The organism is Nonomuraea aurantiaca (assembly GCF_020215705.1).
Taxonomy (GTDB): domain Bacteria; phylum Actinomycetota; class Actinomycetes; order Streptosporangiales; family Streptosporangiaceae; genus Nonomuraea; species Nonomuraea aurantiaca.
The window spans coordinates 509,441-567,111 of sequence record NZ_JAIWNB010000001.1 but is presented as its reverse complement, the minus strand read 5'-3'; the positions used below and the strand labels follow the sequence as shown (position 1 = coordinate 567,111).

The following is a 57,671-nucleotide window of genomic DNA, read 5'->3' as shown; positions in this document are numbered from 1 at the left end:
AGGATGCGATCGAGGAGGAGCTGGGTCTTCACCGCGTCAGCCCCGGACGTCAAGGGCTCACCGCGGTCCCGGACACGGTCCAGGAAGTGGTGAACCGCTCCGGCGAAGCCGAACGTCTGCGTCGCCGTCGCCCAGCCGAAGGCCTCGGGCGACATCTCGCGCACGGTCGTCCCGTCGGGCCGGCTGATCGAGATCCGGTCGGGCGCGGTGACATTCGCGCTCGTCCCGTCTCCGTAGGCGTCGAGTTTCTCGCTCCAGCCGCCGGCGTCGCGGGCCCCCACGAGCACGCCGGAGTGACCGTTGTCGAACCGGACGAGCGCGGCCACGCCGTCCTCTTGCCAGCGGTCCTCACCGGCCGCGTGCGCGCTGACGTCGACGGGCTCGCCCCCGCAGTACCAGCGCAGCAGGTCGACCATGTGGATCGCGTTCTCGAAGGTGGCGCGGTACTCGGAGCCTGCCCGGTTCTTCTGGGCGACGCAGAAGCTCGCGCCGCTCTCCCCGAAAGCCGCGCGACCGGCCTCGTACACCGGAGCGAAGCGGCGGTTGAACCCGACCATGAGCACCCGTTCTCGTACGGCGGCCAGCTCGGCGAGGGACTGCGCCTCGGACGCGCTCGTCGCCAGCGGCTTCTCGCAGAAGACGTCGACGCCGGCCTCCAGCGCGAGTCGCGTCGCGTGGACGTGCTCCGACCGGGGCGTGAGGACGAACAACGCGTCCAGTTCCTCCGCCTCGAGCAACGCCTCGACCGTCGGATAGGCACGGCGGAAGCCCCAGCGCCGCATCAGGGGCTGCGGGTCATCCTTGCGGGTGACCAGGCCCCGCAGCTCCACGTCGTCGCGCGCGACGAGGGTCGGGAGCTGGGCGATGCTCGCGATGTTGCCGGCGCCCGCCACACCGATGCGCAGCACGTCTCCACTCGTCACGCGGACACCACCGTGGCGAGCATCTTGCGGAGCGCGAGCGCGGACTCCTTGAAGCCGATCGCGGGGTCGGGCAGGTCCTGAGGATGCCACCGGTACTCGTACTCGAGTGAGAGCACGTCGTCGTAACCGCGGCGCACGAGCTCCTCGAGGATGTCGGGCCACGGCACGACGCCCGTACCGACGACCCGGGACCTGACGGCGCGTTCCTCGGCCTTGACCCGGGCGGTGTCCGAGGCCCGGAAGGGCGCCTCCGGGTCCTTGAAGACCAGGTCCTTCACGTGCACGTGGCCGACGAGCTCGCCCTGGACGGCAAAGGCCTCCTGCCAGGTCTCGTCATGGGTGAAGGTCAGGTTGGCCTGGTCGTACAGGACGCGGACGGAGGGGAAGCCGACCTCGCTGACGAGACGGGCGGTATCGGCCGCGGTCTGCGCCATGGTGCCGAAGTGGTTCTCGACGCAGAGCACGACGCCCGCGTCCGCGGCCTCGGGCGCGAGGACGGTCAGCGCGCTCCGCAGCTGCTCCCAGTGCCGGGCGTAATCAGTGTCCCCCGGGTGCCAGGCACCGGCGTACACCCGGACGCGGGTCGCACCGACGGTGTGCGCGGCCTCGAGGCATGCGCGGAATTCGTCGATCCCCTGCTGCCAGCTCGCCGCGTCGACGCTGTTGATGGAGGTCGTGTACGGGGTGAGCGCGACGATCGGGACACCTTCGGCGTCGGCGATTGCGGCGGCCTGCTGCGCAGACCGCGGGTCCGACGGGCTGATGGACGCCGGATAATCGTCCTGGTAGATGACTTCGGCGGCGTCGAGACCTGCCCTGCCGAAGAGGCGCAGCGCTTCGGCGAGGTCACAGCCCGGGGTTCCCAGCGTGTGTCCGGCGATGATCATGCGAGAGAGGTGCTCCTTCTTGGCGGGCGGTTCCAGTCCGCCGGGCCGACGAGGTTCGGGGGGTTCTGCACTCGGGACCGGTCCACGAGCTCCATCAGCAGGCCCCAGGGGGTGACGAAGTACGTCCACCGGTTGCCGGCCACGAGGGGGCTGTCGGGACCGACTTCCTTGCGGCCGCCGAGGACCCGAACGTTCGGGATCGTGCCGAGGTGGGCGATCGCCGCGTCGACGTCGTCGACGACGAAGCACAGGTGATGACCGCCCCGGTCGCTGTGTCGAGGGTGCTGGGTCCGCTGGTCCACGGACTGCCACTCGAACAGCTCGACGTTCAGGTTCGGCGGGAGCCGCAGCATGGCGAGCTCGAGGACAGCGTCCGGCGGAACGTCGAAGTGCGCCGGCATGAACGACGGGTCGGGACCGCGCTGGGAGCGGTAGAGTTCCTCCGCCCCGAGGACCTCGACGAAGAAGCGCACCGCCTCGTCCAGGTCGGGGACCGTGTACGCAGCATGGTCCACGTGACGGAGCCCGGGAAGCAGCTGGCCAGTCACCGGACCGGCCTGGTCGAGGAGCGGACGAGTAGCTGCGGCTGGAGCACCACGTGCTCGACCGGGCCGCCGTTCGCCACCTGCTCGGCGAGACGGATCGCTATGCGGCCCATCTCGGCGATGGGTTGCTGCACCGAGGTCAGCGGCGGGTTGCTGCGGGCGCCGAGCGCCAGACCGTCGAAGCCCACCACCGAGACGTCGCCGGGGACCGACATCCCCCGCGAGCCGAGCGAGCTGATGAGTCCGAAGGCGACCAGGTCGTTGCCCGCGACGACGGCGGTCGGCCGCTCACGCAGGCTCACAAGCTCTTCTGCGGCACGTTCGCCGGCGCCGACGCCGATCCCGCTGCTGTCGAGCTCGATCGGCGTCATCCCGCGCTCCTCCGCCAGCGTCCGGTAAGCCTGGCATCGGTCTGCGGCGGTGTGCGTCCCCGCGATCCCCGAGACATAGGCGATGGAGGTGTGCCCGAGCTCGAACAAGTGGTCCAACGCGAGCGCGATCCCTGTCGCGCTGTCGACGGTCACCGTGGATATCTGGTCGCCGGACTCGACCCGGTCGATGACGACCAGCCGCTTTCCGAAGCCCCGGGACTCGAACTCGGCGGGAAAGACCCGGGCGTAGGGCGCGATCACCGCGAAAGGCGCGTACATCGCCTGCATGGCGTCGAGGTACCGGGCCGTGGCGTCCGCGTCATTCTCCGTCACGCACAGCACCAGCTGGTAGCCACGCTCCCCCGCGGCGGCCGTCATGGCCTTCGCGAGCTCGGCGAAGTACGGGTTGGTGATGTCGGGGACGACCAGAGGCACGAGGGTGCTGACCTTGGTTCGGAGCGCCTGGGCGAGCGGGCTCATCCTGTACCCCATGGAGGCCGCCACCTGGCGGATGTGCTCCCGGGTCTCCCGCTTGACGGCCTCGGGGCGGGAGAACGCCCGCGAGACCGTCGACCTGTGGACCCCGGCTGCCGCCGCTACCTCATCGATGCTGGGTGTGGACAACGGTTCTCTCCTGTCGGCCGTGCGCGTACGCGTCCCAGATGACGGCCATCGTGGTCTCGAGATCGCTGATCCGCGGGAGCTCCACGAAATCATGTCTTAGCTGCTCGGCCACCTGGCCGACGAACAATCCGTACAACGGGTCGCTGTCCACGTCGATGAGTGCGGTCTCCGTGACGCCGTCGATGGAGGTGAACGACGCGTTCCCGTCAGACCAGATGGTCGCGGTCCCCGCGGCACCGATCCGCATGAAGGAGCAGTGCCGCTTGAGCGGCGACCCGGGGAACGCATATCCCACCTCGATGGTGGCGATCCGTCCGTCGGCCGTGGTCAGCGTCATCGAGGCGTAGTCCTCGACGCTACGGCGGTGCAGCGTCGACGACAAGGCTGCCGTCACCGCTACTTCCTCCGCACCGGCCGAGCGGAGGAAGAGATCCACGAAGTGCGGAGCGAGGTTGACCATGCACCCGCCGCCGGCGCGCTCGGCGTCGACCATCCACGGACTGCCGTTGACGAGGTAGCGGTCGGGCGGGCCCGCGATGAACTGGACGCTCTCGTACACCGAGCGGCCGGCTCTCGCCAGCCAGCGGTCGGTCGGGCCTCCCCGCTGCACGAGAGGCACGGCGATCGGTATCCCGGCAGCGTCCGCGGCCGCCCGGACGTCGACCAGCTCCTGCAACGACACCCCGGCCGGCTTCTCCAGGACGAGCGGGATGCGCCGAGCGACGAGAGCGAGGCAGACCTCGCGCATCACGTCGTGCGGGACGAAGACGTACGCCAGCTCGGCGTCCCCGTGGGCCGCAAGCACTTCCTCCCAGGACTGGTAGAGAGGCGCGTCCCAGAGACGCGCAAGGTGCTCCGTGCGCGACGGGTCGGGGTCGCTGACCCCCACGACGTCGTGCTGCTCGGCGATCCGGTCTGCGCACAGGGGCACATGCCAGTGCGACGCGCCGAGGATGATCGTCTTGGCCTTTTTCATGTCTGCGCACCACTGCGGCTGAGCATCCCATCGGCGAGCTCGCTGGCCCGCAGGGCCTGACGGCGCCCGACCAACGCACGATCATCGAGGCCATCGACGGCACCAAGAGCCCGGTCATCAGCGTCTCCGTGCGACGGCTGGGGCAGCGCGTCGCAACGTACGCCGCAGGCATGCAGATCGCCAGGGCCAGTGGTCATGAACTCCCCACTGAGATCGGTTGCTGAGATCGGTTGCAGAAAAGTTAACGGAGGACCACCTAGGTGTCAACCACGGATCGATCCGACGCGGGTCCGCAAACCCGCCGGAGAACGCCGGAGGCGCTGGAACAGCAGCACCGTTATGAGGAGCGGGACGGTCACGATCATACCGGCGTCCATGATCCTGCCGTGGATGCTGTACTCCGCCGACGGAGCACTGCCGAGGTGATCCACGCACCAAGCAGCCATACCGGCGGCATCGACGGTCAGCACGCGAGGTGACACGTGCCATCATCACACGGACCTCCGATGCACCAGGATCAACCTGACGCGACCACGCCCTGGGCAACTGTGTCGTAAGCCGTGACCGCGCGATCCAGCGCGGAGGCGCCAGCATGCCTGACAAGACCCCCTGAAGACGAAGCCACGGTCAAATGTCTACTCGTTGGGAGGACTGTCGGCAATGTCACCTATCACCAGACCACACGCTGACAGATGATCTACCACCATGATCACCGCCCCTGGCCAGGCAGAACACCTCCAACAGAGATCAAACAAGGCCTCCCACCTGCACATTCAGGATGACGCACCCTCATTTGGGCGAGCTGTCAAACTGGCACGGTGAACAGGATCATCGTCTGCGGCATCTCCGGGTCGGGCAAGACGACGCTCGCCAGAAAGCTGGCCACCCGGCTCGGCCTGCCCCACCATGAGCTCGACGCCCTGCATCACGGTCCCGGCTGGGTCAAGCGGCCGGAGTTCGAGGCCGAGGTGGACGAGTTCAGCCGGGGCGAGCGATGGGTGACCGAGGACCAGTACCACCGCTTCCTGGGTGACCTCCTCTGGCAGCGCGCCGACACGGCCGTCTGGCTGGACCTGCCGCGCCGCACCGTGATGTGGCGGGTCGTACGCCGCTCACTCGGCCGCTCGATCACCCGGCGCGAGCTGTGGAACGGCAACCGGGAGGACTGGAGTGCCTGGCTCGAGCCCGACCACCCGATCCGGTGGGCTTGGACGCACCACCAGCGCCGCAAGACGCAGACCGCCGACCGCATCACCCGCCACCCGGAGGTGACGGCGATCCGCTTGCGTACGGCACGCGGAGCGAAACACTGGCTCGACGACCTGCACCCGAAGGGGTGAGCCACTCCTCCAGCACGTGGTGAGCCGAGTCATCTCCGTGCCACAGCTCGGCCCCGCCGGCTCACGCCCAGTCCCGCATTACCGCCGCGCGACGTCAACGGCCGCCGCTGGACGCGGCTGCCAGGGAGGCGGGCAGGTCACCGCCAGCGGCCATGTGCTCGATCAGGTCGAGGACGGCCTTGGAACCGCCGTTCGCCTGGAGCCACTGGCTCGCCCGGCATGCGGCCTTGGCATAGGTGTCCTGGTCGGCTTTCGCGGTGCGCAGCCAGTCGTCGAGCGTCCGCGGCAGTGCCGCCTGCGTGGACGCCCGGCACCGATCACCGGTTCCCTCGGGCTTCAGGTAGCGCGGGTCGCCGGAGACCACAACGGCCAGTCCTTCGTCGAACCATTGCGGGATCAGCCCGGCATCGGACCCTAGGCGGACGTGCAGCTCGACGTGTGACATCTCGTGTGAGGCGATCACCGGATCGATGCCGTTCGGTGACAGCATGACCGCGCGGTTCAGCACGGCGATCCCGCGCTCTCCGCCACCGCCGATCTTCTGGTAGCACGTGGCGCTCACGCAGGCCAGGATGTCGGGAGAGCTCCGGCGCCCGCCGTAGAAGTCCGTCACCCGGCGGTTGGCCGCGTCGACCGCCTCGGCCACCTGCCGCTCCCGTGCCGGCGGCAGCCCGGGCTCCAGATACAGGCCGGGCCGGACCTGTTTCATGCCGTAACAACCAGGACAGGTCGTGGCGGCGACCGACGGGAAGGCCACCGCGACACCGGCCACCACGGCCACGACCAACCCTGCGGCTATGGCCAGCAGCCACCGCCACGTCCTGCGCCTTCGACTCATCACACCACTCCATATGTTGACGTTCCGCATCATCCCGCCCCCGCCGAGCGGGGTCCCTGGGTGTTACGGGCTGGGTTGGACACCCGGCGGGCCGGCACCAGGGCTCGGCGCCGATGCCGATGGGGCTTCTTGCTTCTACTCATCGGAGGACACCAGGCCTGAGCGGTAGGCATGGATCGCGGCTTGGACACGAGTGCGCACGCCGATCTTGGTCAGGACGCGCGACACGTGGATCTTGACCGTGCCGGCGGCGATGCGCAGCTCCTCGCCGATCTCGGCGTTGGACCGGCCCAACGCGACCAGGCGGAGGACCTCCGTCTCCCGGACCGTCAGGTCCAGGGCATCGTCCCGCACCGGTGGGGTGGCGAAGCGGCGCACAAGCCTGCGCGTGACCTGCGGGTCGATCAGTCCTTGGCCCCGGTGAGCCGCACGGACCGCCGCGAGGTAGAGGTCGGGGTCACCGTCCTTCAGCAGGAAGCCCACGGCGCCCGCTTCGAGCGCTCCGAACAGGTATTCGTCGGTGTCGAACGTGGTCAGCGCGATGACGGGCACGTCCGGCGCGGAGGCCTGTAACCGGCGGATCGCGGTGATTCCGTCCGTGCCGGGCATCCGGATGTCAGTGAGTATCACGTCCGGTCGGAGCTCGCGCGCCATGTCGATCAGCTCGGCTCCGTCGCGCGCGGCGCCGAGAAACGCGATCTCGGGATCGCCGCTGAGGAGCTGCCGCAGGCCCTCCCGGGCGAGGTGCTGGTCGTCGGCGATCAGCAGACGGATCATCGGGCCGCCCGGGAGGAGGCAGGACGGTCGTCCATGGGGGGCGCCATCTGAGGGCCGGCCTCGCCACCGCGGGACTTCTCCACGGGCCCGCGTTCCTCTGACGGGTCCGGCGGGCGCGGCGGCAGGTCGGCGCGCACCCTCCAGCCGCCTTTCCCGTTCGGGCCGGCATGGCAACGTCCGCCGAGCGCCGTCACGCGTTCGTGCATCCCGGCCAGGCCGCGTCCCCCGTGGGGAACGCGGCCGTCGCCCGTGTCGTGGCCGGGCGAGCCGTGAGGTGGACCGGGATCGTCGACGGTGACGATGATCCGCCTGCCGCCCGCGCGGACCTTGACCGAGGCCGAGCCGGCCGCGGAATGCCGCGCCGCGTTGGTCAGCGCCTCCTGGACGACCCGGTAGACGCAGAGCTCGGTCTCGGCGCTTAGGGTGCCGTCGAGGTGCGGGCCGACGTCGAGGGCGACCACGAATTCCGACCCGCCGCTGCGCTCCGCGAGCGTGGCCAGGTCGGCGATTCCCGGCCGGTGCGCCTCGTTCTCCGTCTCCGACCGCACCAAGGTCGCCAGCATCGCCCGGATCTCGGCCAGCGCCTCGGCCGACAGGCCGGCGATCCCGCCCAGCGCGCGGTCCGCTTCGGGATCGCGGCCGCCCAGCGCCCGTCGAGCGCCGACCGCCTGCAGCCGAATCGCGCTGAGGTGGTGGCCGACGATGTCGTGGACGTCCCGGGCGATCCGCGCCGCCTCCTGCGCGCGCGCCCGCTCCTCCCGGGCGCTCTGCAGCCGTAGGGCCTGCACAGCTCGGTCGGCCCGCAACCGCAAGGCGTACCCGACGGCGACCGGCGCCGCGCCGGCCACCGCGTAGACGGATATGGCCGTCAGGCCCGGGCCGGCCTCGCTTTGAACTGCCAGCACCGCTGCCCAGGCGATGGAACCGGCCAGGAGAGCCAACCGCAGCCCGTGGCGATGATAGGCGGCCGACGCGGTGGCCAGGCCCAGTACCCAGATCCCGGCATCGCGTTCCAGCACGAGACCCACCGCCAGCACCACCGCCGCCGACGCGGCGACCGCGGTCAGCGGCAGTCGCCGGCGCACCGCCAGGGGGGCGCACGCCGCGAAGATAGGGACCGCCCACGCCGCTACCGCGCCCGCGTCGGTGATCTCTGGCGGGTGCCCCCGTGACCAACCCTCCAGCGCCGAGACCACCAGCGTGAGGGCCGCCGCCACGCATGCCAGCAGGGCGTCGCGACCCACAACCGGGATCCGCCGCCAAGAGGCGGCCGGGATCCGGGTGGGCAAGGACCACAAGGTCGGTGCTCTTGTCACAGCGACCAGTATCACGCCGGCCTTGCGGGGCACGTGGTGCCGGGCGCGGGCAGCTTGCCGTCGATCAGGTACCGGTCCACGTGCCTGATCACGCAGGGGTCACCGTGGTTGACGTACAGGCCGTGGCCGATGCCGTCGTAACCGATCGTGACCGATCCGTGGACCTGCCCGGTGACGGAGCGTACCGAACCGTACTCGTAGACGGGTGCGACGCCCAGCAGCGGCGGCAGGCCGCGGGCCGGCAGCCGCGCGAACGGGTTGGAGACGTCGGCCGCCGTCCATGGCGAGCACGCGAGGTGGACATTCTCCCGTACGCCGGAGAAGTTCGGCGATGTCTTCACCGAACGTCGCACCGCCGCGCGGTAGGCGCGGTAGCCGTCGTAGCGGAATCCGTCGGCGCACTTCACCGCCAGCAGGGCGCTCGGTTGCGGCGGCAGGCCGCGTCCCTGCGGGTCGAAACCGGACGCGTCGCCACCGGAGGCCGTCGCGATGGCCTTGGCGAACGCCGGCCAGTTCGCCTCGCGCAGGACCATGCTCTGGGCCAGTGCCTTGAGGTCGTCGCCGTCGTAGCGGCGGTCACCGGCGGCCTCGGCGCCGCGCAGAGGGGCGCGCTCGGCCCGTTTCAGGACGTCCTGCCAGGCCTCCTCCGCGTCGGTACCGCGCAGCGCGCACTCGGCGGAATCAGGGCACCAGCGGACGAAGCGCCTGAACACCTTCTCCAGGCCCTCGTACTGGAGCCGCTCGGATGTGGCCAGCGAGGACACCTGGTCGGGCACGCTGTCCAGCGCCATGGCCCGCACCCGTTGCGGGAACAGCCGCGCGTAGGAGGCCCCGAGCACGCCGCCGTAGGAGTTGCCCAAGTAGGACAGCTTCTCCTCGCCCAGGGCGGCGCGGATGGCGTCCATGTCGCGCGCCTGGCTGGCGGAGTCCATGTGGGCGAACAGCTTGGGGGCGGCATTCCGGCAGGCGGCGACCGCACGCGCGCTCGCCTTGACGGCCTGCTCGTACTCGTGCCGGTCCTCAGGAGTCGCGAAGGCGGGCCCCGTCGCACACGATGCCAGGGGAAGGTGTTCGCCGCTCTGCCCGCCGCGCGGATTCCAGGTCACGATGTTCATCCGGGCACGCAGACCCGCGAAGTACGGCAGCGACCGGGACAGTGCCGGGACGCCGGCCCCGCCTGGGCCGCCGGGATTGAACAGGACGGTGCCGGCGGCCTCGCCCTCACCGGTCGCGGCCGCCCGGGCCAGGGTGAGGGTGATCGTGCCCCCGCTCGGAGCGTCCCAGTCGACGGGGACGGCCAGTTCGGCGCACTTCAGCTCGGCCGCGGTTCCGGGGCCGCATGCGGACCAGACCAAGCCGCTCGCCGGTGCGGCCGAAGCCGCACCGGAGATGGCTTCGGCGGGAGACGCTCCCAGCGCCAGCAGCAAGGGTGTAACGAGTAGGGCCGATCTTGGCCAGGTCATCGGAGATCCTCACAAAAGGGGTTACGGCGAGCGCCGTTGATGCCCTTCCACGCTAGGCAGTGCTACCTCCCGCCACATCTGCCACAAGGCCTACTTCCTGATTCGCGGAGGCCACCCCGGTGGCGAGGGCGGAGGGAGCACTTTGCCGCTTCTAACCGATGAGGGCCTCAGCGATCTGGCGGGTGGTCTGCGCGGCGACCCGGGGGTTGTCGGCGGCGTAGGAGATGTAGGCGTTCAGGCCGGTGGCGAGCGCCCAGCCGCGGCCGCGGGTCCAGGTGGCGTCGTCCACGCCGAGCGCCGCGCGGAAGGCGGCCCGGCTCTCGGCCGACATCAGGGTGAAGGCGATGGTCAGGTCACAGGCCGGGTCGCCGATGCCTAGCTCGCCGAAGTCGATGACCGCGCTGAGGCGGCCGTTGACGGTCAGCAGGTTGCCGGTGTGGAAGTCGCCGTGGAACCAGACCGGTGGGCGGTCCCATCCGGGTACGCTCAGCGCCGCGTCCCACAGCTCGGTCATGGCCCCAGCGTCGAAAACGGCGCCAGAAGCGGTATCAGACGCGGCTTCGGACCCGGCCCCCGAGGATGTGCCGACCTGCGCGATGGCGGCCCGCGTGGCGCGGTCCCGGTCCGCCAGTGGCCGGCCGGTGAGGTCCTCGCGGGCGCCCGCCGCCGGAATGTCCTCAGGCGTGAACCGCTGAAGGGCGGTAAGGAACTCCGCCAGCTCGACGGCGGCCTCGGACGAGAAGGCCAGAGTCTCGACGGTCGCCACCTCGCCGTCCAGCCAGCGTGACACCGCCCACGGCCAGGGATAGCCGTAGCCGGGCTCACCCACCGCCACCGGCACCGGGATGGCCAGTGGCAGGTGCGGGGCGAGCCGGGGCAGCCACTCGTACTCCTTCTTGGCCTGCCCTATGGCCCCGGTGTGGCGGGGCAGCCGGACGGACAGCTCCTCGCCCAGCCGGTAGATCACATGGTCCGAGCCGGCCGGTTCGAGCAGCTTCAGGGGTAACTCGGCCCACTGCGGGAACTGGGCGTCGACCAGACGCCTGACCAGTGCGGCGTCGATGGGCGGGCGGGTGTCCGGAGTGCTTCCCAAAACCGCGTCAGCCCCTGGCCAGCAGCGCCACGCACTCCACATGATGGGTCATCGGGAAGGCGTCGAAGGCGCGCAGGTCGACCAGCCCGTAGCCGTCGTCGCCGAACCAGGCCAGGTCGCGGGCCAGCGTCGCCGGGTCGCACGAGACGTAGACGATCCGCGAGGACTCCAGCGAGGTGATCCGGTGGACCACGTCGCGCCCCAGCCCCGAGCGGGGCGGATCGACGACGACGATGTCGGCGCGCTCGATCTGGAACCGGTCCAGCGCCTCCTCCACCCGGCCGCGCTCCACCCGGGCCTGCGGCAGGTCGCGTAGGTTGGCGCGGGCGTCGCGGACGGCCGACGCCTCCGACTCCAGGCCGAACACCGCGCCCTGCTCCCCCACGCCCTCCGCCAGGCCGGCGGCGAACAGGCCGACCCCGCAGTAGAGGTCCAGCGCCCACTCCCCCGGCTCCGGCGCGGCGTAGGACAGGACGGCGTCCAGCAGGGTCTCGGCGGCACCCGGATGCACCTGCCAGAAGCCGCTGCCCGCCACCCTGAACTCGCGGTCGCCCACCTGCTCGCGCAGCACGCCCGAGCCCTTGCGCGGGACGGTGTGACCCTTGCCCTGGTCGAGCAGGATCGAGGCGGGCGCGTCGAGGTCGGGCACGGCCACGCTGCGCCTGGGGCGCGGCCTGACCACCACGGCCCGGTCGCCGGTCGAGGAGGCGATCACCTCGACGGCGGAGGCGCCCTGCCACTCGCGCTGCTCGGCCCCGACGGCCTCCACCTCCGGGTGCGCGATCAGGCAGGCGTCGACCACCTCGATGTCGTGCGAGCGGTGCCTGCGGAAGCCGAGCGCGCCGTCGGGCCGGGCGGCGAACTGGACGCGGGTGCGCCAGCCGAGCCCGTCCTTGGCGCCCGGCACCTCCTCGACCACGATCTCGCGCTCGATGCCGGCCAGCCTGCTCAGCTGCTCGGCCACCACGGCGGCCTTGAGGCCACGCTGGGCCTCCTGGGTGGCGTGCTGCCAGTCGCAGCCGCCGCAGCGGCCGGGGCCCGCGTAGGGGCACGGCGGGACCACGCGGTCGGGCGACGGGTCCAGCACCTGCACGGCGTCGGCCCGCAGGAAGCGGGTCGTCTCCTCGGTGACCTCGGCGATGACCCGCTCACCGGGCAGCGCGTGGCGGACGAACACCACCCGCCCGTCATGGCGCGCCACGCACCAACCGCCATGGGCGACCGGACCTACCGTCAGCTCGAGAGATGCCTGTTCCACACGGACACCCTATGCCCTGACCGGCACTGCCACTTTCCGGACTTAGCCTGTTACGCGGAGTGGTCCCCGGCCTTGACCTGCTTCTTGGCCACCTGATGTCCCGCCCGGCGCGAGGCACCGGGGGCGGCCGGCTCGGGCCGGCCCTTGAGCCGGTCGGAGGAGTGGAGCTGCCACGGCACGCTCGTCACCATGACGCCCGGCTTGAACAGCAGCCGCGCCTTCAGCCGCAGCGCGCTCTGGTTGTGCAGCAGGTGCTCCCACCAGTGCCCGACCACGTACTCGGGGATGAACACGGTCACCACGTCGCGCGGCGAGCGGCGGCGCAGCGTCTTGACGTAGTCGAGGATCGGCTGGGTGATCTCCCGGTACGGCGAGTCGAGCATCTTGAGCGGCACCGGGATGCCCCGGCGCTCCCACTCGTCCTGGAGCTGCCGCGCGTCGGCGCCCTCGACGCCGACGGTGATCGCCTCCAGCGTGGACGGCCGGGTGGCGCGGGCGTAGGCGAGCGCGCGCAGCGTCGGCTTGTGGATCTTGGACACCAGGACGATCGCGTGGTTGCGCGCCGGCAGCGTCGACTCGTCGTACTCCTCGGTGATCTCCAGCTCGGCCGCCACGTTGTCGTAGTGGCGCCTGATGGCCTTCATCATGAGGAACAGGACCGGCATCGCGAAGCACACGATCCAGGCGCCGACCAGGAACTTGGTCAGCAGCACGACGACCAGCACCAGCCCGGTCATGATGCCGCCGAAGAAGTTGATCACCCGCGAGCGGTGCATCTGGTGCCGGATCTTGGGATCGGTCTCGGTCTTGAGATGGCGGGTCCAGTGGATGACCATGCCGATCTGGCTGAGCGTGAAGGAGACGAAGACGCCGACGATGTAGAGGTTCAGCAGGCGGCTGACGTCGGCGTTGAACCCCCACAGCAGTAGGCACGCGCCCAGCGCCAGGATGACGATGCCGTTGGAGAAGGCCAGCCGGTCGCCGCGGGTGTGCAGCTGGCGGGGCAGGTAGCGGTCCTGGGCCAGGATCGAGCCGAGCACCGGGAAGCCGTTGAAGGCGGTGTTGGCGGCCAGGAACAGGATGAGCGCGGTGACCGCCGAGATGATCACGAACGGCAGCGAGCCACCGCCGAAGACCGCGTCGGCCACCTGCGAGATGATCGGCTGCTGGTAGTAGCCGGGACCGACCGGCTGCCCGTCGGGCCCGTGCAGGTCCGTGGCCACCACGGACGGCTCGGCCACCTTCACGCCCGAGGCCAGGCCCAGCGCGATGATGCCGCCGAACATGGTGATGGCGACCAGGCCCATCATGAGCAGCGTGGTGGCGGCGTTCTTGCTCTTGGGCTTGCGGAAGGCGGGCACGCCGTTGCTGATGGCCTCGACGCCCGTCAGCGCCGCGCAGCCGGAGGAGAAGGCGCGCAGGATCAGGAAGGCGGCGGCGAAGGTGGTCAGGTTGGTCTGCTCGGCGTCGATGGTGAACCCGGCGCTGGGCGCGTGCAGCTCGTCGCCGAGCACCAGCAGCCGGAAGCCGCCCCAGGCGATCAGCCCCAGCACCGCGACCATGAACGCGTACGTCGGGACGGCGAAGGCGGCCCCCGACTCGCGCAGACCGCGCAGATTGACCACGGTGAGCAGGACGACGATGACGATGGCGACGGCCGGCTTGTGCTCGCCGACGAAGGGGATGGTGGCGCCCACGTAGTCGACGCCGTTGGCGACCGACACCGCCACGGTCAGCACGTAGTCGACCATGAGCGCGCTGGCCACGGTCAGGCCGGCGTTCTTGCCCAGGTTGGTGGTGGCCACCTCGTAGTCGCCGCCACCGCTCGGGTAGGCGTGCACGTTCTGCCGGTACGACGCCACGACCGTGAGCATCACGACCACGACGGCGATCGCGACCCATGGGCTGTAGGCGTAGAACGACACTCCGGCCAGCGACAGGATGACCAGGATCTCTTGCGGCGCGTACGCCACAGAGGACAGGGCGTCGCTGGCGAAGACCGGCAGGGCAATGCGTTTGGGCAGCAGTTGCTCGTGGAGCTGGCCGCTTCTCAGCGCCCGGCCCACCAGCACGCGTTTGACAAGATCCGTTACCTTCGCCACGTTACGAGATGCTAGCCCCCTGCCGTAGGGGCACCGACGGTGCGCTCCCCTATCGCGCCATACTGGTGTCGAGCAACCGGCCGACCGCGAAGTGCGGGGGAGTATGCATATAGTGATCATGGGATGTGGCCGGGTCGGTTCGACCCTGGCCCACATCCTCGAGGACAACGGCCATACGGTCGCGATCATCGACCGGGATCCGCAGGCGTTTCGCCGGCTGCGGGCCGGTTTCCGGGGGCGCCGGGTGACCGGTGTCGGATTCGACCGCGACGTGCTCACCGAGGCGGGCATCGAGTCCGCTTCCGCGTACGTGGCGGTCTCCAGCGGTGACAACTCCAACATAATCTCGGCGCGGGCGGCGCGCGAGACGTTCGGCGTCGACAATGTGGTGGCCCGCATCTACGACCCGCGGCGAGCCGAGGTCTACCAGCGCCTCGGCATCCCGACCGTGGCGACCGTGCGGTGGACCGCCGACCAGATCCTGCGCCGCATCCTGCCGGAGGGCGCCGAGCCGCTCTGGCGCGACCCCACCGGCACCGTGGTCCTGGCCGAGGTCCCCACGCATACCGGCTGGATCGGCACCCGGGCCGTCGATCTGGAGGAGCGGGGCCGGGTCCGCGTCGCCTACCTCAACCGCATGGGCGAGGCGCTGGTCATCGCCGACGACACCGTGATCCAGGACGGCGACGTGCTGCACGTCATCGCCACAGAGAGCGACATGGACCGGATCAACAAGGTGCTCGCGGCGGCACCGGAAGAGGACGACTGATGCGCGTCGCCATCGCCGGAGCGGGGGCCGTGGGCCGGTCCATCGCGGCCGAGCTGCTGGAGAACGGCCACGAGGTCCTGCTGATCGACATCGACCCCAGGGCCATCAAGATCGACAGCGTGCCGCGGGCGGAGTGGCTGCTGGCCGACGCCTGCGAGATCGCCTCGCTCGACGAGGCGGGGCTCAGCAACTGCCACGTCGTCGTCGCCTCCTCCGGAGACGACAAGGTCAACCTCGTGGTGTCGCTGCTGGCCAAGACCGAGTACGGCGTGCCGCGCGTGGTGGCCCGGATCAACCACCCCAACAACGAGTGGCTGTTCAACGAGTCGTGGGGTGTGGACGTCGCGGTCTCGACGCCGCGCCTGCTGAGCGCGCTGGTCGAGGAGGCGGTGAGCGTCGGCGACCTGGTGCGCCTGATGACGTTCCGCCAGGGGCAGGCCAACCTGGTCGAGCTCACCCTGGCCGAGGACGCGCCCGTGGTGGGCCAGCGCGCCGGCTCGGTGCCGTGGCCCAACGACTCGGCGCTGGTGGCGATCCTGCGCGAGGGCCGGGTGCTGGTGCCGACCAACGACGACCCGCTCGAGGCGGGCGACGAACTCCTCTTCGTCGCCAACCAGGAGGTGGAGCAGGAGCTGGCGCACCTGCTCTCACAGCACTGACAGCTCTTACAGCACAGAGGCTAGGCGGGGGCGACCGGCGGCTTGATCGGCGTTCGCCCCTTGCCGAGCAGCCACAGCATCGCGCCGAGCGCGGCCACCTGGAGCGGCCAGCCCATCACGATCTTGGCCAGGCCGAGCGCGGCCACGGCCTCGTCGCCGCCGCCCACCAGCCACACGGGCAGCTGCACGGCCACCCTGACCACGCACGGCAGCATCAGCAGCCAGGTGAGCTTGACGCAGAGCTTCACGATGCCCGGATCCTTGTGCCAGGCCGTGGGGTCGCCGGTGACCGAGCCGATCAGGAACCCGACCACGGGCCACCGGGTGACGATCGACAGCAGCATCGCCACCGAGTAGCCGGCGTTCCACAGGATGCCGGGCAGGAAATAGTCCTTCGCGTCGCCGCTGCGGCTGGCGAAGAACGCGCCGATGGCGATGCCGATCAGGCTGTTGATCACGAACTGCGGCGTCGACCGCTGCGCGAGCCTGACCAGCAGGAGCAGGACCGCCAGCGAGATGCTGACGATGAGCGAGGTCTTCAGCTCCTCGGTGACGATCCATGACAGCGTGAACGCGATGGTCGGCACCGCCGCCTCGATGATCCCGCGCACTCCCCCGAACGCCTTGGCGAGCTGGGCTCGCACCGCCGCTTCGACGGTGTCGTGGGCGACCTCTTCCGCCTCAGCACTCACCTGATCAACTCCCTGGGCGCAACTCGTATCGAGGATTGAACATCACCTTGCGCCCGTCCTGCATGCTGACCAGGCCCTCGGCCTTGACGGTGCGCCCGGGCTCGATGCCCGCGATCTTGCGGCGGCCGAGCCACACCAGGTCGATGACGTCGGACCCGTCGTAGAGCTCGGCCTCAAGGGCGGGCGCGCCGCCCCTGGGTCGCAGTGTCACGGTACGTAGCGTACCGGCTACGCAGAAGCGGCGGCGGCCGCCACACGAGACGATCGGGGTCGCGCCGACCTCGTCGACGTCTTCCCGTAGTTCCTGGGCTTCGATTTCGGACTGGGTGGAGGCCAACCGACTGAAGAACCCGCGCAATCCCCCGCGTTTGGGGGGTTCTGCCGTACTCATGATGACTCAGCCTACGTGATGTGGGCGGTCAGCGAATCTCGCTGATCTCGGGACCTCGTTTGAACGGGTTGAGCCCCTGGCTGTCGGCCGTTTCGACGCCCTGCTCGTTGGGCCGGCGCAGCGTGATCGGCTCTTCCCGGGCCATCGGCTCGGTGCCCCGCACGACCACGACGTCCTTGATGAAGTCGAGGAAGACGTTCGCCACGTTCTCGTCGAGCGCGGCGCGGCCGCTGATCATCGCCAGCACGAACCAGCGCGGCCCGTCGATGCCGATGTAGCGGGCCTTGCGGGTGGTGTTGCCCTCGCCGCTGATCTCGCCGATCAGCTCGGGTCCGAAGGGGCCCTCCTGCTCGGCGAGATCCTTGGCGCCGGTCCGGATCTTGGCCCTGACCTCGTCCCAGAGCCCCATGCTCTTGGGCGCGGCCAGCGCCTGGAGCTGCAGCGAGCTCTCCTCGTAGAGCGCGACGACCCCGACATTTTGGTCTCCCACCGAGGCCAGCCGCAGGTCGAAGTCCGGGTTGTGCGGTAGGAGCAGCCCGCCGAGGTCGATCCTGTCGGTCTCGGGGTGGGGCTCGTCGGCGTCCCACGGACCGGACTCGCGCGTTGGGGCGGCGGAAACCTGCTGCTCTGCCGCCTGATCCGGCTGCTCACGACGGCGTCGTCGGAACACTGTGCTCACTCTCCCTGGTTAACGTCCTGTTGATCCGAAACCGCCGGTGCCGCGGGCCGAGCCCGGCAGCTGCTCCACCTCGGTGAACGCCGCCCGCTCGACGCGCTGGACGACCAGCTGGGCCACCCGGTCACCCCGGTTCAGGCGGAAGGGCTCCTTGGTGTCGGTGTTGATCACCGTCACCCGGATCTCGCCGCGGTAGCCGGCGTCGACCGTGCCTGGCGCGTTGACCAGCGTGACGCCGTGCCTGGCGGCCAGGCCCGAGCGGGGGTGCACGAACGCGGCGTAGCCGTCGGGCAGCGCGATCGCGACGCCCGTCCCGACCATGGCCCGCTCGCCGGGCAGCAGCTCGACGTCCGCGGCCGCGTAGAGATCGGCGCCCGCGTCGCCCGGATGGGCATAGGACGGCACCGGCAGCCCGTCGTCGAGTCGCTGGATGAGGACCTGCACGTCGGTCAAGGGTTCACCTCATGGTCATGGTGCTCGGCGGCGATGCGCCCCCTCAGCCTCAAGGTACGCCCTTCCGCCCGCGATCCCGTCGCACCGGGCAGGCGGGTGGAGTGTCGTGCCGCCGGGCGCCCTCATGAGAGCGGGGAGACGGCCGCCGATCTCCGAGGTCCCGCGGCGAGGTGGTCACGGGTGACGAGGTTACTCGCTGTCAGACGGACTATCGTCCTCGGCGGGAGAACCCGGAGCTGGGGAGCTCGCGGGCGCAGACGGCCGGGGGCCGGATGCCGAGGCGGACCCCGGAGGCGGGGCGGCTGCCGGGGTGGGCCCAGGTGGCAGGGCGGGCGGTTTGTGCACCAGTTCGGGCAGCGCCCGGTAGATCACCGCCGCCACGGGCACGGCCACCGCCGCCCCCGCGATGCCGGCCAGGATGCCGCCGACGGACAGCACGAGGATGATGGCCAGCGGGTGGAAGTTGAGCGCCCGGCCGACGATGAGCGGCTGGAGCACGTGGTTCTCCAGCTGCTGCTCGACGATCAGGATGCCGACGAAGATCAACGCGTAGACGGGCCCCTTGGCGCCCAGCGTGACCAGGGTGGCGATCGTACCGGCGAAGAAGATGCCGACGATCGGGATGAAGCTGGCGAAGAAGATCAGCACCGCCAGCGGCGCCCAGAGGGGCACCCCCATGCCGGCCAGCACGATGCCCATGATCACGCCGTGCACGGCGGCGACCGCGACGGTGCCCTGGACGTAGTGGGAGAGCGTGGTCCAGGCGGCCCGCCCCGCCCGGTCGACGCGCGGCGCCATCGAGCCGAACCCCCGCAGGAACCACGACCAGATCCGGTCGCCGTCCTTGAGCAGGAAGAACGAGACGAACAGCAGCAGCACGAGGGAGGCGAGCACCTCGAAGGCGACGGCGCCGGCGGTCAGGACCGTACTGGTGATGGCCGTGCGCTGGGCGTTGACCATCGTCGCGATCTCGTCGACATAGCTGGTGATCTGCGCCTCTTTGAGGTGCAGCGGGCCGGTGATCAGCCAGTTCTGGACGTCACGGGCGGTGGACTGGACCTGCTCGACCAGGTTGGGGAACTCCTCGGTGGCCCGCGCGCCGACCAGCCAGCCGGTGCCGGCGAGCACCGCGAGGGCCACCAGCATGGTGATCCAGGTGGCGTAGATGGGGCGCATGCCCGCCTCGCGCAGACTCCTGGTGAGCGGGAACAGCAGCGCGGTCAGCAGCAGGGCGATGGCGACCGGCAGGGCCACGAAGCTGAGCCGCGCGATGCCCTGGACGAAGAAGTAGACGACCACGCCGACGAGGATCAGGCACAGGCACCATGCCGCCATCTTGGCCAGCACGGGTGGCACGAGCTTGGTGGGGCGGTCGGTCAGCACGTGTTCAAGACTGGCACGTCAAGGACATATGTGCGCGTTGATAAAAGATCGGGTCTGGGCAACGGCATGATCACATGTCACCGTCATGCACATGAGGACCGTCGCGCTGGTTAAGGTGAGCGCGATCACCGCGGTGATCGCGTGTCTCGTGGCGGCCCCGGTGCCCGCCCTGGCCTCGCGCGGCGAACCCGCGCTCGACGTGCTGTCGAGCCGCGCCGACCGGGTGAGTGGCGGGGACGCGTTGGTCCGGGTACGGGTGAGCCAGGGCGTGCGGCTCAAGGTGCTGCGCAACGGCGAGGACGTCACCGCCTCCTTCAAGCCGGATCCCGGCGGCGAGTCCTTCAGCGGCCTGGTGACCGGGCTGATCGACGGCGACAACACGATCAAGGCGCTGGCCGGGCCGTTCAAGGAGACGCTGAAGTTACGCAACCACCCGATCTCGGGACCGATCTTCTCGGGGCCGCACCAGTACCCCTTCCTGTGCAAGACGGAGCGGAGCGGGCTCGGCCCGCCCGTCGCGGACAACCAGGACGGCCAGGGCATGCGCACCACGGGCGGATGGAGCAGGGACTGCTTCGCGCCGGTGCTGACGGAGCGGCTCTACCGCGCGACGGACGGCGCGTTCAAGACGATGCCCGCCGAGCGGCCCGCGGACATGTCGACCACCACCACCATCGACGGCCGGACGGTGGACTTCGTGATCCGCCGCGAGCGGGGCGTGATCAACCGCTTCCTCTACTCCATCGCGATGCTGGAGGACGGCTACAACGGCCGGGCGATCTACCGTTTCGACGGCGGCGTGGGGATCGGCCACGACCAGGGCACGATCGGCGGCAGCGCGCTCGACGCGTACGGGCTGGGCAAGGGCTACGCGATCCTGTACTCCTCGGGCACCCGCACCTCCACGCACTACAACCTGATCCTCGGCGGCGAGACCGCGCTGATGGTGAAGGAGCGGTTCATCGAGAAGTACGGCGTGCCGCTCTACACCGTCGGTGTGGGCGCCTCGGGCGGCGCCCTGCAGCAGTACATCTACGGCCAGAACTACGGCACCGAGCTGATCGACGCGGCGATCCCGCAGTATTCCTATCCCGACATGGTCACCCAGACCATCCACGTCGGCGACTGCGAACTGCTCGAACGCTACATGGACCACAACCCGCGCTGGGCCTCCTGGGACGCGCGGACCGCGCTGATCGGGATGAACGCCAGTGACACCGTGGACAACCCCTACACCGGCAAGCCGGGCTCCGACGAGTGCGTCAAGGGCTGGCGCGGGCTGACCCCGCTGACCATGAACCCCCTCTGGACCTCCAACAACGATGCCGAGTGGGCCAAGATGGACCCGCCCGGCGTCAAGGACACCGTCCAGTGGACGCATTGGGACGACCTGCGCGAGATCTACGGCGTGGCCCCCGACGGCTACGCCCGCTCCACCTGGGACAACGTCGGCGTCCAGTACGGCCTGGGCGCGCTGGTGAAGGGCGTGATCACGCCCGCGGAGTTCCTCGACGTCAACGCGCGCGCCGGCTCCTGGAAGGAGTCGAAGGACATGGTGCGGGAGGGCTGCCCGTTCACCCCCTCCCTCTGCCAGGACCCCGCCCAGTTCGACCCGTGGAGCGCGCGCAACATGCGGACCGGTGACCCGGCCCCGCGGCGCACGGGCGACCCGATCGCGATCAAGAACGTGGAGCGCAGCGGGCTGGTGTTCAGGGGCGACATCGCCATCCCGATCATCGACTGGCGCCACTATCTCGAGGACCAGCTCGACATGCACGACTCGCACCAGTCGTTCGTCTCGCGGCAGCGGATGCTGAACTACGACGGCAACGCCGGCAACCAGGTCATCTGGTTCACCGACGCCCGCCCCGACGGGCCGGCCTTCGACCAGACGCCTGAGGCGCTGCAGGTGATGGACCAGTGGATGGCCAACATCCGCTCCCGCCCGTGGCGCGGGGTGGCGGGCAACAAGCCCGCGGCGGCCGTGGACCGCTGCTTCACCAGCGCCGGGGCGCAGATCGCGGCGGGCCCGCACGTGTGGGACGGCATCCTGGACCACCGCGCCGCCGGCGCCTGCACCGCGCGCTTCCCGCTCTACTCCACCTCCCGCGTGGTGGCGGGCGGTCCGCTGGAGGGCGGCGTCTACCAATGCCGCCTGCAGCCGGTGTCCCGGGCCATCGCGCGCGGTCTGTACGGCTCGTGGCGCCCGTCCCCCGAGGAGCGGGGCCGCCTAGAGGCGATCTTCCCCTCGGGGGTGTGCGACTACTAGCGGCTACTGCTCCTCCAGCGTCACCTCGACGGCGAATTCGGGACCCTCGTCGAGGACGAACTCCTCGACGTTGCCCGCGCCGCACAGGTCGTCCTGCGCCAGCCGTACCAGGGCGATCTCGGGGCCCGACACGGTGAGGCGGGAGACCTCGGCGCGCATCGACAGCTTGGCGGCCGACTTGGCCTTGCGGATCCGCCCGAGCACGTCGGAGGCCACGGCGAGCACCGCCGGGTCTCCCGCGCCCGCCGGGACCGACGGCCAGGCCGCGCGGTGGACGGAGCCCGGACGCCACCAGGACCAGACCTCCTCCGTGACGAACGGCAGGAAGGGCGCGAAGAGCCGCAGCAGCACGTCGAGCGCCTGGCGCAGCGCCGCGTGCGCCGAGGCGGCCGCCGGGCCGCTCTCGTAGGCCCTGGCCTTGACCAGCTCCAGATAGTCGTCGCAGAACGCCCAGAAGAAGCGCTCGGCGGCCTCCATCGCCCGGGTGTAGTCGTAGCCCTCGAACGCCTGGGTGGCCTCCTCGACCACCCCTGAGAGCTGGGCGAGCATCGACAGGTCGAGCGGCTCGGTGACCGCCGCCTCGGAGTCGGGGAAGCCGAGCACGAACTTCGACGCGTTGAGGATCTTGATGGCCAGCCGCCGGCCGACCTTGATCTGCCCGGTGTCGAACGCCGTGTCGGTGCCCGGCCGCCCGCTGGCCGCCCAGTAGCGGACTGCGTCGGAGCCGTACTCCTCCAGCAGCCCGAGCGGCGTCGTGACGTTGCCCTTGGACTTGGACATCTTCTTGCGGTCGGGGTCGAGGATCCAGCCCGCGATGACCACGTCACGCCACGGCAGCGTGCCGAACTCCTGGTGCGCCCTGACCACGGTGGAGAACAGCCAGGTGCGGATGATCTCGTGCGCCTGCGGCCGCAGGTCCATCGGGAAGACCCGGGCGAACAGGTCGGGATCCCGCTCCCAGCCGCCGGCGATCTCCGGCGTGAGGGACGAGGTCGCCCAGGTGTCCATGATGTCCGGATCGCCCATGAAGCCGCCCGGCACGCCCCGCTGGTCCTCGGTGTAGCCGTCGGGCACCTGCGAGGAGGGGTCGATCGGCAGCAGGTCCTCCGCCGGCACCAGCGGGCGGGAGTAGTCGGGCTCGCCCGAGGCGTCCAGCGGGTACCACACGGGGATCGGCACGCCGAAGAAGCGCTGCCGGGAGATCAGCCAGTCGCCGGCCAGCCCCCGCACCCAGTTGTCGTAGCGGACCTTCATGTGCGGCGGGTGCCAGCGCAGCTCGGCGCCCCTGGCCAGCAACTGCTCGCGCAGCTGGGGGTCGCGGCCGCCGTTGCGGATGTACCACTGGCGGGTGGTGACGATCTCCAGCGGGCGCTCGCCCTTCTCGTAGAACTTCACCATCCGCTTGGTGGAGCGCGGGTCGCCGTCCAGGTCGCCGGACTCGCGCAGCAGCTCCACGACGCGCTCGCGCGCGCTGTGGACGGTCTTGCCGGCCAGCTCTTTGTACGGCTCCTGCTCGACGCCCTCGGGCGGCTCGGGCAGCAGGCGGCCGTCCTTGCCGATGATCGGCCTGGTCTCCAGCGCCAGCTCGCGCCACCAGGTGACGTCGGTGAGGTCGCCGAACGTACAGACCATCGCGATGCCGGAGCCCTTGTCGGGCTCGGCCAGGTGGTGGGCCAGCACCGGCACCTCGGCGCCGAACAGCGGCGTCAGCACCGAGGTGCCGAACAGCGGCTTGTATCGCTCGTCGTCGGGGTGCGCCACCAGGGCGACGCAGGCGGGCAGCAGCTCGGGCCTGGTCGTCTCGATCCAGACCGGCCCCTTCTCGCCGTAGAAGGAGACCCGGTGGAAGGCCCCCGGCCACTCGCGGTCCTCGAGCTCCGCCTGGGCGACGGCGGTGCGGAAGGAGACGTCCCACAGCGTCGGCGCCTCGGCCAGGTAGGCCTCGCCGCGCGCCAGGGTGCGCAGAAAGGCCCGCTGCGAGGCGGCCCGCGCGGCGCCGTCGATGGTCGCGTACGTCAGCGACCAGTCGACGGACAGCCCGAGCCGCCGCCACAGCTCCTCGAACGCCTTCTCGTCCTCGATGGTCAGCCGCTCGCACAGCTCGATGAAGTTTCCGCGCGAGACGGAGACCTGCCGCTTGGGATCAGGCTTGGCCGGAGGTGTGAAGTCCGGGTCATAGGGCACCGAAGGGTCACAGCGGACGCCGAAGTGGTTCTGCACCCGCCGCTCGGTGGGCAGGCCGTTGTCGTCCCAACCCATGGGGTAGAAGACCTCGCGGCCGCGCATCCGCTGGAAACGGGCGATGGTGTCGGTGTGCGTGTAGGAGAAGACGTGACCCACGTGAAGGGAACCGGAGACGGTCGGAGGCGGGGTGTCGATCGAGTAGATCTGCTCCCACGGCTTGGACCTGTCGAACCGGTAGACAGCGTCATCTTCCCAGCGCTCTACCCATACCTTCTCCAAGCCGTCGAGAGTCGGTTTCTCCGGCATGGCTGCATGGCGTAGTCGCTGCTGATTCATGCCTCCTTATGGTACGGCTTCACCGACCTAGGAGGCGTTACAGACTAGGGTTCGTTACATAGCGGAAGGAGACGTTCGGATGGCAGACGACAAGCCTGACCTCGCCTGGCGGGTCATCGGGGGACTGGTCGGATTGGCCACCGCGTGGGCGGCCCGCAAGATCCTCGGGTTCGTCTGGGTGAAGACCACCGGCAAGGAGCCGCCGCTCGACACAGACTCACCCGAGGTCAGCATGGGCGAGGCCATCGGCTACGCCGTGGTGATGGGCGTCGGGATGTCCGTGGCGCAGATCGTGGTCAATCGGACCGCCAAGAAGCGTTATGAGGCGTGGAAGACGGTAAAGCAGGTGTCTCAAGGGCATTGAGGAACTCTCCTGCCCAGCGGTCCACGTCGTAGGTGGCTACCCGGCGGCGCATCGTACGCATCCGCCGGGCCAGCTCGTGCGGCGTGGCCCGCATCGCCGTCATCATCTGGCGCTTGACGTCCTCGACGTCGTACGGGTTGACCAGGTACGACTGCCGCAGCTCGTCGGCCGCCCCGGCGAACTCACTGAGCACGAGCGCCCCCCGCAGGTCGTGGTGGCAGGCGACGTACTCCTTGGCGACCAGGTTCATCCCGTCACGCAGCGGCGTGACCACCATGACGTCGCTGGCCAGATAGAGCGCGGCCAGCTCCTCGCGCCCGTACGACTGGTGGAAATACTGGATCGGCTGGAGTCCGAGCATCGCGTGCTCGCCGTTGATCCGGCCGACCTGCAGCTCGATGTCGTCGCGCAGCCGGCGGTATTCGTCGACCCGTTCCCGGCTGGGCGTGGCGATCTGCACGAACACCGCCTCGTTGGGCTGCAGCCGCCCCTCCTTGAGCAGCTCGCCGAACGCCTCCAGCCGCAGCCCGATGCCCTTGGTGTAGTCGAGCCGGTCCACGCCGAGCAGCACGTGCTCCGGATCGCCGAGCTCCGCCCGGATCTCCTTGGCGCGGGTCATGATGTGCTCCTGGCGCACCATCGTGTCGAGCTCGCCGAAGTCCACCGAGATGGGGAACGCCTGCGTGGTCACGATCCGGTCGTCGAGGAAGATCTCGTTCCCCTTGTACGGCAGGCCGAGCAGCCTGCGGCACAGCCGCCGGAAGTTGGCGGCGCCGCCGGGCAGCTGGAAGCCCACCAGGTCGGCCCCGAGCAGCCCTTCGACCAGCTCCTTGCGCCACGGCAACCGCCAGAACAGCTCGACCGGCGGGAACGGGATGTGCAGGAAGAAGCCGATGCGCAGGTCCGGCCGGAGCTTGCGCAGCATGGCGGGGACGAGCTGGAGCTGGTAGTCCTGCACCCAGACGACCGCCCCCTCCTCGGCCACCTCGGCGGCGGCCTCGGCGAAGCGCTGGTTGACGGTGGTGTAGGCGTCCCACATGTCACGCTCGAACACCGGCGTCGCCACCACGTCGTGATAGAGCGGCCAGAGCGTGGCGTTGGAGAAACCCTCGTAGTAGAGCTCCACCTCGCGAGCCGAGAGCGGCACCGGGACCAGGCTCATGCCGTCCTGGTCGAACGGCTCCAGGCGCTCGTCGGCGGCGCCGTGCCAGCCCAGCCAGGCGCCGTGCCGGCGCTGCATGACGGGAGCGATGGCGGTGACGAGCCCGCCCGGGCTCCTGCGCCATGAGGCCGTCCCGTCCGGCTCGACCGTTCGATCCACCGGCAACCGGTTCGCGACGATCATAAACGAGTTACGGCCACTCACCCAGGTCCTCCTAGAGTCCATCCTTCACGTGCCGCGGGACACGGCACATGGTGGCGGCCACCCGCACGGGCTCCGCCTGGGAGATGATCGCGGCGACATGGGCGGCCGGCCTGACGATCCAGGCCTCGCCCCGCTTCCGCGCCCAGCGTCTTCACCAGGACTCGGGAGCGGTCCAATGCCGCGAACTCTCGCACGGCGAGCGGCGCCGTAGTGACCTTGCCCAGGACCTGCGCAAACAAACGCGAATTGCACATATCACCTGGTGTGATAGAGGTCATGGTCCTCTGAGCGTTTCGTCCCATGACCGTCTCAATCCGGGTGACGGTCCGTGGTGGCTGGCGTCCCTGGGGAGGAACACCTCCTTCGGAGGAGACGACCCACCGCCACAGAGACCCCAAGAACGGCTACCCGGCGGAGTCGGTCTGCGCCGACCGACGGGCGGCGGGGGCGGGCGTCTCTTGACAGAGATCAGGCCGGGCGGTGGAGTATTTACCGAACAGTCGGTCAGTTGAGCGAGGGAGACCTGCGTTGGAGAGCGCGCGGCGCATGATGGACGCCGACACCGCCTCCGCGGCCCTGGGGATCGAGCTGACGGAGCTGGGCGCCGGGCGGGCGGTGTGCCGCATGGAGGTCACCGAGCGGATGATCAACGGGCACGCGCTGTGCCACGGCGGCTACGTCTTCCTGCTGGCCGACACCGCGTTCGCCTGCGCGTGCAACAGCCACGGCCCCGTGACGGTCGCCGCGGGGGCGGAGATCACCTTTGTGGCGCCGGCCCGGATGGGCGACGTGCTTACGGCCGAGGCCGCCGAACGTACCCGCTACGGCCGCAGCGGCATCTACGACATCACGGTGAAGAAGGCCGACGGTGAGGTGGTCGCGGAGTTCCGTGGCCGCAGCAAGGAGATGAGATGAGACTCGGCGCCGCCCCTCAGCCCGGCGACCTCGACCCGATCGAGCGGGCCTCGCGCGATGAGCTCATGGCCCTCCAGTTGGAGCGCCTCCAACGGACACTCCACCACGCCTACCAGAATGTCCCGAAATATCGGCAAAAGTTTGATGAGCATGGCGTCCACCCCGCCGACTGCAAGGAGCTCGGCGACCTGGCGAAGTTCCCCTTCACCACGAAGCAGGACCTGCGCGACTGCTACCCGTTCGGCATGTTCGCCGTGCCACGGGAGCGGGTGGCGCGGGTGCACGCCTCCAGCGGCACCACCGGGCAGCCGACGGTGGTCGGCTACACCAAGAACGACCTCGACGTCTGGGCCGAGGTCATGGCCCGCTCTATCCGCGCCTCGGGCGGCCGGCCGGGTGACATCGTGCACATCTCGTACGGCTACGGCCTGTTCACCGGCGGCCTGGGCGCCCACTACGGCGCCGAGCGGCTGGGCTGCACGGTGATCCCGGTCTCCGGCGGCATGACGCCCCGCCAGGTGCAACTGATCACCGACTTCCGGCCGGACGTCATCATGGTCACGCCGTCGTACATGCTGGCGCTGCTCGACGAGTTCGACCGGCAGGGCCTGGACGCCCGCGCGTGCTCGCTGCGCGTCGGCGTCTTCGGCGCCGAGCCGTGGACCGAGGAGATGCGCGCGGAGATCGAGGACCGCTTCGACCTGGACGCCGTCGACATCTACGGCCTGTCCGAGGTGATGGGCCCGGGCGTGGCCAACGAGTGCGTGGAGTCGAAGGACGGCCTGCACGTCTGGGAGGACCACTTCTACCCCGAGACGGTCGACCCGTTCACCGGGGCACCCGCCGAGTCGGGCGAGCTGGTCTTCACCAGCCTCACCAAGGAGGCGCTGCCGATCATCCGCTACCGGACCCGCGACCTGACCAGGCTGCTGCCCGGCACCGCGCGGCCGGCGTTCCGGCGGATGGAGAAGGTGACGGGCCGTACCGACGACATGATCATCCTGCGCGGGGTGAACGTCTTCCCCACCCAGATCGAGGAGATCGTGCTGCGCGTGCCGGGACTGTCGCCGCACTTCCAGGTGCGGCTCACCAGACCGGAGCGGCTCGACGTGATGACGGTCAGGGTCGAGGCGCGGCCGGGCCCGGAGGACGGCACTGAGGCCCGCGCAGAGGCAGCGCAGACGGTGCGCAGGGCCGTCAAGGACACGATCGGCGTGCAGGTCGAGGTCGAGGTGGTGGACCCGGAGACGCTGGAGCGCTCGGTGGGCAAACTCCGGCGCGTCATCGACGAGCGGGACAATTAGCCCAGCACGACCCCGTACGTCGTCCTAGGGCCGGATCTCCGGTGAGCGGCGGCCGGGCGGCAGCTTGCCGCGCAGGTCGTCGCGGATGGCCTCGCCCAGCTTCTTGGTCGCCATCCGGTTGAGCGCGCCGCCGGCGACGGCGCCTGTGAGGAACGGGCCCAGCGTGGTCAGGTGGCGCCCGAGGGTACGCATGAGGCGGTTGCGCAGGGCGGTCTTGGTGGCCGCGCCGAGCGCGAGGGTGACGGAGGCGGGCGCGAGGGGGTCGACGCCGCGCTGTTTGGCCCAGGCCGCCGCGAAGACGGCCGCGCGCTGGGCGCCGGTGCCCGAGACGCGTACGCCATAGATCTCGTGGAGCTCGGCCAGCAGCTTGACCTCGATGGCGGCCACCACGATGGTCTCGGCGACGAGCTGGGCCGGAGCGGAGAGGAGGAGGGGTGGAGCCGCGAACTCGGCCGCGGCGAGCGCTCCGCCGATGGCGCCGACCGTCATGGTCGCCTTCTGGGCGGTGCGCACCAGATCGTCGGCGAGCTGCTCGCCGGTCAGGCCGTGGTGGTGCTCGGAGAGCGTGTGCAGATCTCTGATGGGGATGCGGGGCGCGATGTTCATGAACACATCCGCCAGCCAGCGTCCACGCCCCACTCCGGTCTCACGCGTCTTGCGCGCGCCGGAGGCCAGAGCGCGGGCTAGACGGCCGAGCAGCCTTCGCCGCTCGGCCGGCTCCAGCTCACCGGAGTCGGCGAGCCGACCTACGAGCTCGCCGACCTCTTGATCGGGGTCGGCGATCTCGTCGCCAGGTTGCCTGTCCTTCTCAGGTGCGGCCACGCGGAGCCTCCTCCTTCGTCAGGCGGCGCACTCCCGGCACACCTGCTGGCCGTTCTTCTCGGAGGCCAGCTGGCTGCGGTGGTGCACGAGGAAGCAACGCGAGCAGGTGAACTCGTCGGCCTGGCGCGGGATCACGCGCAGGCTGAGCTCTTCGTTCGACAGGTCGGCACCGGGTAGTTCGAGCGACTCGGCCAGATCGGTCTCATCGATGTCGATACTGCCCGACGACTTGTCGGTGCGCCGCGCCTGGAGCTCCTGGAGGCTGTCTTCCCCCAGGTCGTCGTCCGTCTTGCGCGGGCTGTCGTAATCGGTAGCCATCGTGCTTGCTCCATCCCCCTCATCTATACGTCTTCGCGCTCATCGCGCGTCTTCTAACGTCCAGGAGCCTCATCTTGTGCCCGTTCTGCCGGGGGAATTTTTGCATCGGTACCCAGCAGGAAGGAACCATGAACCTCCCAACACGTCAGGGCCCGCTGCCATCGGCAATGGTTAGCCAAATATGGCGAAACCCACAGCCTTGGCGGCATGCCCCACCGTGTTCGACGGCACATCCAACCACATGTGCGGCGAGAACGAGACGCCCGCCGTCGTGCAACACGCCGGATCAGCGGCTCGGCAGCCGAATGGTCACCACAAGTCCTCCGCCCTCCCGCGGCACGGCGGTCACATTTCCGCCGTGCGCCTGCACAACAGCACGAACGATGGACAGCCCCAGCCCTGATCCCTTCGCCGAATCCACACGATCCGCGTGGAGCCTCCGGAAGGGCTCGAACAGGCTGTTCACCTCGTACGCAGGGACATGCTGCCCCGTGTTGGCCACCTGAACAACCAGTGCACCGTCTACCATTCCCGTTCGGATCCATACTTTTCCGTTTTCCGGAATGTTGTACTTGACGGCGTTCTCGAGCAGGTTGCTGACGGACCGCTCCAAGAGCACCGGATCGCCTATGGTAGGCGCGCTGACCAGTTCGGTGGTGATGGTTACGCCGTTATCTTCGGCGAATGGAGTCACCTGCTCGACGGCCGTCTGGGCGACGTCCTTGACGTCCAGCGGCTTGCGTACCGCCAGCTCGCGTTCGCTCCTGGCGAGCAGCAGCAGTCCCTCGATGAGCTTCTCGTTGCGCGCGTTGACTTCGAGCAGGGTACGGCCGAGCGCCTTGAGGTCCTGTGACGCCTCGGGATCGGACAGGGCGATCTCCAGGACCGTCCGGTTGATGGTGAGCGGAGTTCGCAACTCGTGCGAGGCGTTGGCGACGAATCTTCGCTGGGTGTCGAAGGCGATGTTGAGCCGGGTGAGCATGGCGTCGAAGGTGTCGGCCAGCTCCTTCAGCTCGTCGTCCGGGCCCTCCAGGTCGATGCGCTGATGGGCCAGGGTGCTCTCGGAGAGCTTCTTGGCCGTGGTGGTCATCTGGCTCACGGGCCGCATCGCCCGGTCGGCGACGAAGTAGCCGAGGATCAGCGAGAGGATGCCGACGCCCGCCAGCGCCATGAAGGAGCTCTGCAGCAGCGCGTCGCGGGCGACGGCGACGGTCTGGTCCCTGGCGGCGTACCACCGGGCCTGCATGACGGAGGCGTTGAGGGCGTCGATGTTGCTGGTGTCGAGCTCCAGCCACGCGGTGGTGATCGCATTGCCGACGATGGCGTACATCGAGACGAGCAGCACCGCCGCGGCCACGAAGAACAGCGCGCTGTAGGCGAGGGTGAGCCGCCACCGGATGCTCACCCGGCCCGGCAGCGCCTTGACCACCTCCATCGTGGTCCGCTGCGGCCGATCGTAGGACGGAGGGGGCGGGCCGTCCCAGACGGGCTGGCCGCTCGGCGGCGGCGCCTGCTCCCCCCGCGCCACGGCCCGTTCCGAGTGCGGGCTGATCATCGGATGCGTCGGCATCGCCTCGCGCTCCGGCCGTTGAGTCACAACTTGTATCCCACTCCGGGCACCGTCTCGATCACCTGCGGATCCCCCAGCTTCTTGCGCAGGGTCATCATCGTCACCCGCACCACGTTGGTGAACGGGTCGATGTTCTCGTCCCACGCCTTGTCCAGCAGATCCTCCTGGCTGACGACGGCGCCCTCCGCCCGCATCAGCTCTTCCAGGACCGCGAACTCCTTCTTGGTGAGGATGACCTCCTTGCCCTCACGCTCGACCAGCCGCTTGCCCGGGTCCAGCCGGATCCCGCCCCGCTCCAGGACGGGCGGCAGGGCCGGCGCCGACCGGCGGCCGAGCGCCCGCACCCGCGCGACCAGCTCGACGAAGACGAACGGCTTGGCCAGGTAGTCGTCGGCCCCCAGGCCGAGCCCCTCCACCTTGTCGTCGACGTCGCCGGAGGCGGTCAGCATCAGGATGCGCGAGGACGTACGCTGCTCCACCAGGCGGCGGCAGACCTCGTCCCCGTGCACGACCGGCAGGTCGCGGTCCAGGACGATCACGTCGTAGTCGATGTACGAAGTGCGCTCCAGCGCACCGCCGCCGTCATAGGCCACGTCCACCGCCATGGCCTCGCGCCGCAGACCGGTGGCGATCGCGTCGGCGAGCACCCGCTCGTCCTCTACAACCAGCACTCGCACGACTGGCACCTCTCTCCGGATCCGCTGCCTCATTCTGCCCACACCTGCGATAAGCGCACGGTAAGGCATGTCGGAGCATGTGTACCGCAAGGCGCAGCCAAATTCATGTTTCGGTAAGCGAGGGGGCGGGGTATGCCTGCGGGACACCCATCGCCGTGTGCCTCTTTTTGGCCACCCCGCGCGCGGTGGGCGTTCTTCGCCCCGCAACCCCTGAAGAGAGTAGGTGAGATGGGCGAGTTCACGACCACGATCGAAAGCCGCCTCGACCAGGCTTACAAGGGCCTCCGGGAGGCCCGGTGCGCCGGCGACGATTACCTCGCCGACACCCTCACCGCCGAGATCGAGGACCTACGCCGCCTGGCGGATGACAACGGCGTCCCGTTGCCTCATTGATCGGCACCTGGTGTGACGAAACGGCCGGAGCCCTGGGCTCCGGCCGTTTTCGCGCCGTCAGGCGTCCCGTTGGGGATCCAGCGGCACGAGCAGGTCGTGCAGCTCGTCGAACAGCCCCGGCGCCGCGCAGAGCACGAAGTCGTTGCTGTGCGGCCTGCCGTCCAGCCCGCCGAGCCTGGCCCCCGCCTCGGTCGCGATCAGCCCGGCCGCGGCGAAGTCCCAGTAGTTGGTGCCCCGCTCGTAGTAGGCGTCCACCCGGCCCGAGGCCACCGAGCAGAGGTCGACGGCGCACGAGCCGCCACGCCTGATGTCGCGTACCCGCGGCAGCACCGACGCCAGCACCTGGGCCTGCACGGCCCGGCGTTCGCGCAGGTAGCCGAAGCCGGTCGCGACCAGCGCCTGCGACAGCGGCACGCCGGTGTTGCAGCGCAGCCGCTCGCCGCCGAGCCAGGCGCCCCCGCCGCGCGCCGCGGTGAACACCTCGCCGCGCGGCACCACGTTCACCACGCCCGCGACGATCTCGCCGCCCACCTCGACGGCGATCGACACCGCCCACTCGGGCAGGCCGTACAGGAAGTTGACCGTGCCGTCGATGGGGTCGACGATCCAGCGCACGCCGGAGTCGCCGGCGGCCTCGCCGCCCTCCTCGCCCAGGACGCTGTCGCCGGGCCTGGCCTCCAGGACGCGGGCGCGGATGAGCCGCTCCGACGCCGTGTCCAGGGCGGTGACCACGTCGGTGGGGCTGGACTTGGTCTCGACGACCTCCGACATCGTGGGGCGCTTGGCGAGCAGCATGTCGCCCGCCTCGCGCGCGATGTCCTCGGCCAGTTCGAGCAGGGCCCGCGGATCGCTCATCACGCCACCGAGTCCGGGCGCTTCCACTCCTGGTCGAGGACGTGCTGGCCGAGGAAGGCCAGGACGGTCTCGTACCAGGCGACGGCGTTGCCGGGTTTGAGTATCCAGTGGTTCTCGTCGGGGAAGTACAGGAACTTCGACTCGACGTTGCGGCGCTGCAGGTCCCACCACAGGCGCAGCGCCTCGCCGATCGGCACCCGGTAGTCCTTGTCGCCGTGGATGACGAGCATCGGCGTGGTGATGCTGTCGAGCCCGTGGTGCGGGGAGAGCTTGGCGTAGCGCTCGGAGCCGGGCTCGCCCATCTCGCGCTGCCAGTACTGGGCCGCGTCTGTGGTGCCGGCGAACTGGTCGAGGTTCCACAGGGCGGCGTGGGTGACGATGGCCTTGTAGCGGTCGCTGTGGCCGGCGATCCAGTTGGCCATGTAGCCGCCGTAGGAACCGCCCATCGCGCCGATCCGCTCGCCGTCGATGTCGTCCCTGGCCACCACCACGTCCACGATCGCGTCGAGGTCGGCGAGCGTACGCGGACCCCAGTTGCCCCACCCGCGGTCGATCATCTCCTGACCGTAGCCGGTTGACAGGCACGGGTCGGGCAGCAGGACGGCGTAGCCGTGCTGGACCATGATCCAGGGGTTCCAGCGCCACTGCCAGTCGTTCCACGAGGCGACGGGACCGCCGTGGATCCAGAGCAGGATCGGCGCCGGGTCGTCGGCCGAGGCGCCCTCGGGCAGCGTGAGCCAGCCGCGGATCGTGGTGCCGTCGTCGGCCGTCGCGGAGACCTCGGTCAGCGTGCCGGGCAGCTCGGGGCGCGGGGCGGGCGAGGGCAGGTCGGAGATCTCGCCGGTGGCGGTGTCGATCCTGGCCGGGCCGGGGGTGCGGTCGACGCCGCTGTGCAGCGCGTAGACGAACCTGCCGTCGGCCGAGGCGTTGAGCCCGAGGTAGGCGGCGTCGTCCTGGGTCAGCCGGGCGACCTCCCCGTCCAGCGGCACGCGGAAGATCGGGCGGCGGCCCCGGTGGTCGGCCGCGAGGTAGACGGCCGACGAGTCGGGCGCCCACTCGACGTCCGCCGGGAACAGGTCGGGCGCATAGGTACGGCCCGCTCCGGTGGCCAGGTCGCCGATCCACAGGTCGATGCGGACGGAGAGGTCGAGCCCGGCCAGGCGCTCGCGCGCGCAGGCGACGCGGGTGCCGTCGGGCGAGACCGCGATCGGGCCGTAGAAGTCGTGGCCCTCCTCGGTGAACAGCGTGCGCCGCTCACCGGTGGCCACGTCGATGGCGACCAGGTCCACCCGCAGCTCGGCGTCCGGGAGGATGGTACGCCAGGTCGTGATCACGGTGGCGCCGTCGGGCGTGAGCGCGAAGGTGACGTCGCGCAGCGCCTCGCCCGGGTCGGGGGTCAGGTCGCGTACGTCCTCCAGCCGGTCCGCGCCGAGCTTCGCGGCGAACAGCCGGGTGTGGCCGGGCCCGAGGTCGTGGTCCCAGTAGCGGACCGGGTAGCTCTCGTGCAGGATCGCGCTGATGCCGGCGTCCTTGCGCGCCTTGCGGCGCTCCTCCTCGGCCGCCTCCTCGCCGGTGAGCACGTCGGCGGCGAACACCACCACGTCACCGGCCGTACGAAAGGCGCCGACGCCGCCGGGACGGGCGGCCACCTGCCGGGCCTCGCCGCCCGAGCGGGGCAGCAGCCACAGCGAGGGCACCTCGTCGGTGCCGTCCTTGACGGTCGGGTCGGGACGGGCCGAGGTGAACAGCACGTCGCCCGCGTCGGTGAACTCCGCCGCGCTCTCACCCTTGGCCGAGCGGGTCAGCCGGTACGGCTCGCCGTCGATCGGAGTGGCCCAGAGCGCGGTGCCGTACGACTTGCCGTCGGGGTTGAGGGACTGGACCGCGGAGATCAGCCGGGAGCCGTCAGGCGAGAGCTTCAGCGAGAGAACCCGGGGGATGGCAACATAGTCACGAATGTCGTTGAATGCGCTCACTCAATCGAACCTACCCTGTCCATTGGCCTCACTCCCTGAGGCGGGCTCCTCCTCCAGGCGACGGCGCTCCCTCGCCGGAATAAGGTGGGTCTCGTGGGGAACTACGACGCTCTGCTGGTGCTGTCGTTCGGTGGGCCCGAGGGGCCTGAGGACGTGCTGCCGTTTCTGGAGAACGTGGTGCGTGGCCGGGGTGTGCCGCAGGAGCGGCTGCTGGAGGTGGCCGAGCACTACCAGGGTTTCGGCGGGGTCAGCCCGATCAACGGCCAGAACCGCGCGCTCATCGAGGCGCTGCGTCCGGTGGTCGATGTGCCCGTCTACTGGGGCAACCGCAACTGGGAGCCGTTCGGCGAGGAGACCGTCCAGCGGATGATGGCTGACGGGATCCGCAAGGCGGCGGTGTTCGCCACCTCGGCGTTCGCCGGCTACTCCAGTTGCCGCCAATACTACGAGGACATCGCCAGGATCTCCGTCAAGGGCGGCCCCGAGCTGGTCAAGATGCGGCACTTCGGGGACCATCCGGGGTTCGTCGCCGCCATGGCCGACCACGTCGGGCAGGCGCTCGACCGGCTCGGCCGCGACGACGCCCGGCTGGTGTTCACCGCGCACAGTGTGCCGGTCTCGATGGCGCGCACCGCCGGGCCCTACGGCGGCCTCTACGAGGCGCAGCTGCGCCGGAGCGCCGAGCTGGTCAACGAGGCGCTGGGCCGCACCCAGCCGTGGGACCTGGTGTGGCAGTCGCGCAGCGGGCCGCCCGAGGTGCCGTGGCTGGAGCCCGACGTCTGCGACCATCTGCGCAAGACCGACGCCCGGTCGGTCGTGCTCGTGCCGATCGGGTTCGTCTCCGACCACATGGAGGTCGTCTACGACCTCGACACCGAGGCCAGGCAGGTGGCCGCCGAGCTGGGCCTGCCCATGGAGCGGGCGGCGACGGCGGGCACCCATCCGGCCTTCGTCCGCATGATCCGCGAGCTGATGGAGGAGCCCGAGCCGCAGCCCTGCGGGCTCACCTGCTGCCCACCGCCCCGGCGGCGTCAGGCGTAGACGCGCGCGGGCGGCCACGGCGGCGTCAGGCGTTCCCCTCGCACTCCGAGGACGCGTCAGGTGTAGGCGCGGGCGTACGCCTCGGCGATGCCCATCACCTTGTTCACGTAGTCCCACGAGTGGTTGTAGAACCAGATCGACTTGCGCAGCTTCTGGCCGCCCTGGCCGGCGCCGTTCGCGCAGAGGTACTTGGCCGCGGCGGGCACCGCGTCGTACGGGCTCCAGATGTCAGACTTGCCGTCGCCGTCGCCGTCCACGCCGTAGTGCTTCCAGGTGGCGGGCATGAACTGCATCGGGCCGAGCGCGCCCGCGCTCGACGGGCCGTTGTTGCGGCCGTGCCCGCTCTCCACCTGCCCGATCGCCGCCAGCACGGTCCATGACAGGCCGGGGCAGTGGGTGGCCGAGGCTTTGTAGAGGTCGAGGTAGCTGCTGGGCCGCCCGACGTTGACCTGCTGCTGCGGCTGGGCCGTCTGCTGGGCCGGCTGCGTCGGCTGGGCCTTGGGGCGGGCGCCCAGCGTCACGACCTGGGCGCCCTTGCCGAGCAGCTTGCGTACGCCCGGCTCGCTGATGCCGGGCTTGCCGTGCAGCAGGACCGCGACACCCGGCGCCAGGCCGAGTGCCTTGCCCATGTCGGCGCCCACCAGGCCGTCGATCCCCGACAGGCCGAGCGTGGCCGAGGCCGCGACGCGGAGGCGGGGGCCGCCGTCCACCTGGTACTCGGCGCCCAGGATCATGCCGAGCCTGCGTACGGCCGAGGTCTCGGCGACCAGTTCGCCCCTGGACAGCGCGCTCCACACGGCCGGCTGGTCGGCGACGGCCTTGGGCGTCCAGGAGCGGAAGTCGGCCGGGTCGACGGCGAGCAGGTTCAGCCCGGTGCCCGACACCCGGACCGAGCCCGCGTCGACGATGGCGACCTTCTGCACGTGCTTGAGCTTCGCCAGCTCGAACCGGGTGGTCTTGGGCACCTCGGCGCGGGCGATCGCCAGCACGCGGGGCGGGGTCGGAGTGACGCTGGGGCCGCCCTTGCCGAAGTCCTTCACCGGCTCGGTCGTGGGCACGATCTTGTCGAGACCGGCGGTCTGCGGCTGCGTCTTCTGGGCCGGTTTCTGGGTTTTCCGTACCGGCTGCTGGTCGGCCGTACTCGCGAACAGGTCGTCCCGCGTGGACAGCGCCACTCCCACGGCCACGACCGTGACGGCGATGACCGAAGCGATCACGATCAGAACGGCGCGGAACGAGGGAAGACCGGACACCCGGCACACGTTAGCCGAGTTGCCGGAAAAATCACTTGCTGTCCGGTCAGCGCGCGCGTAAATGTTGGGGCGCACCAAGGGAGGAGAACGGACGTGGTCGGGCCTTATCGGGGGTTGTTCAACGGGCCCGGCATCAAGGGATTCGTGCTGGCCGGCTTCGTCGGCCGGATGCCGATGTCCATGCTCGGCATCGGCATCGTGCTGCTGATCTCCGGCCTCACCGAGTCGTACGCGACCGCTGGCGCCGTCGCCGCCACCACCAACGTCTCCTTCGCGGTGGCCGGCCCCATGACCGCGCGGCTGGTCGACAGGTTCGGGCAGGCCCGGGTGATCGTGCCCTTCGCGATCGTGAACGCGCTCTCGCTGGCCGCGCTCATGCTGTCGGCGGGCTTCGGGCTGCCCGAGTGGACGTTGTACGCCGCCGGACTGTCGGTCGGCGCGACCTCCCTGTCCCTGGGCGGGATGGTCCGCGCCCGCTGGTCGCACCTGCACGGCGGCTCGGCCAAGCTGCACACGGCCTTCGCGTTCGAGTCCGTCGCCGACGAAATGATCTTCGTCGCCGGGCCGGCGCTGGTCACCGTGCTGGCCACCGCGGTCAACCCGTACATGGGACTGCTGGTGGCGCTGGTCTGCATGCTCGGCGGCTCGCTCGCGCTCGCGGCGCAGCGGCGCACCCAGCCGCCGACACGGCCGGGCGAGTCCGGCGCCGGGATGGCCATCCTGATTCCGGGGATCGCCCTGCTGTCCTGCGTCTACCTGGCGCTGGGGGCGGTGTTCGGGTCGGTCGACCTGATCACGGTGGCCTTCGCCGAGGAGCACGGGGTCAAGGGCGCCGCCGGGTTCCTGCTGGCCGCCATCGCGGGCGGGTCGATGGTGTCGGGGCTCTGGTTCGGGTCGCGGCACTGGCGGCTCCCGCTGCGCCACCGGTTCGTACGGGCGCTCGGGGTGCTCGTGGTGGGACTGCTGCCGATCATGTTCATCGGCGACGCGCGGATCATGGCCTTCGGTCTCTTCCTGGCCGGGCTGGCGATCTCGCCGACGCTCATCACCGGCTTCTCGCTCACCGAGCGGCTCGTGCCGCCCTCGGTGCTCACCGAGGGGCTGGCGTGGATCTCCACGTCGATCGGGTTCGGGGTGGCGATCGGGGCGTGGGCCGGGGGACGGCTCACGGAGGCGTTCGGGGCGTCCAACGCGTACGGCTTCACGCTCGCCGCGGCGGCGGTCGCGGCCGTCGTGGGCGTCGGAGGTTCGGGTTTGCTGAGACTTCCCGAGGCACCTTCACCGGCCGGGAACTGATCCGCTACGGTCGAACAACCCTCGCAACACCCTTCACAAACGAAAGCTTCGTCATGTCCCGACAAATCACTTCACTTCTGGCTATCGCGGTTGTTGCTGTCACTCTGACACCGGCGACCGCGTCCGCCAGCCCCCGTCAGCCCGCCCCGGCCAAGTCGGCCGCCGTCGCCCAGGCCAAGGCGAAGGCAGTGGACTGCGCGCAGGTCAAGTGCCTCGCCCTGACCTTCGACGACGGCCCCGGCAAGTACGCGGGAACGCTCCTCGACACGCTGAAGAAGTACGACGCCAAGGTGACGTTCTTCCTCGAAGGCCAGTACGTGAAGAGCCGCCCCGCCTTCGTCAAGCGCATGGCCAAGGAGGGCCACGAGCTCGGCAACCACAGCTACACGCACAAGAACTTCACCACCATCGAGCCGGACGCCGTGAAGGAAGAGATCCAGAAGACGCAGGACGCCGTCAAGAAGGCCTCGGGCGTCGAGCCCAAGCTGCTGCGGCCTCCGTACGGCATGCTGGACATCCAGACATCGGAGGTCGCGGCCGGGTTCGGCATGCCGATGATCCTGTGGACCGCCGGTTCGCGCGACTGGGCGACCAAGAACTCCGCGGAGATCAAGAAGCAGACGCTGGCCGTGGCCAAGCGCGACGGCATCATCCTCATGCACGACTGGGTGAAGCAGACCGTCGACGTGATGCCGTCGCTCGTGCAACTGCTGCAGAGCCGCGGCTACACGCTGGTGAAGGTCTCCGACATCATCAAGTCGCAGAACCTGCAGCCCGGCGACGCCTTCCCGCTTCCCGAAGGCTGGGAGAACTGAGTATCGTTCACGTTTAATCCGAACGATTAATCCGAACGATGCTCTAGCGCGAGGGCGGCCATGGTCTTCACGAACTGGGCCCGCAACCAGACGGCCGCGCCCGCCGAGGTACGCACCCCGGCCTCGACCGAGGACGTCGTACGCGCCGTCAAGGACGCCGCCGCCACCGGCCGTCGCCTGCGCATGATCGGCACGGGCCACTCCTTCACCGGAGTGGCCCTCACCGACGGCGTCATGCTCCGCCCTACCGCGCTGACCGGCGTCACCTCCGTCGCCTCCCGCGCCGACGACCGCGTCACCGTGCGTGCCGGAACGACGGTGCGGGAGCTGAACTCCCTGCTCGCCGCGCGCGGGCTGGCGCTGGCCAACATGGGCGACATCACCGACCAGACGGTCGCGGGGGCCATCCAGACCGGCACGCACGGCACCGGGCGCGACAGCGGCGGCCTGGCCGACCAGGTGGAGGCGCTGGAGCTGGTGCTCGCGGACGGCTCGGTGGTGACGGCCTCCCCCGGGGAGGACCTGTTCGACGCCGCGCGGGTGGGGCTGGGCGCGCTCGGGGTGCTGACCTCGGTGACGTTCCGGGTGGAACCCGCCTTCCTGCTGCGCAACCGGCGGCGCCGGATGACGCTCAGCGGCATCCTCGACTCGCTCGACTCCCTCACCGCGGACAACGAGCATCTCGACTTCTTCTGGCTGCCGCACACCGACGCGTGCCTGGTCAAGACCAACAACCGCGACCCCGGTCCGCCCCGGCCGCCCGGCGCGGTCAAGCACTGGCTGGACAACGTCTTCCTGGAGAACACGCTGTTCGGCGCCGCCTGCGCCCTGGGGGCCCGATTCCCCGCGCTGATCCCGCGGATCAACGGTGTCAGCGCCGCCGCGCTCGGCGACTCCGAGGCCGTGGACACGTCGTACAAGATCTTCACCTCACGGCGGGACGTGCGCTTCCTGGAGATGGAGTACGCGGTGCCGCGCGAGCACCTCGGCCAGGCACTGCGGGAGACGCGGGCGCTGCTGGAGCGGATGGGGTGGCGGATCACGTTCCCGGTGGAGGTGCGGGTGACGCCGGCCAGCACGGCGTGGCTGTCCACGGCGTACGGCCGTCAGTCGGCGTACGTCGCCTGCCACATTTATCGGCCCACGCCCAACCCCGCGTACTTCGCCGGGGTGGAAGAGATCATGACGCGGCTGGGCGGGCGGCCGCACTGGGGCAAGCTGCACACCCGGGACGCGGCGTATCTGGGGACGGTCTACCCGCGGTTCGCCGACTTCGTGGCGCTACGGGACCGGCTGGATCCGGGACGGCTGTTCGGCAACGCCTACCTGGAGACGGTGCTGGGGTAGGCGGCCCGCTCTCACTGTGCCTCGGCGGGTTGGTCCTGCTGCGCCGGTTGTGACTGCTGCGGCGGCTCGGTCGGCACTTCGGTCATCCCGTCGGGGGCCGGGGCCGACGTGGTCGCGGAGGGGCTCGACGGCTCCACCGTGTTCTTGCCGGGGTCCTTGCTCGTGTCCTTGTCCGTGCCGGTGGGCGTCGGCGTCGGGCTCTGGGACGAGCGGGTCGGGGAGGCGGTCGGGCTCGGGGTCGGCGAGGCGGTCGCCGTGCCACTGGGCGTCGCCGGGTCGCTGAAGAGCGTCGTCCGGGGCTGGACCGCGGGCTCCTCCTTCTCCCTGGCGGGCGCCTTGCCGCGGTCGGTCGCCGGCTTACCGCCGGTGAGCTGGTCGTGCACGGTGGTCTGCGCGATGGTCTGGTACGTCAGGATGCCGCCCATGCTCACCCCGAACACCAGCGCCGCGGCCATGCCCGTCTTCGCCCACGGCACGCGCCTTCGCGCCGGCACCTCGATCGGCGCCATGACCAGCGTGGTCTCGCCAGGCCGCGAGGTCTCACCCGGCCCCTGGGCCGCCTCGGCGTTACGGACTGTAGCGTGCGCGGCCATCGCCAGCTCCCCCTGGCCCTCGTCACGCTCGGGCGGAGAATCCTGCGATCCGGAGTCACGCCAGGCGATCACCGTGTGCTGCTTGACCTTCTCGCCCGTACGTTTGAGGTAGTGCGTGTAGACGGCGGTGGCGACCGTGCTCGCCACGCTCATCAGGGCCGCGCCGATCACCGTTCCCCCCACGCCGAGGTAGGAGGCTGCGACCGCGGCCGTGACCGCCGCCAGGGCACTTCCCGCGATCTGCGGCATGCTCAGCTCGAACTTCCGCTGCTCGCCGCTCATCCCCCGGATCAGTCCTTTCTCGCCCGCGTTCGGTAAAGAGCTTTCTCGTGAATAGACGCGAGGGCGTGTCCTGTTGTTCCTGTGACGCGTGTGACAGGCACCCTCGTCGCTCGTGCCCCGACGAATCGGCCTGCCCTCTCTCTACCTCGCCGCGGCCGCGGCGACGGCCGTGAGCACCGCGATTCCCCCCGCCATGGCGCCCGCCTCAGGACTCGCCGCCCGGCCGCCGGTAAACGAGCCTACGCGCCCGTACATCGTTACGGTGCGTGACCGGGCCGAGGTTCGTCTCGCCCGCGACCTGGCCGGCGAGATGCGCCGCCTCTCCACCGCCGCGCTGTCCGGCTTCGCCACGTCGACCGAACTGGGAGAGCCCAGCGCGGACCCCAGGGTCCTGACGATCGAGCCCGACCGGGAGATCCACCCCATACCGGTCATCACTGACCGTGACACCCTTCCCGGCGGCATGAGGGGTGCGGCGATCGTGGACAGCGGCGGCGCCCACGACCGAACCGGGGAATCATGGCGGACCCGCACATTCCTCCCAGGTCTCCGCGTGTCGGGCCGCACGGGGAATCTCCGCGTGTCGGACGGATTGGGGGAGCGGCTCTGGTGGGCCTTCGACGCCACCGGGCGTACCCGCGAAGACCGTGGCGGCCAGGGCACCCGGGTGGCGCGCTCCGGCGTCTTCGTGGTCTTCGCCACCGGCCCCAGCCCGTGCCGGCTCTCCCCCACCGGCGAGACGTACTCCGCCAGATCCTCCCGCCTGGCCGGTGCTGCCGCCCGCTATCTGGAGCTCCATCCGGGCGCCAACCCATCCGTTCCGGCCTCTTGGCGGAAGTGCGCGGCGACGCGTGACACTATTCGCCAGAATCCGTCGAGGGCTTTGCGCGCGGGCAGGCCTTGAAGATGATGGAATCAACAAATGTGACCGGCGTCACATCGCCCCTGGGCTATCCCAGGAAGGCGATGTTCGGACATGCCGGGTACGGTGCTGGCAGGCAACCGGCACACGCGAGAGACTCAAGGGTCCGGGGGAAGAATGAGCAGCACGCTGACGAAGGGACTCGCATGCAGGAGCTCCGACTCGTCGCGGTAAGTGAGGACGGTACCTATCTCGTGCTGGCGACAGCAGGGCGGGGTACACGGTTCACGCTTCCCGTGGACGACCGGCTCCGTGCTGCCGTCCGCGGCAACTTCTCCCGTCTCGGCCAGTACGAGATCGAAGTGGAGAGTCCGTTGCGCCCCAAGGAGATCCAGGCCCGCATTCGTGCCGGAGAGACAGCCGAGGAGATCGCCGCCACAGCGGGCATCCCGGTCGAACGCGTCCGCTGGTTCGAGGGCCCCGTGCTCCAGGAGCGCGAGTACGTCGCCCAGCAGGCGCAGCGCGTGTCCGTACGCATGCCCGGAGAGTCCTCGGCCGGCCCGACCCTCGGCGAGCTCGTCGCCGAGCGGCTCACCAGGCGCGGCGTACCCACCGACGAGATCGACTGGGACTCCGCCAAGCGCGACGACGGCCTCTGGCGCGTCAAGCTCGGCTACGTTTGGAACGGTCACACCAGGCACGCCGAGTGGCTCTTCGACCCGCGCAGGCGGCACGTCACGCCGCACGACGACGAGTCGATGCGGCTCTCGGCCGCCGACTTCGACCCCAGCCCCGTGGTGGAGGACACCACGGTCACGCCGTTCACGCCGCGCGTGGCCAAGCTGCAGCCGGTGCCACCGCTGGCGTCGGACCCGCTGCCGTTCCCGTCGGTGATCCGCAGCGAACCGGAGCCGCAGGAGCCGGCGGTCGGCTACCAGCCGCGAGGCACGGAGTCGCCGTACGGCCGCGCCCCGTCCCGTGAGGCTTCCTCTCGCGAGACCCCGTCCCGCGAGACTCCCTCCCGTGAGACCGCCTTCACTCCGGCGCGAGAGGCCCCCTTCGACCGCGCGCCCGCAGCCGACCCCGCCGGCCGCACGGCGGAGCCCGGCTACCGCTCGGACCCGCCGGGGAGGGACTACCGCTCGGAGCCGTCCGCCCCGGCGCCCGGCTACCGTGCGCCCGCGCAGGAGACCGGCTACCTGACCGAGCCGTCGTCATCGGAGACCGGCTACCATGCCCAGGAGCCCGGCCACCGCACCCATCCTTCGGCGTCGGCACCCCCGGCATCGTCGGCGGCGGCGCAGGACACCGACTACACCCGCCCCGGCGAGCCTCCGGCACGTCACGGCGACCCTTCGTCCTGGCTGCCCGACTACGGCACTCCCCGCCCGCCTGACCGCCAGACCGGTCGGGACGACGAGGCCATCTACGCGGCGGCGAGCCGCGACAGCACGTCTGCAGACACCCGCAGCACTGCGTCCGCGCCCGAAGACGCTGCCACGCCGCCCCCGGCACCGGACGCGACCCCCGGCACAGGCGCCACAGAGGGACCGACCTATGGCGCACCCACCGTAGAAGGCCCGGCCGCCACCGCAGGCGGGGCAGAGGGATCGGCTTTCGGCGCGCCCACTGCGCAGAATCCGGTCGCCGCCAACGCGACCGCCGCGCGGGGCCCAGCTACCGACGCGCCCGCTATCGAAGGGTCGGCTTCAAGCGTCCCGGCGGTGGGCGACCGCGCCACAGAGCCGGTGGAGAAGCACACGCCGCCTGCTCCTGTGACCCCGGCCACCGCGCCCAAGGCCGATGCCGCCGTGGCGTCTACCGTCGCCCCCGACGTTGATGCCGCCGTGGCCTCCGCCGTCACAGACGCCACCCCGGCAAACGCCGCCGTCACAGACACCGCCGCGGCGAAGGCCTCCGCTGCAGACGCCGAAGTGGCGGACGCTGTTACCGCAGACGCCGTGACCGGGGGCTCGGCCTCCGCGCCCACCGCGCAGACCTCTGCGGCGTCGGCGCCCACCACGGATTCGCCTTCGTCTGCGGACTCGCCGTCTGCCGTGCCCACGGCGGCAGGCACCGACGCCCCGGCAGCGCAGTCCGTACACCCCGCTGAAACCCCGGAGCCCACCACAGCCTCGGGACCGACCACACCACCCCAGGCCGAATCACAGCCCACCGCAGAAGCGGCGGCCGAACCGCAGGCATCCAGCACCGTCTCCAAGACGGAGCCCAACAGCACTCTCGCCGAGCCACAGCCCGGCGAGCAGGAAGCCGCCGGTCAGGGAACTGCTGGTCAGGAAGCTGCCGGCCAGGAGGCCGCCGGAGTGGTCGGCACGCCCGCTACTACGGACAGCATCACCACCCCGCCCGCCACCGAGGCCGTGCCTGCGGCGAAGGACGCCACTGCTCCCGCAACGGCAGCCGACCAGGACGCCTCCAAGACCGCGTCCAAGACGGCCGCGCGGTCGGCAGCCGAGCCCACTGCCGACCCGGCAGCCGAGTCTGAGCCCACGGCAGCGGCTCCCAAGCCCAACCCCACAGCTCCCCATGCCCAGGCCGCTGCAGGCGCGCCTGAGGCCGACAGCACCCCGAAGGCCGACACCGCACCGACGGACGACACCACTCCGAAGGCTGACACCGCACCGACGGGCGACGCAGCCCCCAAGGCGACCCCGAAGGCCGCCACAGAGGCGACCGCCGCCGAGCCGGTACCGACCGCGCCGCCCGTACCCAAGCCCAAGCCTCAGCCCTCGAAGCCCGAGCCCAAGGCTGAGTCCCCGGCACCCGCCCCGACCACGACACCCGCGCCCAAGGCCGAGCCCGCAGTGACCAAGCCCGCAGCGGCCGAGCCCAAGACCGAGCCCGCCACTGAGCCCAAGGCTGAGCCGGCGGCGGCCAAGGCTGAGTCGGCGGCGAAGGAGCCTGCCGTACCAGCCGCGAGGACGAGCAAGGACGACACCGCAAAGCCCGAGCAGCCGGCGGCCAAGGAGGAGCCCCCGGTCCCGGTGCCCTCTCCCCCGCCCGCCCCTGCGGCCCGCCAGCCGCGCAAGGGCTCCAGGGGGCGTCGCGCCTCGGTGCCGACCTGGGACGAGATCATGTTCGGCGCCCGCCGCCAGGACTGACTCGGCCTCCGTCGCGTCCGACCGAACACCGCCCGCACGCACCGCTCAGGCGCCGTCCGCACACCGCCACCTGGGCGCCACCCGCGCATACCGCCCATGCACCGCCCGGCGGTTTGTCGGTGATCTCCCCGCAGGCCCTGCGCTGCCCCGGGGCCTCGGGCCTTCCGCCCAGGCCCAGGCGGAAGGCCCGAGGCTTAGGCGCGAGGACGCGAGCCGGATCGGAAGCGTGGGCGAGGCCGGGACGAGGGCCCACGGAAGCACGCACGAGGCCCTGCCGGGACATGCGGGGCCAAGCGGGACGCCATGGGCCACGGGGGCCAAGCGGGACCCACATTGGTCTCAGGACACGGGGCCTCAGGGCACAGGACCTCAGGACGTCCAGAGTCACATGAGGCACACCAGACGCACAGATGGGACGGGAGGGTGCAAGAGGTACAGGCGGGAGGTGCCTGTCTACTGTCCCTTGGACAGGAACGGAGCCAGCCACTCCGGCGTCACTTCGGCCGGGAAGCCGATCGCCTGCTGCTGTGAGACGTCGATCGCCGAGTAACCACCCTTACCCGCCCCCACCCCGGCAGTGAGCGTGTACACCCCGGCCCGCCGCTGGAACCATGTCTGCCTGATGTGCCAGCCCACCACCGCGCGGCGTTCGACCACCGCTTGCGAGCGGCGTAGGGAGCCTGAGCGGACCGCCAGGCGTACGCCGTCGTATCCGTGTCCCAGGGACCTGTACCGGTCGAGGCCGAGGGAGATCCCCGAGCCCGCCAGGAGGAGGGCGACCACGGTTCCGATCCACCAGATCGGCTGGGCGGTCAGCAGGGCCGTCAGCGTGGTGGCGACGGCCAGCGCGAGCCACGGGGCGATGGCGCGGAAGAGGCGGCGGTTGCGGGCGATGGGCGGGTGGGGACGGAGTTCGGCCTGATAGGTGCCGATGGCCTCCCCGGTGACCTGGAAGGCGACCGTGCGCGGGACGTCCGGCAGGAGTTGCCCGCGGGTCTGGGAGTCGCCGAGGCCCGTCACGATGGCCCAGACCCGGGCGACGCCCGCCCAGCGCTCGGCGAGTCCCTCGATGATCTCGTAGCCGCGTACGCGCCCCGCCTCCAGAGACACGCTGCGCCGGTTGATCAGCCCGCGTTCGGCCACCAGGTAGCCGTCGCGGCTGATGAGGCGGAAGTTCCAGTTGAACACCGCGTACATCACACCGCCCACGAACGGCATCGCCACCACGAGCAGCAGCACCACGGCGAGCAGCAGGTAGGGGTGCTCCCAGAGCCACTCCCCGACGGTGAGCGCGGCGTCCCGGCCGAAGCCGAGATCGTCGCCCCACTGGAACGCCAGTCCCACGGCACCGCCCGCCAGGGCGAACGGGGTCAGCAGATACGCGCCGGACAGCGGGCCGTACAGCAGCCACGTCCACGGCACGCGGATGATCTCCCGCTCGTCCTCCGCCGTCTCCTCACGGACCGCCGACATCGAGGCGGCGGCGGACGCCGAGGCGGCAGCGGGGTCCGTGGCTGCGGCGGGGTCCGTGGCGGAGACGGCAGCGGAGGTCTCACCGGGCATCGGGGCTCGGGCGGGGCGGGTGACGCGGGCGGCGCGGGTGCGTCGGAGGAGGACCGACTTCAGGCGTTCGGCCTCCTCGAGGGTGACGCCGTCGAGCTTGCCCTCCTCCTCGCCGCCGCTCGCCCCTGTGTCGATCTTGAGTACGGCCAGGCCGAGCAGCCGGTGCATGGGCGGGGTGGAGACGTCCACGCCGCGTATCCGCTCCAAGGGGATGGTACGGACCGACCGGCTGATCAGTGAACGCTTGATCTCCAGACGGTCGCCCACGATCTCGTAGCTGAATATCGCCCACCGGACGACGGCGAAGGCCAGCGTGACGCCGACCCCGACCGCTGCCCAGGTGTACGACATGCCGGAGAACCCACCCACGAACAGGAGCCCGACAAGGGGGACGATCAGCGACGGGATCATCCGCACCGGATGGATGAGCAGCACCTTCGGACTCAACCGCATCGGCAGCCGTACGGGCTCCGCGAGCGGCAACGGACCGGCGGGGACGGTCATCGGGGGAGGAGACGAGCCCTCACGATCAGGACCAGATGGTCCTTCGGGCGCCGACAGGTGCCTGGGAGGCCCGGGGTCAGCGTCGGGCGCGGAGGGGTGTGAGGGGCGAGGCTCGGGCGCGGACGGCCCTGGGCGAGGCTCGGGCGCCGACGAGTGCGCGGGAGGCCCGGGGGGAGGTTCTGGCGCCGACGGATGCGCGGACGGCCCGGGATGAGGTTCGGGTGCCGACGGGTGCGCGGGAGGCCTGGGGTGGGGTTCGGTCACGTGGCATCGTCCCTGAGTTGCTCCGCGCGGTGCGCCAGTTCTTCCGCCAGCCCCGCCGCCACCGTGTAGTCCAGGCCCTTGATCGTCGACGACCCCGCATGGGAGGCCGTACGGATCTCCAGGGTCGCCAGCCCGAGCAGCCGTTCGACCCATCCCTGCGCCTTGTCGACCGTCTGGATCCGGCTGACCGGCACGAAGACCCACTCCCGGGTCAGGAACCCCGACCGGGTGTAGACCACATCACCCGACAGCTCCCATCGATGTACGGCATAGCGTACGAACGGCTCGGCGACCAGGAACGGCGTGGTCAGCACCCCCACCCCCACGGGCAGCAGCCACGGGTCGTCCGCGAACCAGCCGGGCACCCACGACCACCCACTCCCCCCGACCCACTGCGCTATCAGGATCGAGCACCCCACGAGCAGCACGAACCCGAACAACGCCTCAGCCAGCCAGAGCCGCACGGCCTTAGGCGACACACGGTGCTGGGGATCACGCAACGGGCCAGAAGACGTCACGAGGCCAGCTTATGGCTCCCGCCCCGCGTCGGTGATCGGCCAGCGGCACCGGATGCCGCCGGAGACCACCTGATGCACATCGGAAAACTGTCGGTGCCGTAGGTCACAGTGGAGGCATCGAGGAGGAGGGGCGGGTCATGCAGTACGCGATTCAGGCAGACGGCCTGGTGAAGCACTATGGCGAGACCAAGGCACTCGACGGTGTGGACCTCGCGGTGCCCACCGGCCGGCTGCTCGGCGTGCTGGGGCCCAACGGCGCGGGCAAGACGACCGCCGTGCGCATCCTGGCGACGCTGCTCACGCCTGACGCGGGCACGGCTACGGTGCTGGGGTTCGACGTGCGCAGGCAGGCGCATCAGGTGCGGTCGCTGATCGGACTGACCGGGCAGTACGCCGCGGTCGACGAGATGCTGACCGGTGTCGAAAACCTGATGATGATCGGGCGTCTGCTGGGCTTACCGCGAGGTGAGGCGAGGGAGCGGGCCAAGACGTTGCTCGGCCGGTTCGACCTGGCCGACGCCGGGGGCCGGGCCACGAAGACCTATTCGGGTGGGATGCGCAGGCGGCTCGACCTGGCGGCGAGCCTGGTGGGCAGGCCGCAGGTGCTGTTCCTGGACGAGCCGACGACCGGTCTCGACCCGCGCAGCCGCACCGAGCTGTGGGGCGTCGTGCGCGGTCTGATGGCCGACGGCGTGACCGTGCTGCTGACCACCCAATACCTGGAGGAAGCCGACCAGCTGGCCGACGACATCTTGGTGTTCGACCACGGCAAGGTCATCGCGTCGGGCACGTCCGACGAGCTCAAGGCGACCACCGGCGCGCAGGTGCTGGAGGTGCGGCCGCTCAGGGAGGACCAGCTCGACCTGGTCGCCAAGGTGGTCACCGACGTCCTCGACGTGGCGCCCGACCTGTCCGGCGCCATGGTCACGGCCGCGGTGCGCGACCCGGCCGTGGTGCCCGCCATCGTCCGTCGCCTCGACGACCTCGGCATCGTCGCCTCCGAGCTGGCACTGCGCAAATCCAGCCTCGACGAGGTGTTCCTGGCCCTGACCGGGCACCGCGCGGAGGACGAGCAGACGGAGAAGGCCCTCGCATGACCGCCATCACGGCGACCCTGCCCGGCCGGGTCGGTCCCGGCGCCACCCTCAGGCAGACCATGACGCTGGCCTGGCGGAGCCTGGTGCAGATCAAGCACAACCCGTGGGAGCTGCTCGACCTCAGCATCCAGCCGATCATGTTCCTGCTGCTGTTCACGTACGTGTTCGGCGGTGCCATCTCCGGCTCGACCGGCGACTACCTGCAGTTCGCCCTGCCGGGCCTGCTGGTCCAGAACGCCCTGTTCTACACGCTGTCCACGGCGATCGGGCTCAACACCGACATCACCAAGGGCGTGTTCGACCGGCTGCGGAGCCTGCCGATCGCGCGCACCGCGCCCCTGTCGGGCCGGATCATCGCCGACACGTTCAAGCAGGTGTGGGCGTTCGCGCTGCTGGTCGGGTTCGGGATGGTGCTCGGGTTCCGGGTGACGACCAGCGTGGCGGGGCTGCTCGGGGCGCTGGCGCTGCTGGTGGTCGTGGCGCTGGCGATGTCGTGGATGTCGGTCTTGATCGGGCTCAAGGCGTCCAGCCCGGAGAAGGTGCAGATGATCTCCTTCTCGACGATGATGCCGCTGACGTTCACGAGCAGTGCGCTGGTGCCGGCCGACACGTTCCCCGGCTGGTTGAAGGCCTGGTCCGACGTCAACCCGGTGACCTACCTGGCCGACGCGATCCGCGGCCTGCTGATCGGCGGCGAGATCGCCTGGCCGACGGTGGTCTCGCTGCTGTGGTCGGCGGGGTTCGTGGTGGTGTTCGCGCCACTGGCGATCAGGGTCTTCCGCAGTCACGTATGAGATGTGAGAAGGGTTTTCGCAGCCACGTGTGAGACCGGTTCCCGTCCGATGTCCGTCCGGGTCCCGATCCGTCCGCGGACGGGCAGGAGACCGGTCCGTGTCCGTTCGGGCCCGGGTGCGTTCGTGGACGATGTCCCGCAGAGCGGTCTGGTTTCTCGGCCGAACGGCCCTGTTCTTCCCTGGTAGAAGTCATACAGCGGGATCGTGGCTTCCACCGCTCAGTGGGACACCACCCACCGACGGCCGCCCGGGGCCGTGTCCACGTACCTGGGCACCTGGTTTTAGCGAGCGCCGTGCCCCGGCAAGCGGACTGGACGCGCACAGCGTCCCTCGCACCCGCCTGGCATGCCGACACCCCTGCGCCCGCTCGATCGGCCGGTCGGGCGCGGCCATCGTCACGGCGACGAGAACCAGCAGGCCGGGACCCGATTGCCCGACAATCCTCGCCTTCTCCCGGCCCCGAAGGAGCGTCTACGGGCCGAGGGCGGCGAAGGTCATGGATGTGGCGAAGTTCACTCCTATCTTGTCCGGGTTGCGGCCCTTTTCCGGTCCTTTACCGACCACCGACCCTCGCGAAACGGTCGGCGCACGGCGGATAGCCGCGTAGCATCATGCGGCATGGGGCTGTGTAACACGGCAGGACGCGTGAGACACATCGCTGTCTCTGTGACAGCGGTGGCTGTCGTGCTCGCGTCGTCCGGTTGCGACTTCCTCATCGGAAGGTCCCAGGCCAGGGAGATCGCCGAGATCAACGTCTCGAGCCCGGAGTTGCACGCGGGCGAACCGCTGCCGCGCGAATACTCCTGCAAGGGCGCACAGGGCAGTCCGCCTCTGCGCTGGTCCAGCCAGCCTCTGCCCGACGCCAAGTCGATCGCGATCGTGGTCGACTCCCTCTCACCATCAGAATCCGCCGTCCAGTGGGTGCTCTACAACATCCCCGCGACGACGACCGAGCTGGGGCCGAACGCCGCCGCCAACCCTCTGCCGGAAGGCGCGAGCCAGGCCAAGGTGACCAGCGGCAAGGCGGGCTATCAGCCCCCCTGTGTAGAGAAGGCCAGCTACCGGTTCAGTGTCTACTCGCTGAACCGCAAGGTCGAGGTCCAGGAGGGCGCCCCCCTCTCCGAGGTCTTGAGAAAGATCGCGGACCAGACCATTGCCCGCGGCCGGCTCACGGTGGTGAACATCCAGTGAGACAGCAATCACTAAACGTAGTAATAGTTACCAATTCTTCACGTAGGGTGTGACAACGCTCATAGTGGTCCGACACAATCAGATCCAATCGCTAGGTGCTGGTGATCAAAGGGGGAAGGTCGCGTCGATGGCCGCGCGATCTCACCGGTGCCGCAGGGAGGCCATGGCTTTGAGGGTGGTGCAATGATCGCGGTCGTAGTCAGCTTGGTCGCTGTCGTGCTCCTCGTGCTCGCTGTCGTGGCACTGGGCATGCGTTCCATGAACCGTCGGGAGAGCTCACTGCCTCCCGAGCGGCTGAAGCAGATGGCCGAGAAGGATGAGAGGACTCAGACCCGTTCCACGGACGAGTTCTCCAAGAGCGAACCGCGCATGAACAACTTCAGCCCTGATTTCAGTCCTATCGACGAGGTCAAGGCCAAACCGGTACGCACCGGCCAGCGTGGCAAGCGTGGTGTGGACGAGTGGGGCAACCCTCACTCCGACGTCGAGGACGAGGAGTTCTGGGCCAACATCCGCAGCGACGCGGAAGAGGGCGGCTTCGGCGCCGGCGGCACGGTCGCGGCGCGCAAGGGCGCCTCGCGCCCCGTCGAGCGTCCTTCGGACCGCCCCTCCGACCGGCCCGCGGAAAGGCCGGCCGAAAGGCCCGCCGCGCGAACCCCCGCCGCACGCACCGCCGCCGAGCGGGAGCGGGAGCGCGAGAAGCAGCCCCGCGAGCAGCAGCGGCCCGCCGCCAAGCGGGAGCGGCCCGCCAAGCGCGAGCCCGCCAAACGCGAGCCCGTCACCGCCGTCGACCCCAACGCGGCCACCGTCCAGGCGCCGCTTCCCCACCGATCCCAGCGTTCGCGTTCCCAGCGGCCCGCCGCCGCGACGGCCTCGGCCGGCTCGTCCGGTCTGGCCGACCTCGTGGAGTCGGCACAACGTCCGGCTCCGACGGCCGCCGAGCTGGCCGACCAGCGCACGGTGACGTTCTCGGCGCCGACACCGCCCGATGTGATGAGCATCCTCGGTGTGGGCACGCAGCAGGCGCAGCCGCCCCAGCCCGGGGCCGGCAGCGGTTCCTTCCCCGCCGTCGGCAGCGGCACCTCGCTGAGCACCAACAGCCCGGCCACCACCAGCGGCTCGTTCCCGGCGGCCACCAGCGGTTCCTTCCCCGCCGTCGGCAGTGGCTCGTTCCCCGCCACACCAGCCGCCGCAACCAGCGGGGCGTTCCCCGCCGCACCGGTCTCCCCCATCGGCGGCACGCAGGCCGGCGTCCCGTTCACGGTCTACGGTCCCAACACCGACCCGATGGAAACCACCTGGACCAACCCGCCGATCGTGCCGACGGCGTCGGGTTCCTGGCCCGCGCTGCAGCACCACGACATCCTCGACGACCCCGCTCCCGCCGCTCCGTCGAGCGGCTCCTGGCCGGCCTTCGAGCCGCAGCAGTCCGCCGCCGCCCCCCGCTCCTCCTATCCGGCCTCCTATGAGGTACGGGCCGGCTGGGCCGTGGCCGACGACTCCGACCCGCTGACCGGCCCCTCCCCCGCCACCGGCACCCCGACGGCGCCCGCGCGGGCGGTCTCGGCCTACGACGACGTGCTGTCGGCCCCGCCCATGCAGCCGGCGCCGCAGCACTTCGCGTACGAGACGGGTGACATCACCAGCCTCCCGCCGGGCCAGATCGCGCAGACCTTCGCGTACGAGACCGGCGACATCACCAGCATTCCGCCCGGCCAGATGCCGGCGGGCTGGGGCGAGCCGCCGGCCGGCAATGCCGCCTGGCCCAACTACGGCGGCACGCCCGAGGCGGGCGCCCGGCAGGGCGGTCGCAACGGCGGCGGCCAAGGCAACAGCGGCGGGCACCGTCGCTCCACCCCCGAGCAGGAATTCCCCGACTACTACCGCTGATCGGCGAGCACCACGCCGACCGGCGGCCGAGTGACGGCGGCCACTCATTAATCTGTAAAGCCGCCGATGACCCCTTAAGCCCCCGGCACGCGGGGCAATAGGGTTCGACGTATGATCGGCACTCTGAGTCGCGTACTGAGCACGCTCAGGTACGACGTACCTGCCTCGCTCGTGGTCTTCCTCATCGCGGTGCCCCTCTCGCTGGGCATCTCGATGGCCTCGGGTGCCCCCTTGGCCGCCGGGTTGATCGCCGCCATGGTGGGCGGCATCGTGGCGGGCGCGCTCGGCGGCTCCGCCGTGCAGGTGAGCGGGCCCGCGGCGGGCCTGTCCCTGGTGGTCGCGGATCTCGTGCAGACGTACGGCTGGCGGGCCACCTGCATGATCACCCTGTTCGCGGGAGTGGTGCAGCTGGCGCTCGGGGTCTTCCGGGCGGCCAGAGCGGCGCTGGCGGTCTCGCCGGCCGTCATCCACGGCATGCTCGCGGGCGTCGGCGTGGTCATCGCGCTCTCCCAACTGCACGTCGTGCTGGGCGGCAGACCGCAGCGCTCGGCCCTGGCCAACATCATGGAGCTGCCCAGGCAGCTCGCCGAGATGCAGCACCACACGGTGGCGGTGGGTCTGCTCACGATCGGTGTGCTGGCGCTGTGGACGCGGCTGCCCAAGCGGGTCAAGGTCGTACCGGCGCCGCTGGCCGCGCTGCTGGTGGCCGGCGTGACAGCGTGGGCGTTCGACTGGGACGTCACCCGCATCGACCTGTCCAACGCCGTCACCTCCTGGGCCTTCCCCGTGCTGCCGTCCGGCGACTGGCACCGGATCGTGGGGGCCGTGCTGCTCGTCGCGCTGCTGGCCGGGGTCGAGTCACTGCTCTGCTCGGTCGCGGTCGACGGCATGCACGACGGCCCGCGTACCGACCTCGACCAGGAGCTGAGCGGGCAGGGCGTGGCCAACATGGTCTCGGGAGCGCTGGGCGGGCTGCCGGTGGCGGGCGTGATCGTCCGCAGCACCGCGAACGTGCAGGCGGGCGGGCGCAGCCGGTTCTCGGCGGTCCTGCACGGGGTGTGGGTGGTGGTGTTCGCCCTCGGGTTCGGCTGGACGATCAAGCTGATCCCGATGGAGGCGCTGGCGGCGCTGCTCGTCTTCATCGGCGTGCAGATGGTCAACCTGGGCCATGTCAGGAAGGTGCACGGCCACGGCGAGGTGCCGGTCTATCTGGTGACGATGGGGGCCGTGCTGGTCCTCGGGCTCGCCGAAGGCGTGCTGGCCGGTCTCGCGCTGGCCGCGCTGCTCGCCCTGCGGCGGCTGACCTGGGTCACCGTCAAGACACGGCCGGAGCAGGACGGGCGCGTCCACGCGACGATCTCCGGCTCGCTCACCTTCCTGGGCGTGCCCAGGCTCACCCGTGACCTGCGCGCCATCCCGCCCGGCACGGCCGTGGACCTCGACCTGAACATCGACTTCATGGACAACGCCGCCTTCGAGGCGATCCACTCCTGGCGGCTGAACCACGAGCGGCTGGGCGGCAGCGTGGACATCGACGAGCTGCATGACGAGTGGTACGCGATGGCGGCCAGCGGGACCCGCATGTCCCGGACCAAGACGCCGCGGACGCCGGACCGGTGGTGGCTGCCGTGGTCGCACCGCCACCACCGCCCCGCCCGGCACAGCGGGCCGGCTCCGAGCGGCCCCCGTCCGGCCAGCGTGGAGTGCCAGCTGACGGCGGGCGCGCGGGAGTATCACCGGCGTACGGCTCCGCTGGTGCGGCCCATCTTCACCGAGCTGGCCCGCAAGCAGCAGCCCACGCACCTGTTCATCACCTGCGCCGACTCAAGGGTCATCCCGAGCCTGATCACCGCGAGCGGCCCCGGTGACCTGTTCACCGTGCGCAACATCGGCAACCTGGTGCCGCGCAGGGGGGCCGAGCCGCACGACGACTCGGTGGTGGCGGCCATCGAGTACGCGACGCAGGTCCTGGGCGTGCACACGATCACGGTCTGCGGGCATTCGGGCTGCGGGGCGATGTGCGGGCTGCTCAGCGGCGGCGTGAAGGCGGGCAGCCTGCCGGGGATGCGGCGCTGGCTGCGGCACGGCTACCACAGCCTGGCCACGTTCATCGAGACCGCGGACGAGCCGCTCGACGGCGGGGCACTCGACCGGCTGTGCAAGGTCAACGTGCAGCAGCAGCTGGAGAACCTGCGGACCTACCGCAAGGTCGACGAGCAGGTGCGGGCCGGGCAGCTGGAGCTGGTGGGCCTGTACTTCGACATCAGCTCCGCCAGGGTGCACATGCTGCCGCCCCTCCCGTCTACGCTCTCCGTGAAGATATGACCGGTTTGCTGGTCGTACGCGAAGAATGTCGGCATGAGAGTACTGGTCATCGGCGGGACGAGATTTCTGGGACGGGCCATCGTCGAGGAGGCGCTGGCGCGGGGGCATCGGGTCACGACGTTCAACAGGGGGCAGAGCGGGGCCGATCTGCCCGGTGTGGAGGCCATCCGGGGTGACCGCGAGGTGACCGCGGACCTCGAACGGCTGCCCGACGGGCACACGTGGGACCTCGTGGTCGACACGTCCGGCTATGTGCCGCGGATCGTCGGCGAGTCGGCGCGGGCGCTGTCGGGACATGTGGGGACATACGCGTTCATTTCCTCGGTCTCCGCCATCGACGGCTTCCCCGGCAAGCCCGCCACCGAGGGTTCGGGGGTGTGGGACTGCGCGCCGGACGCCGGTCCTGACGACGGTGACTACGGGGTGCTGAAGGGCGGCTGCGAGCGGGCCGTGGAGCAGGGGTTCGACGGCAACGTGCTGATCGTGCAGCCGGGCCTGATCCTCGGCCCGTACGAGAACGTCGGCCGGCTGCCGTGGTGGCTGAACCGGATCTCCCACGGCGGCCAGGTGCTCGCGCCGGGTGATCCGGGCACGCCGATGCAGCTCGTGGACGCGCGGGACGTCGCCGTCTTCACCCTGGACCAGGCGGAGCTCGGGACGGCCGACCGGTTCGCGGTGACCGGCCCCGCGGGCAACACCACCTACGGCGAGTGGCTGGAGCTGTGCAAGGAGGCGACCGGGTCGGACGCGGAGTTCGTCTGGGTGGACGACCGGTTCCTCGTCGACCAGGGGGTGGGGACGTTCGTCGAGCTGCCGCTGTGGGGCGGGCCGCCGTCGGAGGAGATCGCCAACTTCTGGAGCGTGCCCACGGCCAAGGCCGAGGCGGCCGGGCTGCGCGTACGGCCGGTCGCGGAGACGGTGCGGGACACGTGGGCGTGGCTGCGTGAGGTCCCCGAGGCGGAGCGGTCGTACGGGGCCAAGGCGCTGCACGGCATCGCGCCCGAGAAGGAGGCGGCGGTGCTGGCCGCTTGGGCCGCCCGCTCTGCGTAATCGTCCACAGACCTCGGGGCGTTCGCGGGTTAGCGTCAGGGGTGTCGCGCTTGGCAGTCCTTGGTCCCCCACCCTGGCCCGGCGCGACGGCCGGTCCGCAATCCCAGGGGCCGGAGGGGCGGAGGTATCCGCTGTCAGTGGTAGCGGGACAGCCGGGTGGTCACCTCCGCCCCTCACCACCCCGGCTCGTACCGGGGAGCGACCTGATCAAGTCCGGGTCCGGTCAGGGCCCGAGGGGACGTGGGCGAGCAGGTCGTCGAGAGCGGCGGGCTCGGCCGCGCCGCCCGCCGCCAGGACGACGCCCCGCCGGTCGGTCAGCACGGCGTACGGCGGCCAGGGGATGCCGTGGCGGTCGAACACCCCGGCGTCGATGACCAGCGGCAACCCGACCCCCTGCGCGGCCAGGTAGTCGCGGACCTGCCCCTCCTCCGCGGCGCTCACCAGGACGACGTCCACCCGCTCCACCGCGACGAAGGCGGGCAGCATGGCGCTGCAGACGCCGCACGTCGGCCCTATCAGCGCATAAAGGATGCCGGGCCGTTCCGAGGTAAGGGCCGCGGCAGGTGGGGTCACGTCCCAGCGGGTGCCGGGGCGGGGACCGGCCCGGCCGCGCTCCACTGCTTGGATCAGCCGGGCGGGCAGAAAGGTCAGCGCGAGGTACGCCGCCCCCAGCAGCAGGTGGACGAGGGTGAACGGGGAAGGTCCCGCGACGGCGGCCATGACCGCCAGCACCGCGAGCAGGCCGGTACGCGTCATGGTGGCGGCGCCGACGAGGCCGTGGTCACCGAAGCAGCCGCAGCCGACACTCAGCCCGCGCCACAGCACGGACGCCATCGCGGCGAGGAAGACGGCGAACAGTGCCGCCGCGAGGAGCGCGCCCCAGCGCCGGGTGGGTGGCGCGATGAGCAGCCCGGCCGCCGCCAGTTCCGCCACCACCACCGCGACGGCGGCCACGACCGTGAGCCGCTGCGGGATCAGC

The 57,671-nt window shown here is 70.5% G+C and carries 51 protein-coding genes (2 of these 51 running past the window's edge); 20 read left to right on the top strand and 31 right to left on the bottom strand.

Going from position 1 to position 57,671, the window contains the following annotated elements; translation table 11 throughout:
- The 6 genes from LDL49_RS02595 to LDL49_RS02570 form a co-directional block, all read right to left on the bottom strand.
- Positions 1 to 923 carry the 5' portion of a Gfo/Idh/MocA family protein gene (locus LDL49_RS02595; protein WP_225289229.1) on the bottom strand. 67 nt of this gene lie to the left of the window's left edge, so only the first 923 of its 990 coding nucleotides appear in the window; the start codon lies at positions 921 to 923; its stop codon lies beyond the left edge, outside the window.
- Positions 920 to 1,810: a sugar phosphate isomerase/epimerase family protein gene (locus tag LDL49_RS02590; protein ID WP_225289228.1), complete on the bottom strand. Its 891-nt coding sequence runs from the start codon at positions 1,808 to 1,810 to the stop codon at positions 920 to 922. The genes LDL49_RS02595 and LDL49_RS02590 overlap by 4 nt, the downstream gene beginning before the upstream one ends.
- On the bottom strand, positions 1,807 to 2,325 hold the full coding sequence (locus LDL49_RS02585; RefSeq protein ID WP_225289227.1) for a VOC family protein: 519 nt from the start codon (positions 2,323 to 2,325) through the stop codon (positions 1,807 to 1,809). The genes LDL49_RS02590 and LDL49_RS02585 overlap by 4 nt, the downstream gene beginning before the upstream one ends.
- 29 nt (positions 2,326 to 2,354) lie before the next feature.
- Positions 2,355 to 3,350: a LacI family DNA-binding transcriptional regulator gene (locus LDL49_RS02580; RefSeq protein ID WP_225289226.1), complete on the bottom strand. Its 996-nt coding sequence runs from the start codon at positions 3,348 to 3,350 to the stop codon at positions 2,355 to 2,357.
- Positions 3,328 to 4,326 (bottom strand): Gfo/Idh/MocA family protein, encoded by a 999-nt coding sequence (locus tag LDL49_RS02575; protein WP_225289224.1) that lies wholly within the window; start codon positions 4,324 to 4,326, stop codon positions 3,328 to 3,330. The genes LDL49_RS02580 and LDL49_RS02575 overlap by 23 nt, the downstream gene beginning before the upstream one ends.
- A 263-nt stretch (positions 4,327 to 4,589) precedes the next feature.
- Positions 4,590 to 4,796: a hypothetical protein gene (locus tag LDL49_RS02570; protein ID WP_225289223.1), complete on the bottom strand. Its 207-nt coding sequence runs from the start codon at positions 4,794 to 4,796 to the stop codon at positions 4,590 to 4,592.
- Between the two features lie 348 nt (positions 4,797 to 5,144).
- On the opposite strand from LDL49_RS02570, the gene LDL49_RS02565 reads away from it, so the two are divergent.
- Positions 5,145 to 5,666, top strand: a complete 522-nt coding sequence (locus LDL49_RS02565; protein WP_225289221.1) for a P-loop NTPase family protein — start codon at positions 5,145 to 5,147, stop codon at positions 5,664 to 5,666.
- Positions 5,667 to 5,760: 94 nt separating this feature from the next.
- On the opposite strand, the gene LDL49_RS02560 is transcribed toward LDL49_RS02565, so the two are convergent.
- From LDL49_RS02560 to LDL49_RS02530, 7 genes are all read right to left on the bottom strand, one after another.
- Positions 5,761 to 6,504: a hypothetical protein gene (locus LDL49_RS02560; protein WP_225289220.1), complete on the bottom strand. Its 744-nt coding sequence runs from the start codon at positions 6,502 to 6,504 to the stop codon at positions 5,761 to 5,763.
- A gap of 135 nt (positions 6,505 to 6,639) precedes the next feature.
- Positions 6,640 to 7,281: a response regulator gene (locus LDL49_RS02555; protein ID WP_225289219.1), complete on the bottom strand. Its 642-nt coding sequence runs from the start codon at positions 7,279 to 7,281 to the stop codon at positions 6,640 to 6,642.
- Positions 7,278 to 8,597, bottom strand: a complete 1,320-nt coding sequence (locus LDL49_RS58155) for a histidine kinase (RefSeq protein ID WP_225289218.1) — start codon at positions 8,595 to 8,597, stop codon at positions 7,278 to 7,280. Before LDL49_RS58155 ends, LDL49_RS02555 begins: the two co-directional genes overlap by 4 nt.
- A gap of 11 nt (positions 8,598 to 8,608) precedes the next feature.
- Positions 8,609 to 10,060: an alpha/beta fold hydrolase gene (locus LDL49_RS02545; protein WP_225289217.1), complete on the bottom strand. Its 1,452-nt coding sequence runs from the start codon at positions 10,058 to 10,060 to the stop codon at positions 8,609 to 8,611.
- A 151-nt stretch (positions 10,061 to 10,211) separates the two neighbouring features.
- Positions 10,212 to 11,153 carry an aminoglycoside phosphotransferase family protein gene (locus LDL49_RS02540; RefSeq protein ID WP_225289216.1) on the bottom strand — a complete coding sequence of 314 codons (942 nt, stop codon included), beginning with the start codon at positions 11,151 to 11,153 and terminating at the stop codon, positions 10,212 to 10,214.
- A 7-nt stretch (positions 11,154 to 11,160) separates the two neighbouring features.
- Positions 11,161 to 12,390, bottom strand: coding sequence for a class I SAM-dependent RNA methyltransferase (locus tag LDL49_RS02535; RefSeq protein ID WP_225289842.1), 1,230 nt, complete (start codon positions 12,388 to 12,390; stop codon positions 11,161 to 11,163).
- A 71-nt stretch (positions 12,391 to 12,461) separates the two neighbouring features.
- Positions 12,462 to 14,513, bottom strand: a complete 2,052-nt coding sequence (locus LDL49_RS02530; RefSeq protein ID WP_225289215.1) for an APC family permease — start codon at positions 14,511 to 14,513, stop codon at positions 12,462 to 12,464.
- A 103-nt stretch (positions 14,514 to 14,616) separates the two neighbouring features.
- Between LDL49_RS02530 and LDL49_RS02525 the strand changes: the two genes are divergently transcribed.
- Both LDL49_RS02525 and LDL49_RS02520 read left to right on the top strand, forming a co-directional pair.
- On the top strand, positions 14,617 to 15,282 hold the full coding sequence (locus tag LDL49_RS02525; protein WP_225289214.1) for a potassium channel family protein: 666 nt from the start codon (positions 14,617 to 14,619) through the stop codon (positions 15,280 to 15,282).
- A complete protein-coding gene (locus LDL49_RS02520) occupies positions 15,282 to 15,941 on the top strand; it encodes a potassium channel family protein (RefSeq protein WP_214635895.1) in 660 nt (219 codons plus the stop codon). The genes LDL49_RS02525 and LDL49_RS02520 overlap by 1 nt, the downstream gene beginning before the upstream one ends.
- Positions 15,942 to 15,961: 20 nt before the next feature.
- Here LDL49_RS02520 and LDL49_RS02515 read toward each other — a convergent pair whose 3' ends face one another.
- The 5 genes from LDL49_RS02515 to LDL49_RS02495 form a co-directional block, all read right to left on the bottom strand.
- On the bottom strand, positions 15,962 to 16,633 hold the full coding sequence (locus LDL49_RS02515; protein WP_225289213.1) for a DUF3159 domain-containing protein: 672 nt from the start codon (positions 16,631 to 16,633) through the stop codon (positions 15,962 to 15,964).
- 4 nt (positions 16,634 to 16,637) lie between these two features.
- Entirely contained in the window at positions 16,638 to 16,844 is a 207-nt protein-coding gene (locus LDL49_RS59760; RefSeq protein ID WP_225289212.1) for an OB-fold nucleic acid binding domain-containing protein, read from the bottom strand.
- 208 nt (positions 16,845 to 17,052) lie between these two features.
- Positions 17,053 to 17,703: a DUF3710 domain-containing protein gene (locus tag LDL49_RS02505; protein WP_225289211.1), complete on the bottom strand. Its 651-nt coding sequence runs from the start codon at positions 17,701 to 17,703 to the stop codon at positions 17,053 to 17,055.
- A 9-nt stretch (positions 17,704 to 17,712) separates the two neighbouring features.
- The gene (dut, locus tag LDL49_RS02500) at positions 17,713 to 18,153 is read right to left on the bottom strand and encodes a dUTP diphosphatase (protein WP_225289210.1); all 441 of its coding nucleotides are present in this window, start codon (positions 18,151 to 18,153) and stop codon (positions 17,713 to 17,715) included.
- A 189-nt stretch (positions 18,154 to 18,342) separates the two neighbouring features.
- Positions 18,343 to 19,536: an AI-2E family transporter gene (locus LDL49_RS02495; RefSeq protein ID WP_225289209.1), complete on the bottom strand. Its 1,194-nt coding sequence runs from the start codon at positions 19,534 to 19,536 to the stop codon at positions 18,343 to 18,345.
- Between the two features lie 91 nt (positions 19,537 to 19,627).
- Here LDL49_RS02495 and LDL49_RS02490 point away from each other — a divergent pair, with 91 nt between their 5' ends.
- Positions 19,628 to 21,805, top strand: a complete 2,178-nt coding sequence (locus LDL49_RS02490) for a DUF6351 family protein (protein ID WP_225289208.1) — start codon at positions 19,628 to 19,630, stop codon at positions 21,803 to 21,805.
- 3 nt (positions 21,806 to 21,808) lie between these two features.
- Here LDL49_RS02490 and valS read toward each other — a convergent pair whose 3' ends face one another.
- Positions 21,809 to 24,325 carry a valine--tRNA ligase gene (gene valS / locus LDL49_RS02485; RefSeq protein ID WP_225289207.1) on the bottom strand — a complete coding sequence of 839 codons (2,517 nt, stop codon included), beginning with the start codon at positions 24,323 to 24,325 and terminating at the stop codon, positions 21,809 to 21,811.
- Between the two features lie 79 nt (positions 24,326 to 24,404).
- Here valS and LDL49_RS02480 point away from each other — a divergent pair, with 79 nt between their 5' ends.
- Complete coding sequence (locus tag LDL49_RS02480) at positions 24,405 to 24,689, top strand: DUF4235 domain-containing protein (protein WP_225289206.1); 285 nt, start codon at positions 24,405 to 24,407, stop codon at positions 24,687 to 24,689.
- On the opposite strand, the gene LDL49_RS02475 is transcribed toward LDL49_RS02480, so the two are convergent.
- Complete coding sequence (locus LDL49_RS02475; protein WP_308016055.1) at positions 24,622 to 26,055, bottom strand: alpha,alpha-trehalose-phosphate synthase (UDP-forming); 1,434 nt, start codon at positions 26,053 to 26,055, stop codon at positions 24,622 to 24,624. The two genes, LDL49_RS02480 and LDL49_RS02475, sit on opposite strands and share 68 nt — an antisense overlap.
- A gap of 546 nt (positions 26,056 to 26,601) precedes the next feature.
- Here LDL49_RS02475 and paaI point away from each other — a divergent pair.
- Together paaI and paaK are read left to right on the top strand one after the other, a co-directional pair.
- Positions 26,602 to 26,970, top strand: a complete 369-nt coding sequence (paaI, locus tag LDL49_RS02470) for a hydroxyphenylacetyl-CoA thioesterase PaaI (RefSeq protein WP_225289841.1) — start codon at positions 26,602 to 26,604, stop codon at positions 26,968 to 26,970.
- Positions 26,967 to 28,274, top strand: coding sequence for a phenylacetate--CoA ligase PaaK (gene paaK, locus LDL49_RS02465; protein ID WP_225289204.1), 1,308 nt, complete (start codon positions 26,967 to 26,969; stop codon positions 28,272 to 28,274). Before paaI ends, paaK begins: the two co-directional genes overlap by 4 nt.
- Before the next feature lie 24 nt (positions 28,275 to 28,298).
- Here the strand turns inward: paaK and LDL49_RS02460 are convergent, their stop codons facing one another.
- The 4 genes from LDL49_RS02460 to LDL49_RS02445 all read right to left on the bottom strand — a co-directional run bounded on the left by LDL49_RS02460 (position 28,299) and on the right by LDL49_RS02445 (position 31,661).
- Positions 28,299 to 29,096 carry a hypothetical protein gene (locus LDL49_RS02460; protein ID WP_225289203.1) on the bottom strand — a complete coding sequence of 266 codons (798 nt, stop codon included), beginning with the start codon at positions 29,094 to 29,096 and terminating at the stop codon, positions 28,299 to 28,301.
- Positions 29,097 to 29,114: 18 nt separating this feature from the next.
- The gene (locus tag LDL49_RS02455) at positions 29,115 to 29,414 is read right to left on the bottom strand and encodes a DUF4193 domain-containing protein (RefSeq protein WP_020542847.1); all 300 of its coding nucleotides are present in this window, start codon (positions 29,412 to 29,414) and stop codon (positions 29,115 to 29,117) included.
- A 286-nt stretch (positions 29,415 to 29,700) separates the two neighbouring features.
- Positions 29,701 to 30,969 carry a sensor histidine kinase gene (locus LDL49_RS02450; protein ID WP_225289840.1) on the bottom strand — a complete coding sequence of 423 codons (1,269 nt, stop codon included), beginning with the start codon at positions 30,967 to 30,969 and terminating at the stop codon, positions 29,701 to 29,703.
- A gap of 38 nt (positions 30,970 to 31,007) precedes the next feature.
- Positions 31,008 to 31,661, bottom strand: a complete 654-nt coding sequence (locus LDL49_RS02445) for a response regulator transcription factor (protein ID WP_225289202.1) — start codon at positions 31,659 to 31,661, stop codon at positions 31,008 to 31,010.
- A gap of 228 nt (positions 31,662 to 31,889) precedes the next feature.
- Here LDL49_RS02445 and LDL49_RS02440 point away from each other — a divergent pair, with 228 nt between their 5' ends.
- The gene (locus LDL49_RS02440) at positions 31,890 to 32,054 is read left to right on the top strand and encodes a hypothetical protein (protein ID WP_214635883.1); all 165 of its coding nucleotides are present in this window, start codon (positions 31,890 to 31,892) and stop codon (positions 32,052 to 32,054) included.
- A 57-nt stretch (positions 32,055 to 32,111) separates the two neighbouring features.
- On the opposite strand, the gene LDL49_RS02435 is transcribed toward LDL49_RS02440, so the two are convergent.
- Both LDL49_RS02435 and LDL49_RS02430 read right to left on the bottom strand, forming a co-directional pair.
- Positions 32,112 to 32,909, bottom strand: coding sequence for an inositol monophosphatase family protein (locus tag LDL49_RS02435; RefSeq protein ID WP_225289201.1), 798 nt, complete (start codon positions 32,907 to 32,909; stop codon positions 32,112 to 32,114).
- Entirely contained in the window at positions 32,909 to 34,885 is a 1,977-nt protein-coding gene (locus LDL49_RS02430) for an alpha/beta hydrolase family protein (RefSeq protein ID WP_225289200.1), read from the bottom strand. The genes LDL49_RS02435 and LDL49_RS02430 overlap by 1 nt, the downstream gene beginning before the upstream one ends.
- Before the next feature lie 93 nt (positions 34,886 to 34,978).
- Between LDL49_RS02430 and LDL49_RS02425 the strand changes: the two genes are divergently transcribed.
- Entirely contained in the window at positions 34,979 to 35,926 is a 948-nt protein-coding gene (locus tag LDL49_RS02425) for a ferrochelatase (RefSeq protein ID WP_225289199.1), read from the top strand.
- Positions 35,927 to 35,982: 56 nt separating this feature from the next.
- Here the strand turns inward: LDL49_RS02425 and LDL49_RS02420 are convergent, their stop codons facing one another.
- A complete protein-coding gene (locus tag LDL49_RS02420; protein ID WP_225289198.1) occupies positions 35,983 to 37,179 on the bottom strand; it encodes a lytic transglycosylase domain-containing protein in 1,197 nt (398 codons plus the stop codon).
- A 93-nt stretch (positions 37,180 to 37,272) separates the two neighbouring features.
- Between LDL49_RS02420 and LDL49_RS02415 the strand changes: the two genes are divergently transcribed.
- The 3 genes from LDL49_RS02415 (at position 37,273) to LDL49_RS02405 (ending at position 40,637) form a co-directional block, all read left to right on the top strand.
- On the top strand, positions 37,273 to 38,475 hold the full coding sequence (locus LDL49_RS02415; protein WP_225289197.1) for an MFS transporter: 1,203 nt from the start codon (positions 37,273 to 37,275) through the stop codon (positions 38,473 to 38,475).
- Positions 38,476 to 38,663: 188 nt separating this feature from the next.
- The gene (locus LDL49_RS02410; protein ID WP_225289196.1) at positions 38,664 to 39,290 is read left to right on the top strand and encodes a polysaccharide deacetylase family protein; all 627 of its coding nucleotides are present in this window, start codon (positions 38,664 to 38,666) and stop codon (positions 39,288 to 39,290) included.
- A 60-nt stretch (positions 39,291 to 39,350) separates the two neighbouring features.
- A complete protein-coding gene (locus LDL49_RS02405; protein ID WP_225289195.1) occupies positions 39,351 to 40,637 on the top strand; it encodes a D-arabinono-1,4-lactone oxidase in 1,287 nt (428 codons plus the stop codon).
- Positions 40,638 to 40,648: 11 nt separating this feature from the next.
- Here LDL49_RS02405 and LDL49_RS02400 read toward each other — a convergent pair whose 3' ends face one another.
- A complete protein-coding gene (locus LDL49_RS02400) occupies positions 40,649 to 41,512 on the bottom strand; it encodes a hypothetical protein (RefSeq protein ID WP_225289194.1) in 864 nt (287 codons plus the stop codon).
- Between the two features lie 112 nt (positions 41,513 to 41,624).
- Here LDL49_RS02400 and LDL49_RS02395 point away from each other — a divergent pair, with 112 nt between their 5' ends.
- Positions 41,625 to 42,416, top strand: coding sequence for a hypothetical protein (locus LDL49_RS02395; RefSeq protein ID WP_225289193.1), 792 nt, complete (start codon positions 41,625 to 41,627; stop codon positions 42,414 to 42,416).
- A gap of 164 nt (positions 42,417 to 42,580) precedes the next feature.
- The gene (sepH, locus tag LDL49_RS56580) at positions 42,581 to 45,496 is read left to right on the top strand and encodes a septation protein SepH (RefSeq protein WP_263654458.1); all 2,916 of its coding nucleotides are present in this window, start codon (positions 42,581 to 42,583) and stop codon (positions 45,494 to 45,496) included.
- Between the two features lie 453 nt (positions 45,497 to 45,949).
- Here sepH and LDL49_RS02385 read toward each other — a convergent pair whose 3' ends face one another.
- Positions 45,950 to 47,563 carry a PH domain-containing protein gene (locus LDL49_RS02385; RefSeq protein WP_225289192.1) on the bottom strand — a complete coding sequence of 538 codons (1,614 nt, stop codon included), beginning with the start codon at positions 47,561 to 47,563 and terminating at the stop codon, positions 45,950 to 45,952.
- A 260-nt stretch (positions 47,564 to 47,823) separates the two neighbouring features.
- Positions 47,824 to 48,291: a PH domain-containing protein gene (locus tag LDL49_RS02380; RefSeq protein WP_225289191.1), complete on the bottom strand. Its 468-nt coding sequence runs from the start codon at positions 48,289 to 48,291 to the stop codon at positions 47,824 to 47,826.
- Positions 48,292 to 48,482: 191 nt separating this feature from the next.
- Between LDL49_RS02380 and LDL49_RS02375 the strand changes: the two genes are divergently transcribed.
- From LDL49_RS02375 to LDL49_RS02350, 6 genes are all read left to right on the top strand, one after another.
- A complete protein-coding gene (locus LDL49_RS02375) occupies positions 48,483 to 49,442 on the top strand; it encodes an ATP-binding cassette domain-containing protein (protein ID WP_225289190.1) in 960 nt (319 codons plus the stop codon).
- Positions 49,439 to 50,236, top strand: coding sequence for an ABC transporter permease (locus tag LDL49_RS02370; RefSeq protein ID WP_225289189.1), 798 nt, complete (start codon positions 49,439 to 49,441; stop codon positions 50,234 to 50,236). The genes LDL49_RS02375 and LDL49_RS02370 overlap by 4 nt, the downstream gene beginning before the upstream one ends.
- A 666-nt stretch (positions 50,237 to 50,902) precedes the next feature.
- A complete protein-coding gene (locus LDL49_RS02365) occupies positions 50,903 to 51,427 on the top strand; it encodes a YbhB/YbcL family Raf kinase inhibitor-like protein (protein WP_225289188.1) in 525 nt (174 codons plus the stop codon).
- A 183-nt stretch (positions 51,428 to 51,610) separates the two neighbouring features.
- Positions 51,611 to 53,317, top strand: a complete 1,707-nt coding sequence (locus tag LDL49_RS02360) for a hypothetical protein (RefSeq protein WP_225289187.1) — start codon at positions 51,611 to 51,613, stop codon at positions 53,315 to 53,317.
- A gap of 111 nt (positions 53,318 to 53,428) precedes the next feature.
- On the top strand, positions 53,429 to 55,642 hold the full coding sequence (locus tag LDL49_RS02355; protein ID WP_225289186.1) for a SulP family inorganic anion transporter: 2,214 nt from the start codon (positions 53,429 to 53,431) through the stop codon (positions 55,640 to 55,642).
- 33 nt (positions 55,643 to 55,675) lie between these two features.
- Positions 55,676 to 56,692, top strand: coding sequence for an NAD-dependent epimerase/dehydratase family protein (locus LDL49_RS02350; RefSeq protein WP_225289185.1), 1,017 nt, complete (start codon positions 55,676 to 55,678; stop codon positions 56,690 to 56,692).
- A 207-nt stretch (positions 56,693 to 56,899) separates the two neighbouring features.
- Here LDL49_RS02350 and LDL49_RS02345 read toward each other — a convergent pair whose 3' ends face one another.
- On the bottom strand, positions 56,900 to 57,671 hold the 3' portion of the coding sequence (locus tag LDL49_RS02345; protein WP_225289184.1) for a MauE/DoxX family redox-associated membrane protein. The gene runs 110 nt beyond the window's last position; 772 of the gene's 882 nt are visible here — the last part of the coding sequence; its start codon lies off the right edge, out of view; it ends in the stop codon at positions 56,900 to 56,902.

What these genes read in the sequence shown, in the direction of transcription:
- LDL49_RS02435 (WP_225289201.1), bottom strand. Translation starts at nt 32,909, where the DNA reads ATGAGCGATCCGCGGGCCCTGCTCGAACTGGCCGAGGACATCGCGCGC.
- LDL49_RS02555 (WP_225289219.1), bottom strand. Translation starts at nt 7,281, where the DNA reads ATGATCCGTCTGCTGATCGCCGACGACCAGCACCTCGCCCGGGAGGGC.
- LDL49_RS02370 (WP_225289189.1), top strand. Translation starts at nt 49,439, where the DNA reads ATGACCGCCATCACGGCGACCCTGCCCGGCCGGGTCGGTCCCGGCGCC.
- LDL49_RS02440 (WP_214635883.1), top strand. Translation starts at nt 31,890, where the DNA reads ATGGGCGAGTTCACGACCACGATCGAAAGCCGCCTCGACCAGGCTTAC.
- LDL49_RS02405 (WP_225289195.1), top strand. Translation starts at nt 39,351, where the DNA reads ATGGTCTTCACGAACTGGGCCCGCAACCAGACGGCCGCGCCCGCCGAG.
- LDL49_RS02400 (WP_225289194.1), bottom strand. Translation starts at nt 41,512, where the DNA reads ATGAGCGGCGAGCAGCGGAAGTTCGAGCTGAGCATGCCGCAGATCGCG.
- LDL49_RS02375 (WP_225289190.1), top strand. Translation starts at nt 48,483, where the DNA reads ATGCAGTACGCGATTCAGGCAGACGGCCTGGTGAAGCACTATGGCGAG.
- LDL49_RS02490 (WP_225289208.1), top strand. Translation starts at nt 19,628, where the DNA reads ATGAGGACCGTCGCGCTGGTTAAGGTGAGCGCGATCACCGCGGTGATC.
- paaI (WP_225289841.1), top strand. Translation starts at nt 26,602, where the DNA reads ATGATGGACGCCGACACCGCCTCCGCGGCCCTGGGGATCGAGCTGACG.
- LDL49_RS02520 (WP_214635895.1), top strand. Translation starts at nt 15,282, where the DNA reads ATGCGCGTCGCCATCGCCGGAGCGGGGGCCGTGGGCCGGTCCATCGCG.
- LDL49_RS02455 (WP_020542847.1), bottom strand. Translation starts at nt 29,414, where the DNA reads ATGGCTACCGATTACGACAGCCCGCGCAAGACGGACGACGACCTGGGG.
- LDL49_RS02450 (WP_225289840.1), bottom strand. Translation starts at nt 30,969, where the DNA reads ATGATCAGCCCGCACTCGGAACGGGCCGTGGCGCGGGGGGAGCAGGCG.
- LDL49_RS02560 (WP_225289220.1), bottom strand. Translation starts at nt 6,504, where the DNA reads ATGAGTCGAAGGCGCAGGACGTGGCGGTGGCTGCTGGCCATAGCCGCA.
- LDL49_RS02360 (WP_225289187.1), top strand. Translation starts at nt 51,611, where the DNA reads ATGATCGCGGTCGTAGTCAGCTTGGTCGCTGTCGTGCTCCTCGTGCTC.
- paaK (WP_225289204.1), top strand. Translation starts at nt 26,967, where the DNA reads ATGAGACTCGGCGCCGCCCCTCAGCCCGGCGACCTCGACCCGATCGAG.
- LDL49_RS02350 (WP_225289185.1), top strand. Translation starts at nt 55,676, where the DNA reads ATGAGAGTACTGGTCATCGGCGGGACGAGATTTCTGGGACGGGCCATC.
- valS (WP_225289207.1), bottom strand. Translation starts at nt 24,325, where the DNA reads ATGAATCAGCAGCGACTACGCCATGCAGCCATGCCGGAGAAACCGACT.
- LDL49_RS02575 (WP_225289224.1), bottom strand. Translation starts at nt 4,326, where the DNA reads ATGAAAAAGGCCAAGACGATCATCCTCGGCGCGTCGCACTGGCATGTG.
- LDL49_RS02545 (WP_225289217.1), bottom strand. Translation starts at nt 10,060, where the DNA reads ATGACCTGGCCAAGATCGGCCCTACTCGTTACACCCTTGCTGCTGGCG.
- LDL49_RS02525 (WP_225289214.1), top strand. Translation starts at nt 14,617, where the DNA reads ATGCATATAGTGATCATGGGATGTGGCCGGGTCGGTTCGACCCTGGCC.
- LDL49_RS02480 (WP_225289206.1), top strand. Translation starts at nt 24,405, where the DNA reads ATGGCAGACGACAAGCCTGACCTCGCCTGGCGGGTCATCGGGGGACTG.
- sepH (WP_263654458.1), top strand. Translation starts at nt 42,581, where the DNA reads ATGCAGGAGCTCCGACTCGTCGCGGTAAGTGAGGACGGTACCTATCTC.
- LDL49_RS02355 (WP_225289186.1), top strand. Translation starts at nt 53,429, where the DNA reads ATGATCGGCACTCTGAGTCGCGTACTGAGCACGCTCAGGTACGACGTA.
- LDL49_RS02385 (WP_225289192.1), bottom strand. Translation starts at nt 47,563, where the DNA reads ATGACCGTCCCCGCCGGTCCGTTGCCGCTCGCGGAGCCCGTACGGCTG.
- LDL49_RS02590 (WP_225289228.1), bottom strand. Translation starts at nt 1,810, where the DNA reads ATGATCATCGCCGGACACACGCTGGGAACCCCGGGCTGTGACCTCGCC.